This is a genomic window from Stenotrophomonas sp. YJH_SMC_46 (assembly GCF_059370315.1).
Map to the genome: position 1 here is coordinate 114,651 of NZ_JCAFTO010000002.1, position 55,979 is coordinate 170,629.

Below are 55,979 nucleotides of genomic sequence, written 5' to 3' on the forward strand. Positions count from 1 at the left end.
ACGGTGCGTTGGGTGCATGCCGAAGCCGTGCAGGCCACCGCCCGCGCCGAAGGCGTGGAAGTGCGTACCGCCGATGGCCAGGTGCTGGCCGCGCGCAAGCTGCTGCTCGCCAGCGGCATCGCCGACCAGTTGCCGGCGTTGCCGGGTCTCGCCGAGCGCTGGGGCAGCACCGTGCTGCACTGCCCGTACTGTCATGGCTATGAAGTGGGTGGTGGTGCCATTGGCCTGCTTGGCGGTCATCCGATGTCCGCCAGCAAGGCGCCGCTGTTCGCCGACTGGGGCAATGTCACGTTCTTCAGCATGGGACTGGACATCACGGATGAGGAACGCGCCGCCATGCAGCAGCGCGGCGTGCAGATCGAGACGTCACCCGTGCTGGGCGTGCAGGGCGACCAGCCGACCTGGCTGGAAGTGGAGCTGGCCGACGGCCGCCGAATCGCCCAGCGTGCGTTGTTCGTGCCGGCCACCCAGGCGATGGCCACGCCATTGGTGCAGCAGCTGGGCTGCACGTTGGTCGAGAGCCCGCTGGGCGTGCTGATCGAGGTCGATGCGATGAAGCAGACCTCGGTGCCGAACGTGTATGCCGCAGGCGATGCGACGACGGTCGGCAACATCACCCTGGCCATGGCCGAAGGCGTGCGCGCGGGCATCGGCGTGCACCACGCGCTGGTGGCCGAAGACAGCATCGCGCGCTGAACGTTGCACAGGTAGAGGCCGACCTTGGTCGGCGCTGTTCCATCCACGCATGGCGTGGATCTACTGCAATCGGGTGCGGTGGGTGCCGGCCTTGGCCGGCACCGCTCCGTTACCCCTTCACGCACAACACCTGGCGCAGGGTGTGCACTACGTCGACCAAGTCCAGCTGCGCGGCCATCACATCGTCGATCGACTTGTACGCGGCCGGTGACTCGTCCAGCACGCCGCTGTCCTTGCGGCATTCCACGTGCGCGGTGGCCTCGCGATGCTGGGCAAGCGTGATCTGCTGGCGCGCGGCGCCACGGCTCATCACCCGGCCGGCACCGTGGCTGCAGCTGTGGAAGCTGTCCGCGTTGCCCTTGCCACGCACGATGTAGCTGCGCGTGCCCATGCTGCCGGGAATGATGCCCAGCTCACCCTCGCGAGCGCTGACGGCCCCCTTCCGGGTCACCAGCAGCTCCTGCCCGTGGTGCGTTTCCTTCTGTACATAGTTGTGGTGGCAGTTCACCGCCATTGCCGCCAGCTGGAACTTCGGCAGCCGGTGGCGCATCTCGGCCAGCACGCGCGACATCATCGCCTCGCGGTTCTGCCGGGCGTAGTCCTGCGCCCACGACACGGCTTCGACGTAGTCATCGAACAGCGGCTCGCCTTCCATGAAGAACGCCAGGTCCTTGTCCGGCAGGTGGAAGCCCAGCACGCGCCGGGCCAGTTCCTCGCGCGCCTTCTCGATGAAGTAGGTACCGATCAGGTTGCCGGTGCCGCGCGAGCCGCTGTGCAGCATCACCCACACCGTATCCGTCTCGTCCAGGCACAGTTCGATGAAGTGGTTGCCGCCGCCCAGCGTACCCAGCTGGCGGTCCAGCTTATCGGTGCGGATCCTGCGGTGCTTTTCCTTGATCTTCTCCAGGCCGTCGGCCAGCCCGGACTGCACCAGCCGCGTGTGAATGCTGTCGGGCATGCGGTGATGCTCGCCGCCGCGTCCGTTGCCGACCGGAATGCTGCGCTCGATGCTGTTGCGCAGCTGCCGCAGGTCGTCGGGCAGGTCGTTGGCGCGCAGCGTGGTGCGCACCGCCGCCATGCCGCAGCCGATGTCAACGCCGACCGCGGCCGGGATGATCGCACCGCGGGTCGGGATCACCGAGCCGACGGTCGCGCCCTTGCCCAGGTGCACGTCCGGCATCACGGCCACCCACGGCCCGACGAACGGGATCGCGGCGATGTTGCGCAGCTGCTCATGCGCCTGCGCTTCCAGCGGCACACCGTTGACCCAGCCCTTGATCGGCGTGGTGCCCTCGACGTGCAGCCATTGATAGTTGTGTTGAGTGTCCATGTCTTCGTGTATGTCCTTGATGGGCCGGCGGCGCGTCCCTGCGCCGCCGCTACCCCCTACCTGATCGTCACCAGCTGCTTCAGCACGCCATCCAGGCCGCCGAACACGGTGAGCGTGTCGATCTTCTCGGTGACCTTCTCCAGTGCCTCCAGCTCCTTCAAGCGCATCAGCACCGGGTTGTCCTCGATCAGCTTTGCGGTGTTGAGCTGTGATCGCGTGGCGTTGGCCTCCTCGCGGCGACGGATCACGCTGGCCTGGGCCTGCTTCTCGGCCAGCACCACGCCGTTGAGGATCTCCTTCATCTCGCCCGGCAGGATCACGTCCTTGATGCCGACGCCGAGCAACCGCACGCCGTGGCCCTCGATTGCCGCCTGCACATGTGAGGCGATCTCGCCGTCCAGCGCCGCCTTGTCGCCCAGCAGCTCGTCCAGGCTGCGCGCGGCAATCGCCTGGCGCAGGCCGAACTGCAGCTGCCGGTAGACGAACTCATCGCCATTGCTGAGCGTGCGGTGTGCACGCACCGGGTCGACCACCTGCACGGTCGCGGCCAGGTTCACCCGCAGGGTGACCTTGTCGCGGCTGAGCAGTTCCTGGCCGGACACGTCCAGCGAACGTGCACGCAGTTCCACGCGCTCCACCGACACGTTGCCGTTGAAGTTCCAGAACGCGTGCAGGCCGGCGTCCAGCGTCTGCCGCAGCGTGCCATCGATGAACAGCAGGCCCACCGACTCGCTCGGCACGGTGCTGATCACCGCCACACGCGGCAGCACGCCCAATTGACCCAGCCGCTGCTGCACGTCGGCCGGAATGCGCGGCTCGTCACCCAACGCCATTACCTGCACCTGGGTATCGACCGAACCGCGCCAGTACAGACGGCGGCTGCCCGGCGGCAGGACTTCATCGATGCGGCCGTTGCGCAGCAACAGGCCGACCTCGGTGGCACCGACGTTGGCCAGCACGAAGTGGGTGTCCAGCTGTGCGCCCAGCGCTTCGATCAGGCTGTCCTGGTCGCTGCCGGTGTAGGCCGCGCCCTTCGATGCGGTGTGGATGTCCACGTGCGGACGGCCGCCGAACGGCGACAGGCGGTGCACGCCCGGCAGCAGGATCTGCTGGAAACGACGGTTGCGATACACCAGGCCGCGCTCGCCGTCGCCGATCACGACCTTGATGGTCCAGAACATGGGAGTCTCTCCTTGTATGGCTCTGGTGATTCGACCCGATGGAATGAATGCCATGACCCGGGTCGAACCGGTCGTGGCAGGACAGGCGGCACACGCTGTGCCGCCTGCGGAAGAGGGCGGCCATCGGCGGATGGTCCGCGCGCGGGGCCATCGGTGCACCGGCAGTGCTGCCATCGTCGTTCCCGGCAGGCAGCACCGGGGCGGAACGTGGCTGGCAGTGGCGGCGGGCCGGGGCCCGGCGTGCGGTCCGTTGCCTTCCAGGCCCCGCCCGAAGGCGATGGCGGTGGACGGCGACGATGGCTGCTGGGGCTTGCGCCCCGGGTGTTGCTTCAAGTCATGACGTGACAGGTCATGTGGTTGGAGTGGGAGTCGAACCCACGACAGACGGAATCAGGATCCGTTGCTCTGACCAAGCTGAGCTATCCAGTTGGGGACCGCGCGGAATCGAACCGCGTACCGGCGAACCGGCGCCTGCCTCCAGCAGGCGATCCAGGCGATGGCATGTCCGCGACCTCCGGCATACGCCACGGCAACGCCGCGCGCACCAGCCCGTGGTGGAAACGGGACCGTTGGAGAATCGAGGGTGCAGGCCACCGACATTATCGGCGAGCGATAATGTTTGGGTGCGATGCAGATAATGTCCAGGCGCTGCCGGTCGCGCGAAGTAAATCCTTCGGCGGGGCGGGAAAAGCCTGGGTCAGTGAGCGGCGGGTTGCCGCGCGGGGTGCAGTTCTGGCATCGCGGGTCCTTGTGCCGACGCAAACGAAAACGCCCCCGGGACTTGCGTTCCGAGGGCGTCGTCAGGCCTCGGAGATCGGGGTGGCCGATCTCCGCAGGGCGGATATCAGGCCGTTGTCAGCTGGTCTTCCTTGCCGAACGCGCGCGCCAGCACGTCCATGCGCAGGCATGGCAGTAGTTTGGCGGTGGCGACGGAGTGCGCGTTCAAGGGAGTTTTCCAGTGGTTGTTGAAACGAGGTGCGCACGATAAACCACGATTTAGTCGCGCGCAACCATTTTGTTCAATTATTTTCTTCGCTGTTGTGCAATGCCGGCCAGCGGCCGGCACTACAACTCAGGCTTCCGCGCTGGCGGCATCCAGCTGCGCGACGTCCTGCACGCTCAACGACAGGTTGGCCGCTGCCAGCAGATCGTGCAGCTGTTCGACGCTGGTGGCGCTGACGATCGGCGCAGTGATCGACGGCCGCGCGATCTGCCACGCCAGCGCGATCTGTGCGGCGCTGGCGCCGTGCTTGCTGGCCACGTCATCCAGCGCCTGCAGGATGCGCAGGCCGCGCGGGTTCAGATAGCGCTTCACTACGTTCTCGCCACGCGCCGGGCTCTTGGCCGCATCGGCCGGCGCGCGGTACTTGCCGCTGAGGAAGCCGCTGGCCAGCGCGTAGTAGCCGATCACGCCGATCTGTTCGCGCTGCACCAGCGGTTCCAGTTCCTTTTCGTAGCCGGCGCGGTCATACAGGTTGTACTCCGGCTGCAGCGTTTCGTAACGCGGCAGCCTGTAGTCGGTGGACACCTTCAGCGCATCGGCCAGGCGCGTGGCACTGTAGTTGGAAGCACCGATCGCACGCACCTTGCCAGCTTCGATCAACCGGCCGAACGCAGCCAGGGTCGCTTCCAGCGGCGTCGACTCGTCATCCTCGTGGGCCTGGTACAGATCGATCACGTCGGTCTGCAGGCGGCGCAGCGAATCCTCGACCGCCGAATTGATGTTGTCCGGGGTCAGGCCGGGGCGTTCGGCCCACTTGGCCACCTTGGTCGCCAGCACCACCTTGTCGCGCTTGCCGCTGCGCGCGAACCATTTGCCGATCAGCGTTTCCGATTCGCCGCCGGCGTTGCCCGGCACCCAGGCCGAATACACATCGGCGGTGTCGACCAGGTTGAAGCCGGCGTCGACGAAGGCATCGAGCAGGGCGAAGCTGGCCTTTTCATCGGCGCTCCAGCCGAACACGTTGCCACCGAAGGCGAGCGGACGTACATGCAGGCCGGAACGGCCCAGTTCGCGGGTTGCCGTCATGGGCACGGACTCCTTGGGGGAAGTGCTCCAGAATAGAACGCGTAGTGTGACCGTGCTGCGGCGGTGACCACAAAACAGTGTTCCGCGCCGCGCACGCCGCTAACGTTTTGTGAACACCTGGGACGCCGCGGCTGCTAGTCTCGCCGCATCTTCCGTTGGAGTCGTCCCGATGATGCCCTCTTCGTCCCTGCGTGGTTGCCGCCTGCTGCTTGCCTCCGCCCTGCTTGCCGCTGTTCCCGCGTTCGCCGCACCGGCCACGGTGGTGCCGGCGAAGATCCAGGTGTCGCCGGCCATCGATGCGGCGGTGAAGGCGTCGACCCGTGATGCCAACAACGTCAAGCGCGATGGCTTCCGTCATCCGGCGCAGACGCTGTCGTTCTTCAAGGTGGCACCGGAAAAGACCGTCATCGAGATCACCCCCGGCAACGGCTGGTACTCGGAGATCCTGGCGCCGCTGTTGCACGACAAGGGCCACTACGTTGCTGCGGTGGTCGATCCGATGGCGGTGCCCGAAGGCCGCGGCCGTGACTACCAGCAGCGCAGCCGCGACAGCCTGGAGAAGAAGTACGCCGGTGCGCCGGCACAGTTCGGCAAGACTGCCGTGGTCGCCTACGATCCGGCCAAGCCGGTGTTCGGCCCGGCCAATTCAGCCGATGTGGTGCTGACCTTCCGCAACGTGCACAACTGGCGCAAGGCCGGCCAGGCGCAGGGCATGTTCCAGGGCTTCTTCAACGTGCTCAAGCCGGGCGGCGTGCTGGGCGTGGTCGAGCATCGTGCCAAGGCCGACGTAGCCGACGATGATGACACCGGCTATGTCGGCCAGCAGCAGGTGATCGCGATGGCCGAGGCGGCTGGTTTCAAGCTGGATGCACGCAGCGAGGTCAACGCCAACCCGCGCGACACCAAGGACCACCCGAACGGCGTGTGGACGCTGCCGCCGACCAACCAGCACGACAAGGCCGATGATGCGAAGTACCAGGCGATCGGTGAAAGCGACCGCATGACCCTGCGCTTCATCAAGCCGTAGCGGGCGGCGCCGGGCTGCGCCCGGTGAGCGCTGCGGCGTCACAATGGACGTAACGTGTATCCGCCGGGCGTGGCCCGGCCCTGCTGCCAATGGAGTGGACAGTTGAAGAAGGTGTTCTATATCGCTGTTGCAGTGCTGGTGTTGGCGCGGCTGATTGACTTCGTGTTCTACGGTGGCCATGCCTACGACCTGGTGGCGACCGTGGGGTTTGCCGTGCTGTTTGCCGGTGCGCTGCTGGAGGAGCGTGCGCGTGCCATGAATCCGCCGCCGGTTCGCCTGCGGCGCCGGGCCAATGTCATCGCGGCGTGCGGCATCGCACTGGTGCTGGGCTCTTTCCTGCTGGAGTGGAAGGTCTTCGGTTGATCGCGCCGCAGCCTCGGCCGGCGTGATGCCCGGCAGCACCGGGCCCGCGCTCGGCCGAGGTTGCGCGGCATGGGACAATGCTGCACCTGCCGCCCGTCGTGCCCGCAATGCTGATCGCCTTCAACAAGCCCTTCAACGTGCTCTGCCAGTTCACCGACCGCAGCGTACCGCCGCGGCCGACGCTGGCCGGGTTCGGCCTGCCGCCGCGCGTGTATGCCGCCGGTCGCCTGGACCATGACAGCGAAGGCCTGCTGCTGCTGACGGATAACGGTACGCTGGCGCACAAGCTGACCGACCCCAGGCATAAGGCCGACAAGACCTACTGGGTGCAGGTGGAAGGCACCCCCAGCGATGAGCAGCTGCAACGGCTGCGCGATGGGGTGGAGCTGAATGACGGACCGACCCTGCCGGCGAAGATCGAGCGCCTCGATCCGTCCCCGTCGCTGTGGACACGCGATCCGCCGGTGCGCTTCCGCAAGACCGTGCCCGACAGTTGGCTGGCGATCACGATCCGCGAGGGCCGCAACCGCCAGGTGCGGCGGATGACCGCGGCGGTGAACCTGCCGACGCTGCGGCTGGTCCGCGTGTCGATGGGACCCTACCGCCTGGACGACCTGCAGCCGGGGCAGTGGCGGCAGATCGGCTGAAACAGGAAGGGCCGGATACCCTACGGTATCCGGCCCTCATAGCGGGCTGATGGGCTCAGTTCCTGCGGAAGGAAGCCGACCCCGGCAGACTCAGGCGTCGCTGCCGATATCGCTGTGCTCGTCCACCACGGTGTCGTTGCGGCGGTCACGCGCATTGATGCGCTGCGCCTGGCCATTCACCACGTGGCCGTTGGCGGCCTTCTTCTTCTGCTGCTTGCGGTACAGCGCATAGCCGAGCAGGCCGACACCCACCGCAGCGGCGGCAATGGTCACCGCCGGGTTGCGCCGGGCGAACTTGGTGGCCACCTTGCCACCGGTCTTGACGGCGCCCAGCGCCGCGCCGGTCTTGATCCAGTCACTGGCCTGCGGCCCAAGGTGGCGCAGGCTGCCACCGGCACTCTTCAGGCCGTCGCCGGCGCTGTGGGCCAGGTCCAGGGCGCGCTCCAGAGCGCGGTCGGTGATTACGGTCAGCTTGCTCATGCGGGGGTCCTTTGCCTCGGGTCGAAGTCCAGTGTCGCGTGTTGTCCGTAAACGGTATGTCAGTCGAGGTGGCACGCGGTGTGACTTTACCGCAGCCATTCAGGATCAGGCAGGGTCCGGCTACGTCCCGCGCGGCTTGGCCCGATGCGTGGCCGTGGCCGTCCACGGGTCATCCGGCCACGGATGGCGCGGGTAACGGCCCTTCATTTCCTTTTTCACCTCGGCGTAGGTGCTTTCCCAGAAGTTGCGCAGGTCCTGGGTGACCTGCAGCGGGCGGCCGCCGGGGGAGAGCAGGTGCAGGGTCAGCGGCACGCGGCCATCGGCGATGCGCGGCGTGTCGGCCAGGCCGAACAGTTCCTGCAGCTTCACCGCCAGCACCGGCGGCAGCGGTTCGCCGCTCTCGCTGTCCAGCGCATAGGTGATCGGCCGCTCCAGTCCGGACGGCACGGTGATGCGGGTCGGCGCATGACGCTCGACCAACTGCCGTTGTGACCACTCCAGTGGCGATTTCAGCGCCTCGCCGAAGCTGGATTCATCCAGCGCATCCAGTCGCGTCCTGCCGGCGAACGCGGGCTGCAGCCATTGTGCGCGCGTGGCCAGCAGGGCATCGTCGCTGCAGTCGGGCAGGCCGAGCTCCGGCATCCAGCGTCGAAGCGATTCCACCCGCGCCTGCCACTGGTGCAGGCTCTCGGTCCACGGCAGGGCCTGCAACCCGAGTTCGGTCACCGCGTCGGTCAGTGCCTGCGCGGCGTGCTGTGGATCGACCCGGCCGGCCGAGCGGCTGTCCAGCACTATGCGGTCGAAACGGGTCTCGCGCAGCGCAACCAGGGCGCGGCGTTCGCTGTCCCAACGCACTACGTCTTCGGTGACGAAGCGCTCCGGCCACGCATGGCGCAGAGCACTTTCATCTACCGGTGCGGCACGCAGCAACAACGCATCGCGCGCCTCGAAGCGCAGTTCGCTGGCCACCAGCCACGGCTCGCCGCGCAGGTCGCTCAGCTCGTGCAGGCGCGCGCTGCGGCCATTGGCCAGGAGGTAGCGCAATGGATCGCTGGGATGCTGGACGCCAATCCGGTCTGGGAAGGCGTGCGCGAGCAGGTCGCCCAGCTCATGGGCCTCGATGCTGGCCGGCGGCGTGGCTTCGCAGCGCAGGCGGCGACGCCACTGCCTGGCGGCGGCATCGATGGCGGCCAGCCCGCTGCGGTTGGCATCGCCCGGTATGCGGCCATTGCGGAACGCAGCCAGTGCGCGCCAGCGGCTCGCCAGCGCGTCACCGCCCTGGCGCAGCGGGTCGCGCGCTTCCAGCAGGGCGGCCAGATCGGTGGCCAGCGCCTGCGCGCGGGCATCGGGCGCTGCCAGCAGCATCGCCGCCATCCGCGGGTGCGTACCCAGCGCCAGTACACGGCGCCCGAGTGCGGTGATCGCGCCCGAGTCCGACAGTGCACCCAGGCGTTGCAGCAGTTCGCGCGCCGCACCCATCGGGCCGGCCGGTGGCGGGTCGAGGAAGCGCAGGTCGCTGCTGCCCCACGCGGCCAGTTCCAGCGCCAGTCCGGCCAGTTCCACTTGGTCGATCTCGGCGCGGCGCTGCGGCTCCAATCGCTGCGACTGCGGCCACAGCCGCCAGGCCACGCCTTCGGCCACGCGACCGGCGCGACCGGCGCGCTGGTCGGCCGACGCCTGGGCGATGGACACCACGTCCAGCCGGGTGAAGCCGCTGTTGGGGTCGTAGCGCGGTTCGCGCGCCTGGCCGCTGTCGATCACCACGCGCACGCCGGGCAGGGTCACCGACGACTCGGCCACGTTGGTCGCCAGCACCACGCGACGGCGGCCATCGCTGGCCATCTGCAGCACGCGCGCCTGTTGTTCCACCGGCAGCTCGCCATGCAGCGCCAGCACCTCGACGTTGCCATCGAGTGACTCCTGCAGGCCGGCCTGGACGCGCGCGATCTCGCGCTGGCCGGGCAGGAACACCAGCAGGTCACCGGGGTGATCGGCCAGGGCCTGCTGCACCGCGCGGCGCACCTGCAGTTCCAGCGTCTCATCGCGGCGCGCCGGGAAATGGCTGACCGTCACCGGGTAGCTGCGGCCCTCGCTGCTCAGCCGCGGCGCATCGAGGAAGCGTGCCAGGCGCTCGCCATCCAGCGTGGCCGACATCACTACCAGGCGCAAGTCATCGCGCAGCTGCGCCTGCACGTCCAGCGCCAGCGCCAGGCCGAGGTCACCGCTGAGATGGCGCTCGTGGAATTCGTCGAACAGGATCGCACCGACCTCTTCCAGCATCGGGTCCTCCTGCAGCATGCGGGTCAGGATGCCTTCGGTGACGACTTCAATGCGCGTACGCGCCGAAACCTTGTTCTCGAAGCGGATACGGTAGCCGACCGTGCCACCGACCTCCTCGCCCAGCTGCCGTGCCATGAACAGCGCGGCGCTGCGTGCGGCGACCCGGCGCGGCTCCAGCAGGATGATTTTCCGGCCTTGCAGCCATGGCGCTTCGAGCAGGGCCAGTGGTACCTGGGTGGTCTTGCCGGCGCCGGGCGGGGCTTCCAGCACCAGCCGTGGCTGCACGGCCAGGTGCTGCTGGATCTGCGGCAGCAGCGGGAAAATCGGGAAGAGCGGGGCATTCATGGGCAAAGGATAAGGGGCCATGGCGGGCGCAGGTACAATGCGCGGGCACTTTTCCCCCGCGATGACCATGCACCTGATCGATATCGGCGCCAACCTGACCCACGACTCCTTCGACCGCGACCGCGATGCCGTGCTGGACCGCGCACGGCAGGCCGGCGTGGTGCAGATGGTCATCACCGGTGCCAGCCGCGAGCACTCGCCGCTGGCCGTGCAGCTGGCGCAGCAGCACCCGGGCTTTCTGTATGCCACCGCCGGCGTGCACCCGCATCATGCGGTGGAATACACCGAGGAATGTGATGCCGAGATGCGCGCGCTGCATGCCCACCCGGAAGTTGTGGCCGTGGGTGAGTGCGGGCTGGACTACTTCCGTGACTTCTCGCCGCGCCCGGCGCAGCACCGTGCCTTCGAGCGACAGCTGCAGCTGGCCGCTGAGAATGGAAAGCCGCTGTTCCTGCACCAGCGCGATGCGCATACCGATTTCATGGCACAGATGAAGAACTTCGAAGGCCGCATCGGCCCGGCGGTGGTGCATTGCTTCACCGGCGAACGCGACGAACTGTTCGACTACCTGGATCAGGACTGGTACATCGGCATCACCGGCTGGCTGTGTGACGAGCGCCGTGGCGCGCACCTGCGCGAACTGGTGAAGAACATCCCGGCCAACCGCCTGATGATCGAGACCGACGCACCGTACCTGCTGCCGCGCACGCTGAAGCCGATGCCGAAGGACCGCCGCAACGAACCGATGTTCCTTTCGCATATCGTGGAAGAACTGGCACGTGACCGTGGCGAGGACGTTGCAGTGACGGCGGCCAATGCGACTGCGGCGACGCGTGCGTTCTTCCGCCTGCCCGACGCCGGTTGATCCGTAGAGCCGAGCCCATGCTCGGCTTATCGCGCGCAGCGCGAAAGACGCAAAGAGCAGCCGAGCATGGGCTCGGCTCTACAAAGCGCTGTCCGGTAGCGCCGGGCCATGCCCGGCGAGCGAAGCGGCCAGCGCCTGCAGCCCTTCCCGATACGTTGGAAACCGCGGTGCCCACCCCAGCGCCACACGCGTGCCACGGCTGTCGATGCGCTTGTTGCTCTCGTAGAAGCGCCGTAGCGTCGGGCTGAGTGCAGGGTCGTCCCACGCCACGGCAGGTGGCATCGCAAACCCGCCCAGCTTCGCGGCGAAGGCCAGCACATCCTGCGGTGGTGCCGGCTCGTCGTCGGCCGGCAGGTATAGCCCCTCCACGCACGGCCGCTGCATCGACGCGATAACGACCGTTGCCAGGTCATCCACGTGCAGGCGGTTGAACACCAGGCCAGGGCGCACCACGTGGCGTGCACGCCCCTGCGCCAACTGCAGCAACGCATTGCGCCCCGGCCCGTACAGGCCGGGCAGGCGGAACACCGCCGAAGCGATGCCACGTACCTCTGCAAGCGCACGCCATTGCGCTTCGGCACGCAGGCGCTGCACGCCGGCTGCTTCGGTGGCATCGGCTGCGCTGCGCTCGTCAACCCAGCCGCCGGCCCGATCGGCATACACCGACGTGGACGACAGATAGCCCACCCAGCGCAGTGCCGGGCTGGCCCGCAGAGCCGGCAGCAGCAGGCGCAGTGCCGGGTCGCCCGCGGCATCTGGCGGCACGCTGCACAGCACGGCCTCGGCCTGCGCGACCTCATCGAGCAGGGCGGGCGACGGTGGGGAGTCAGCGTGCAGCTGATGCCGCAGCAGGCCATCGTCCGGCGCCGACGAGGGGTTACGCACCGTGCCGACGACGTGCACGCCCCGCGCCTGCAGATGCGGGGCCAGCACGCATCCGCTCCAGCCCATACCGAGGATCAGCACCCGCATAGGCAGCGCGCTGGCCTGCAACGGGAGGCTCACGCGCCGCGCAGTGCCTGGTAGGCCTGCAGGCTGCTGTAGGCGACCTGCAGCAGCAGGGCTTCTTGGTCGGCCTTGCGTGCACGCGCCAGCATGTCGCCGACGATCTGTTCGGCCTCTACCTGCTGGCCGGCTTCCAGATCCCGCAGCATCGACGCCTTCAGTGCCGAGCCCGCCTGGGTGAGGGTGCCGCGTGCGGTGTCCTGCGCGGCATCTGGAATCGGCTCACCGGCAGCTTCGGCCACGGCCAGGCATTCGTCGTACAGGCCGCGCACGATCGCCTCGCCATCATCGGTGGCGACGATGGTGCCGATATCCGCGCGAAGCAGGCAGGTCGCGGCGGCCAGCGCGGTCAGGAAGGTGTACTTGATCCACTGTTCCTGGCCAATGTGTTCGCTCGCCAGGTGATCAAGATGGGCCTGCGCGCAGGCTGCGGCGAAGGCACGCACGCGTGCGGACGCCGCGCCGCCATCGCGCTCGCCGAAGGTGAGCTTGGCCGGCTTGCCCAGGTGCAGCACCGCACCGTCGGGGGCCTTGGTGGCGCTGATGAAGCACAGGCCGCCGAGCACGGCGTCGCGGCCGAAGCGCAGGTCCAGCGCGTTGTAGTGGTGCAGGCCGTTGAGGATCGGCAGCACGGTGGTGTTCGCGCCCACGGCTGGAGCAATGGCGTCGATCGAGCTGTCGAGGTCGTAGGCCTTGCAGCTGAGGATGACCAGGTCGAACGGCTTCTGCGCGGCCAATGCGGGCAGCGCATCGGCGGTGACGTGCTGCACCGGGAAGTTGGCATCGCCGAGCGGGCTGCGGATCACCAGGCCATCGCGGTCCAGCTGTGCGGCGCGCGCGGGGCGCACGAGGAAGGTCACGTCCACGCCGGCCTGGGCCAGGCGACCACCGAAGTAACCGCCGGTACCGCCGGCGCCGAGGATCAGGATGCGCATTGCACGTTCACCGCTTTCTGGGGGAATCAGATCTGCGATTGTGCCGGAGATTGCGGGCAAAAAAAGAGCCGAGCATCGGCTTGGCTCTACAGAGATCGCTTCATCCACGCATGGCTTGGATCCATCGTGTCGACCAAGGTCGACACCTACCAACAGCAGCGCAGAACGGCTCCCCGGCAGATCGCAGGAATTTGTCGAAGGCGGGGTGGGTCCGGTTGCGGGGGCGTGAGCGCCATGGATGGCGCGACCGAGCCTCCATGGACGGATTCACGGCGTCCCCCGCAACCGGACCCACCCCGCCATCCCCCGGATAGTCAGCTTTTGCCGTTGAAGTTGACGTTGATTCAGCGGGTGCAGGGCCGCAGGCCCTGCAGGCAAAACTCAGCTGCGCATGCCCACGCCGCGACGCAGCAGCCACAGCGCCAGCGCCGTCAGCACCACCACGAAACCGATCATCAGACCGTAGGCCACCGGCAGCGGCACATCGCTGCTGCCCAGCAGGCCATAGCGGAACGCATTGACCATGTAGAAGATCGGGTTCGCATGCGTGGCTGCTTCGGCCCAGCCCGGCAGCAGCTTCACCGAATAGAACACGCCACCCAGGTAGGTCAGCGGGGTCAAGATGAAGGTCGGCACGATCGCCACGTCATCGAACTTCTTCGCATACACCGCGTTGATGAAACCGGCCAGCGAGAAGATCGTCGCGCCCAGGATCACCGTGGTCAGCATCACCAGCGGGTGCGGGATGCGCACCGGGGTGAAGAACATCGCGATGATCAGCACGATCACGCCCACCATCAGGCCGCGCAGCACCGCGCCAGCCACATAGCCCCACAGGATCACCCAGTTCGGCATCGGGCTGACCAGCAGCTCTTCGACGTGGCGGCCGAATTTGGCGCCGAAAAACGAGGAGCTGATGTTGCCGTAGCTGTTCTGGATCACGCTCATCATCACCAGGCCCGGCACGATGAACTGCATGTAGGTGTAGCCGCCCATGTCACCCACGCGCGACCCGATCAGGTTGCCGAAGATGAGGAAGTACAGGGTCATGGTGATCGCCGGCGGCACCAGGGTCTGGCCCCAGATGCGCATGATGCGGGCGACTTCGCGGCGCACGATGGTCATCAGCGCGATGCGGTTGCGCTGGCCGTCGGTCAGCTCGGTGGTGCTCATGCGGGCTTCTCCATGTTGCCGGTGAGGCGCACGAACAGCTCCTCCAGGCGGTTGCTCTTGGTACGCATCGAACGCACGCGGATACCGGACGCGTTGAGCGTCGCAAACACGCGGTTGAGGTCCATCGCGCGTGGCATATCGATGTCCAGCGTGTGCGGGTCCGGGGCGGTCAGCGTCGCGCCCTCGATCACCGGCAGCTGCGCCGGCAGGTCACCGTCGATGTCCAGCAGGAAGCCTTCCACGTCCAGCTTGGCCAGCAGGGTGCGCATCGGCCCCTGTTCGACGATCTGGCCATGGTTGATGATCGCCAGGTGGCGGCACAGGTACTCGGCCTCTTCCAGGTAGTGCGTGGTGAGGATGATCGTGGTGCCGGCACCGTTGATCTCCTTCAGCACGCGCCACATGTCGCGGCGGATCTCGATGTCCACGCCGGCGGTCGGTTCGTCCAGGATCAGCAGGCGCGGGCGGGTCATCATCGCGCGGGCGATCATCAGCCGGCGCTTCATGCCGCCGGACAGCGTGCGGCTCATCACCTGTGCCTTTTCCCACAGGTGCGCGCGCTTCAGTTCCTCTTCGGCGCGCTGCTCGGCTTCCTCGCGCGGCACGCCATAGAAGCCGGCGTAGTTCACCAGGATGTCGAAGGGCTTCTCGAACAGGTTGAAGTTGATTTCCTGAGGCACCAGCCCGATCAGGCGCATGGTCGCGCTGCGGTTGCGCACCAGGTCGCTGCCGAACACCTCCACCTGGCCCTCGCTGAGGTTGACCAGGGAGCTGATGATGCCGATCAGGGTCGACTTGCCGGCCCCGTTGGGGCCGAGCAGGGCGAAGAAGTCGCCCGGGGCCACTTCCAGGGAAACGCCCTTCAGGGCCTGGGTGCCGTTGTCGTAGGTCTTGCGCAGGTCGCGCACGCGCAGGGCGGGCGCCGTATCGTTCTGGGATGCCAAGCTCGAAGCCTTCGCGCCCATGGGCTGGCGCTGGAGAGGGGCGGGGAGGGGCTATTATAGAAGACCCCGAGGGCTTGCCCCGGCTACACACTGTCCCGAAAAGTCGTGCCTGTTCAATTCCCCCTCAAGCTGGTCGGCTGCCGCATGCTGGCCCCGACCGTCGGCCACTACCAGTTCGTGCGTGATGATGGACAGCCACTGGATTTCCAGCCCGGCCAGTTCATCCAGGTCCATTTCAGCTATGCCGACGGCACCGAAACCAAGCGCAGCTACTCGCTGGCGACCATCCACGACCATGCGCTGGGCCCGGGCGAGGCGGTGGATATCGCGGTCAGTTTCGTGCCCGGTGGTGCTGCCACGGCCCTGTTCGAGGCACTGGAGCCGGGCGGCCAGATCAGTGCGTCCGGCCCCTATGGCCGGTTCTGCCTGAATCCCGGTGACCACAACGCCCGTTACCTGCTGATCGCCACCGGTACCGGCGTTACCCCGTACCGTTCCATGCTGCCGCTGCTGGAAAAGGCCATGGCCGAACGCGATGTGCAGATCGTGCTGCTGCAGGGCGCGCGCAGCCCGGGCGAGCTGCTGTACAGCGAAGATTTCTACAGCTTCGCCGAAAAGCACGCGAACTTCCGCTATGTTCCGTGCCTGTCGCGCGAATTGCCGGCCGAACCGCACCCGGATGTACAGCACGGCTACGTGCAGCAGGCGCTGGCCGGTTTCACGCCGGACCCGGCCACCGACATCGCCTACCTGTGCGGCAACCCGGACATGGTCGATGCCTGCGCCGAGCTGCTGAAGGCCGCCGGCCTGGGCAACCCGCAGATCCGCCGCGAGAAGTACGTCAGCAGCAAGTAAGCCAGGGTAGTGCCGGCCGCTGGCCGGCAACCCCACGAACCCTGGTAATGCCGGCCGCTGGCCGGCAATCCCGCAAATCGGAGGCGGCATCACGCCGCCCCCGGTGCCATGCCTCAGTACGCGATCCAGGCATCACGCCAAGCAAAGCCGGTGCCTGGGCGATAGGCATCGGCGTTGATGTTGCACCACGCACCTTCCGGGAACGGGCGGCAGGCGTACAGCTTGCCGTCGGTGCCCTTCACCACGGTCTCGCCCGGCTTGTAGCTGCCGAGGCCTGCCGGATACACGAAGTCGAAATCGCCACCCGGCGGATCGACCGGATCGACCGGGCCCGGACCCGGAATCTGGGTTTCCAGTTCAAAGCGATGACCCGGCTTCAGGTAGACACGGTTCTCGGTGGCGGACGCCACCGGCGTGATCACGCCGTTCTTCATCACGCCGACGCGGGCGTGCTGGGCGCTGCCATTGACCTTGCTGGCCAGCGCCATCGGCCACTGCGCCGGAGCGGTCTGGCCGGCGGCCAGGGTCACTTCCGGGCGCTCCAGATCGTTGCCGTTGGCATTGAACACGCGCAGGGTCAGCGTGGTGCCTGCCTCCAGCGCACCGCGGGCGGTGACCGGGCCGGCATCCTGCCACTGCGGCGGCGGAATCACGCCGTTGCCGGCTTCGAAGCGGACATCCATGCAGGTGTAGAACGCTTCACCCGAGTCCGAACGCTGCCAGGTGTTGTAGATGATGTGCTGGCCACTGCGCTTGGGCAGCGGGCAGTCCAGCTTGTAGGTCTTGCCGTCCACCGGCACGTTGCCCAGTGTGCAGAATTCCTGCAGGTCGGCCCAGCGCAGCGGGCTGCCCGGTTGCCAGCCATCACGGGTGACATAGAACTTCCACTCGCGGGTGGCATGCGGGGCCGGGGCATAGAACTCAAAGGTGTAGCGGCCACGCGCGTCGGCGCGGATTGGTGTTGTCGGCCAGTCGGTACGGTTCAGGTCAAGGCCGCGGTACTTGGGAATGCTGGCACTGCACAGTTCGCCATCGCGCACCAGTTCGCGATGGTTGCCATTGGCATTGCCGTGGGCAATCGCGCTCCAGTCGTAGAACGGCTGCGCGCCGCCAATGGCCTTGGCTGCGGCACAGGCCGGGTTGGTCGGGTTTTCCGGATTGCCCTCGTGGCACTGCTTCACGCGGCTGAGCGGCTTGGTCATGGTGCCGTGGGCGAAGGCGCTGCCGGACAAGGCCAGGCCGGCGACGACGGACAGTGCGAAGACTGTCCGATGGGACAGGTGCATGCAGAGACTCCTTTGCGAGGTGTGGGAAACCTCAAGGAGTCTTCACATGCGGATGCGCCGGCAACATCGGACAAGTTTGAAATCGATGGCGGCTGTGTTCGATCTGCAACACGGTGCTTACTTTGCCGTCATCCGGGCGAAAGGCGGTGCATTGTGCACCGCCTCCCGCATCACTGCCTCAGTACGCGATCCACGCATCGCGCCAGGCCGCGCCCACGCCCGGCCGGTAGGCCTCGGCATTGACGTTGCACCATGCACCCTCCGGGAACGGACGGCAGGCGTACAGCTTGCCGTCGGTGCCCTTCACCACGGTCTGGCCCGGCACATAGCCGCCGATACCGGCCGGGTACACATGGTCGAAATCACCGCCCGGCGACGGCGTGCCCGGGTCCGGCACCTTCGTGTCGAGCTGGAAGCGGTTGCCATCCTTCAGGTACACGCGGTTGGCGGTGGCCGAGGCCGTCGGCGTGATTGCACCATTGGCCAGCACGCCCACGCGCGCATGCTGGGCACTGGCATTGACCTTGCGGGCCAGCGCCAAGGGCCATTGCGCGGCCGAGGTCTGGCCGCTGGCCAGCGTCGCTTCCACACGTTCGACATCGTTGCCGCTGGCATTGAACACGCGCAGTGCCAGCGTCGTACCGACCGGCAATTCACCGCGGGCGGTGACCGGGCCGGCATCCTGCCATTGCGGTGCCGGCGTCGTACCACCGCCGCCGCCTTCAAAGCGCACGTCCATGCAGGTGTAGAACGCCTCGGTCGAATCCGAGCGCTGCCAGGTGTTGTAGATCACATGCTGGCCGCTGCGCTGCGGCAGCGTGCACTGCAGCTTGTAGGTGCCATCGGCAGAGAGCGGTGTATTGCCCAGCGTGCAGAACTCCTGCAGGTCGGCCCAGCGCAACGGGCTGCCCGGTTGCCAGCCGTCGCGGGTGACGAAGAAGCGCCAGTCGCGCGTGGCGTGCGGCGCCGTTGCCTTGAACACGAAGGTGAACCTGCCATTGGCATCGGCGTGGATCGGCGTGGTCTGCCAGTCACTGCGGTTCACGTCCAGGCCGCGGAAGGTCGGGTTGTTGCCGCTGCACAGCTTGCCGTCGGGCACCACGGCCTGATGGTTGCCGTTGGCGTTGGCCTGGTTGATGCCGTTCCAGTCGTAGAACGCCTGTGAACCGCCAATCGCTTTTGCAGCGGCACAGGCCGGGTTGGTCGGATTCTCGGGATTGCCCTGGAAGCAGGCATAGACGCGGCTGACCGGCGTGGTCATCGTGCCGTGGGCGAACGCGTTGCCGGCCAGGCACAGGCCCGCAGCGGCGAACGAGGTGGCCAGCAACAGCGGTGTGGATCGGAATGACATGGCGCATCCTTGTGGTCGTCGAAAGGGAACGGTGACCGCAGGCGCTGCGCTGGGCGGCGGACTTTCGGCGGCACCAGGGCGAGTATCGAGTCGCACTGCAGGCGGCGGAACCATCGCAGTGCCGATCCGTGACTGCGCATGTGAAGCCCTTCCCGCAGGCTTCACGCAGGGCTGAACGGATGCGCTGGACGTCACGTGACCGGCGTGGCATCGATCACGTCATGGAGATCACGCGACGCAGTCCCGGTACCTACCCGATCTGCCTGGCACGAGAAACAGCCATGCGCGGCGTTGTGCAGCTGGACGAACGCCACCGACGGGTCGGCAAACAGTGCATCCAGGTGGTCGGCCACCTCGGTGCCCGCACAGACCTGGGCACCGCACATCAGCGCGGCGTGGTCATAGGCACGCATCGAGATCACCCGGCGCTGCACATACGGGGGTACCTCGCCCGGCGGCAGGACGCAACGGGTCACGCCGCGCTGCACGAAGATCGGGCCGGCGGCGCGGTACGGCGAATGCAGCGGCAGGTGGACGTGGGACAGCAGGAGCAGCTCGCTGCCAGGCGCGGGATCGCTCAGGCTGATCCGGCAGGGATGCCCGCCGTTGGCGCCGGCCCAGCGACGCTGGATGCCGAGCGCAGCGAGCGCGCAGTCGCTCATCTCGAACAGGTGCAGGAAGGGGCGATGGTCGATGCCACCGAGGTACCTCGTGTGCATGGGTGTCTCCTGGGTCTGCGGCGGATTCTGCGCGTGCGCCGGCGGCCGTGCTCGCCGTTTTCAGACCCCGCATCGCCGTCAGGCCGGGGCACTGGCCCGTGGGGCGCTGCGGGTCGCCGCCGATGCCGCCCTGTGCCGACCAAGGCCGAGGGGCAGGACCGTCCGGTCTGCGCGCCGTTGGCGGCGGATTCGTCATTGCCCATCGCCGTCGGCGCGCTGCCCGTGTAAGTTGAGTCACATCTTCCGCGGCAGCCCGTCGTGGTTGCCAGGAACGTCTTCCAGGGGAAACGAGCACGATGCAAAGACACCTCCTCGCGCTGGCCGGGATGCTGGCCAGCCTGATGCTTGCCGGTTGCAGCCAGCCGCCGTCACCCGGCGCCGAGGGTGCCACTGACGCACCCGGCCGCCGCTTCGGCACGATCGATTTCCAGCCCTGCACGCTGTCCACGGTAGGTGCGAGCGCCAACGTGGAGGCGCAGTGCGCCACCCTGCAGGTGCCGGAGGACCGGGCCCAGCCTGACGGTCGCCGGATCGGCCTGCGTATCGCCTGGCTGGAATCGGGCAGCAGCGGCGCCAGCCAGCCGGATCCGGTGTTCTTCCTGGCCGGCGGCCCCGGCCAGGCGGCCAGCGAGGTGGCGGTCATCGTCGATACTGCACTGCGCCAGGTGCGCAAACAGCGCGACGTGTTCCTGATCGACCAGCGCGGCACTGGCGGTTCCAGCCCGCTCAGCTGCCTGGGCGCGGACGGGAAGGAGCTGCCGATGGATGAGGATGCCGCGCCTTCCGAGGCATCGCTGCGCGACTACGCCCAGCGCTGTGCCGCATCGCTGCAGGGGCGTGCCGATGCGCGCTTCTACACCACCACCGAGGCGATCGCCGATCTGGATGCGGTGCGTGCGGCGCTCGGTGTGGACCAGCTCAACCTGGTTGGCGGCTCCTACGGTACCCGCGTGGCCCAGCGCTATGCGGGCACCTATCCACAGCACACCCGCAGCATCGTCATCGATGGCGTGGTGCCGAATGAGCTGGTGGTGGGCGGCGATTTCGCCAGGACATTCGAGGACGCGATCGCCCTGCAGTCGGCGCAGTGCCGCAAGGACGTTACCTGCAGCAAGCGCTTCCCGACCGATACCCGTGCGCAGCTGCGCAGCGTGGTCGAGACCCTGCGCCGTGCACCGGTTCCGGTCGAGTATCGCGACCCCGGCACCTACGGGACCCGGAAGGATGTGCTGACACCGGACAGCGTGGTGGGCCTGGCTTTTGCGTTTTCCTACGTACCCCAGTACGCCTCATTGCTGCCGCTGGTTCTTGATGAAGCCGCGCACGGCCGCTACGCGCCGCTCGCCTCGCTGGCACGCGGTGCGAACCGCAGCATGGATTTCCAGATCAACCGCGGGATGCATTGGTCGGTGATCTGTAGCGAAGATGCGCCGCGCTACCACGCGCCGGCCGAGGATCCCGAGCGGCTGTTTGGCAACGAGGTGGCCAGTGCATTCTTCGCGGCCTGCCCGGTGTGGCCGCACCGTCCGGCACCGGCAGCCAATGCCGTGCCGCTGCGCAGTGACGTACCGGCGCTGCTGTTGTCTGGTGAACTGGACCCGGTGACCCCGCCGCGCTATGCCGAGCAGGTCCTCAAGGGCCTGCCCAATGGACGCGCGCTGGTCGCCCGTGGCCAGGGCCACGGCACGCTGACCGCCGGCTGCATGCCGCGCCTGCTCGGCCAGTTCATCGACACGACCGATGCCAAGGCGCTGGACGCCGGCTGCCTGGATACGCTGAGCTACGTGCCGGCGTTCACCTCGTTCAACGGATGGGAACCATGATCGTCGCCGACAACCTGCACAAGGCCTTCGACACCCGCACCGGCCGTATCCAGGCAGTGTCCAACGTCGGCTTCCGCGCCGAGGATGGCCGCATCACCGGCCTGCTGGGGCCCAATGGTGCCGGCAAGACCACCACCATGCGCATGCTGTACACGCTGATGACGCCCGATCAGGGCAGCATCACTGTCGACGGCATCGATGCGGCGCGCAATCCGGTGGAGGTGCGTCGCCACCTCGGCGTGCTGCCTGATGCGCGTGGCGTCTACAAGCGCCTGACTGCGCGCGAGAACATCGCCTACTTCGGCGAACTGCATGGCCTGTCGGCCGAGCGCATCCGCGAACGCATCGAGGTGCTGTCGCACGCGCTGGACATGGGGGACATCCTCGACCGCCAGACCGATGGCTTCTCGCAGGGCCAGCGCACCAAGACCGCGATTGCCCGCGCGCTGGTGCACGACCCTCGCAACGTCATTCTCGATGAACCGACCAACGGCCTGGACGTGATGACCACGCGCGCGCTGCGCCGCTTCCTGCTGGGCCTGCGCGAAGAGGGTCGCTGCGTGATCCTGTCCAGCCACATCATGCAGGAGGTGGCCGCGCTGTGCGATCACATCGTGATCATCGCCAAGGGCACGGTGATGGCCGCCGGCAGCGCCGACGAACTGCGTGCGCAGGCCGCCGAATCCAACCTGGAAGATGCGTTCGTGAAACTGATCGGCAGCGAAGAGGGCCTGCACGCATGAGCATGATGTCGACCCTGATGACGGTGATGCGCAAGGAGCTGCGTGACCTGTCGCGTGACCGCCGCACGCTGCTTCTGACCCTGCTGTTCGGGCCACTGCTGTACCCGGTGCTGCTGCTGGGCATGGGCAAGCTGGCCGAGAGCCGGGTGCGCACCCAGATCGAACAACCGCTGCAGATTCCGACCATCGGTGCGGACAACGCGCCGAACCTGGTGCGCTTCCTCGCCGCGCAGGGGCTGAACACCGCACCGGCACCGAAGGACCTGGCCGAGGCCATCCGCACCCAGGACATCGATGTGGCGCTGCGCATCAGCGATGAGTTCGGCAAGGACTGGGCCGAGGGCAAGCCAGCGCTGGTGGAGGTGATCAAGGACAGCACGCGTCGCGCGGCCGAAGTACCCAGTGCACGCCTGGAGGCGGCGCTGGCCACCTACAACGGCCAGGTCGGTGCCTTGCGCCTGATGGCACGCGGCATCGACGCACAGGTGGCACGCCCGCTGGACGTGGCGCGCCAGGACCTGGCCAGTGCCGAGGCCAAGCGCGGCATGATCCTGTCGATGCTGCTGCCGGTACTGCTGACGCTGACCTCGTTCATCGGTGGCGCCTACCTGGTGATGGACGCCACGGCCGGCGAGCGCGAGCGGCAGTCACTGGAACCCTTGCTGGCCACGCCGGGCTCGCGCAGTGCGATCGTCAGCGGCAAGATCGCCGCCGCCTGCGTGGTCGGTTTCGTGTCGCTGCTGCTGACCCTGGTCGCGTTCAAGGTGAGCGCGCAGATCGCCCCCGGCAACATCGGCCGCCAGTTCAACATGAACGTCGGCTCGATGCTGCAGATGCTGCTGGTGATGTTGCCGATGCTGCTGATCGGCACCTCGCTGCTGACCTTCCTGTCGGCTGCGGCCAAGAGCATGAAGGAAGCGCAGAGCCACATGACCTGGCTGATGCTGCTGCCGATGCTGCCTGGCTACGCCCTGGTGGCCTATCCGCTGAAGAGCGAGATGTGGCAGTACGCCGTGCCGTTCCTGTCGCAGAACCAGATGCTGCTGAAGGTGATCCGCCACGAGACCATCACCCCGACGGTCTGGGCGATCTACCTCGGTGCCAGCCTCGGCCTGGCCGCTATGCTGTGGTTCGCCGCTGTGCGCCGCTACCACAACGAGCGCCTGGCCATCTCTGGCTGACCGCCACGGGTAGCGCCGGGCCATGCCCGGCGGATATGAAACGAGGCCCGGTCATTCCGGGCCTCGTTGTTTTCAGGATTGTGCTGCCTGCCAAGCGGCGAAGCGCTGGGCGATCACCGGTGCCAGTCGATCGAAGTTTTCCCAGGTATCGGCGACGTGGTACAGCGAAGGAAGATCGTCTGCCAGCAATTCGATGTAGTCATCGGGATACAGGCAGTCATCCGCTTGGTAGTACTCCAGCGTGAATGCATTCGCCTCATCGTTGATCATTTCATCAAGGAACTTGCCATCACACACCAGCAGGAACTGACCGGGTGTCATTGCACGCCGGGTCAAGGCTCCCAGCTCCTCCTGCATGTCATCCAACAGCTCTTCGCCCGCCATCCCCCGTAGCAGCAGCCACGCCAGATACATTCCGATGTGGGTAGCGCCTGCCTCAGGGGAGAGATCGGCAGGGAAGTCGCCGTCAGAGTGCCAGCTGGCGTCGTCGTACTTCATATGGGTGCGTCTATGGACCAACGGGCAGGTTAGGTCGCGAAGATATACAGCGCGAGTGTTGATTGCGTCACTCCACGCTATACCGCGCAGGCGTCACACCCATCTCGCGCTTGAACACGGCGATGAACGAACTGGGCGTGTCGTAGCCCATTGACAGCGCAACGCTGATCACGGGTTCGCCTGCCAGCAGGCGTGGCAGTGACAGCAGCACGCGCAGGCGCTGCCGCCACTGGCTCAAGGTCATGCCAGTTTCGGCCTGCCAACGGCGGGCGAGACTGCGGCTGGACAGTCCGCTGGTGGCTGCCCACGCTTCGACGCTGCGAAGGTCGTCCGGCGACCGTGCCAGCGCCGCCGCGATCCGCCGCAACCGTCGATCCTGCGGTTGTGGCAGGGCAAGTGGCAAGGGAGTGCTGGCACGGATCTCATCGGCGATGACGCCGGCCAAGCGTGCCTGCGCAGCGTCCAGTGCCTGATGCGGCCAGCGCAGTGCCCGCGTCACCGCCGCCTGCAACAGCACATCGGGTTGGAAAATGCGGGGCAGCGGCGGCAGATCCAGGCCGGCATCGGCGCGGACGTACAGGCTCCAGCCATCGAATGCGTCTGCCCCTACCAGGGCGTGGGGCAGCAAGGGCGGTATCCAGGCAACATGCCCCGCCGGCAGCAGCCAGTGCAGGTCGCCGGCCTCGATCCGCAGCAGGCCGTGGTGGGCACCCAGCAACTGGCCGCGCACGTGCTGGTGGCGCGCGGTGCGCCGCCTTCCGGGCACGCGCAGCTGGCCGGCCAGCACGATGGGGCCGTCGTCGGCGTCCGCCAATGCCGGATCAATCAAGCCGGTCGGTGTCTGATCTGCCATATCCATTGGCAGTTATACGGCAGAAGCGCCGATCCGCGCGCGCCACACTGGGCGCCCATTCCAACACGAGCCGCCCCGATGCAGCCCCAAGACATCCTTCCCGACCACCAGAACGAGGTACAGGTAAACGGGCTCACCGTGCGCAAGGGCAGCGTGGGCGCCTTCCTCGCCAGCGTCCGTGACTGGCAGGACCCCGCCAGCGATGACGCCACCCGCGCCACCGCCGAAGCAGATCTGCGTGGGCTGCTGCCGGGCCTGCATGCGCTGGGCCTGTTCCAGGTGCTGGCCGCGCGCGATCCGGCACTGCAACGCCTGATTGACAGCCTCTCCTGAAGCGGACACGGCCCGGAGATGCCGGGCCGTGTGGTCATTTTGGGGCGGAAACGACTTAATCCCCTCCGTCCCCTTTTCTGCGGTCAGCCGCCTGGCGCGAACACCAGGGTGCGGCGGGTGGTGACCGGCGCGCTGACCGGCTCGAAGCGCCAGCGCTTGACTGCGTTCAGGGCTTCGCGGTCGAAGGTGCGGCCGGAGGTTGCGCGCAGCACGCGGGCGTTGACCACCGAGCCGTCGGTACCGACCGTGATCTCCACCAGCACTTCGCCCGACGTTCCCGAACGCAGTGCCTCGGCCGGATAGCGCGGCGCCGGCGTACTGATCGGGCGCAGGGTGGGCGCGGCGGCAGCCGCGGCCTGGCGCGCCGCGCTGGCCTGCTGGGCCGCGGCCTGCTGCTGCTTCTGTTCGGCTTCGCGGCGTGCGGCGGCCTGGCGCTCGGCTTCCTGGCGTTCGTTGTCGCGGCGTGCGGCGTCCTGCTGGGCAGCGATCTGCTTGGCCGCGTCGGCTTCCTTGGCGCGTTGTTCGGCCAGGCGCTGCTGTTCGATCTGCTGCTTGCTGCGCTCCTCGGCGTCCTTCTTTGCCTTCTCCGCTTCGGTCTCGGTGCGCTTGGCCGCGTTTTCCACGCCCTTGGACAGACCGTCCTTCAGGCGCGGCAGGGCGGGCGCGGAGGCATCCACCTTCTCGATCAGTGCCACCAGGCGCTGTGCTTCGGTGTAGTCCTCGCGGCCCAGGTGCTGCTCGGCGGCGATCAGGGTGTAGGGCAGCAGGTCGGTCAGCGCGCTCTTCACCGAGGCGTCGTCCGGGGTCTTGTCGCGCAGGGCGAGGTAGTACTCGATGGCATTGTCGCCGGCCGGCGCGTACATGCGGTTCTCGCGCAGGGCCTGGCTGGCCGACTCACGCAGCTGCTCGGTGCCCATCGACTGCACCTTGGCGGCGACCACCGGTGCGGCCGGTGCAGCGGCGGTGGGGGCGGCGGCCGGAGCCGGTGCTGCGGATTCTTCCTTGCCCGAGCAGGCGGCCAGCGCCAGTGCCAAAGCAACCGGCAGCCACCGGCGCGCGGCGGTGATCGTTGAGACGTGCGACATCCTGCTCCCCTCTAGAAGACGACGTGACGTAAATCATTGATATGCATGGCCGGGACCCGTGGTCCAGGCGCGGCAGGGTGGCGTTTCCCGACGCCACCGCCGGCAACGGCGAGGATGCAATCTAGCATCCCGGCCACCGCCCCGCACAAGGGGTGGTGGCCGGGTGGGGCCGCAGTGATCATGTCGTGGCCGGCGGCGACCTCAGTGGTCGTGTGCCTTGTCGTGCGACTTGCTGTGGCCGTTGGACATCAGCTTGTCGGTCCAGGCGATGCCGATCGCCGACAGGATGAACACGCAGTGGATGATGGTCTGCCACAGCACACCTTCCTGGGTCATGGTCGTGCAGGTATCGACGCCAGCGTTGTAGAAACTGGTCGACGCCGAAGACACTGCCGCTGCCCATTGTTCCGGTTTGCACAGCGGCAGTCCCTTCAACGCGCTGGTGGCGATGAAGGTCTTCAGCAGGTGGATCGAGGAGATGCCGATGATCGCCATCGCCAGCTTCACCTTCAGCACGCTGGCGTTGACGTGGCTCAGCCATTCCGGCTGGTCCGGATGGCCTTCCAGGCGCAGGCGCGAGACGAAGGTTTCATAGCCGCCGACGATCACCATCACCAGCAGGTTGGAGATCATCACCACGTCGATCAGGCCCAGCACGATCAGCATGATCTGCTGTTCGCCCATCGACACCGAGTGGGACAGCAGGTGCCACAGTTCCTTGCCGAACAGGAACACGTAGACGCACTGGGCAAGGATCAGGCCCAGGTACAGCGGCAGCTGCAGCCAGCGCGAGGCGAAGATCAGCGAGGACAACGGGGACAAGGGACGAGGACTGTGGCTCATGCAGGACAGTGCGTTTCGGGGGAGCCGCGAGGTTACCGGCCCGCCATGACGGTGCCAACCCAACTCACGCACTAGACTTCAGGTTCCTTTCCGCACCCCGAGCCGCCGCCATGATCGACCTGTATTACTGGCCCACCCCGAACGGCCACAAAGTGACCCTGCTGTTGGAGGAAGCCGGCCTGGAGTACCGCATCCACCCGGTCAACATCGGTTCGGGCGACCAGTTCAAGCCGGAATTCCTGGCCATCTCGCCGAACAACAAGATGCCGGCCATCGTCGACCATGCCCCGGCCGATGGCGGTGCTCCCCAGAGTGTGTTCGAGTCCGGCGCGATCCTGCTGTACCTGGCCGAGAAGACCGGCCGCTTCCTGCCCAGCGACGCGCGTGGCCGCGTGACCACCCTGGAATGGCTGTTCTGGCAGATGGCGGGCCTGGGCCCGATGAGTGGCCAGATGGGCCACTTCAACGTGTACGCGCCGGAGAAGATTCCCTATGCCATCGAGCGCTACGACAACGAGGTGCGCCGCCTGCACGGGGTGATGGACAAGCGCCTGGCCCAGCACGCCTTCCTGGCCGGCGATGAGTACACCATCGCCGACATGGCCAGCTACCCGTGGGTCGGCGCCTACGACACGCTGCCGGTGGACTTCGCCGCGTTCCCGAACCTCAAGCGCTGGCATGAAGCGATTGCCGCACGCCCGGCCACCCAGCGCGCCTATGCCCTGCGCCAGCAGGTGAACCCCAACGCCGGCAAGCCGCTCAGCGACGAAGAGCGCAAGCACCTGTTCGGCCAGCGTTGAACCAGGACGGCGTCATTCACGCGTGACGTGGATCTACGGGTGGTGGGTGCCGACCCTTGGTCGGCACTCGTCCGCACGCCTTATGGGCAGAAGGTCATGCTGCCTTCCCGCACGGGCTTGGTTAGGATGGGGGGACGACCGTCCCGCGCCCCGCGTGGAGGCGGACCTGCCGTTTGCCGGGATCCTCCATGCGCCACCTGTTCGCTTCGCTCGCCCTCATGCTTGCCACCACAACCGCTGCCCACGCTGAAAAGCTGACCCTGGAAGCCATCACCGGTCCGCTGCCGCTGTCCGGCCCGACCTTGATGAAGCCCAAGGTGGCACCGGACGGATCGCAGGTCAGCTTCCTGCGCGGCAAGGACAGCGACCGAAACCAGCTGGACCTGTGGACCTACGACATCGGTAGCGGCCAGACCCGGCTGCTGGTTGATTCCAAGGTGGTGCTGCCCGGCACCGAGACCCTCAGCGACGAGGAAAAGGCACGCCGCGAGCGCCAGCGCATCGCCGCGATGACCGGCATCGTTGATTACCAGTGGTCGCCGGACGCGCAGCGCCTGCTGTTCCCGCTGGGCGGCGAACTCTACCTGTACGACCTCAAGCAGCAGGGCCAGGCGGCCGTGCGCCAGCTGACCCACGGTGAAGGTTTCGCCACCGACGCCAAGCTGTCGCCCAAGGGCGGTTTCGTCAGCTTCATCCGCGGCCGCAACCTGTGGGTGATCGACCTGGCCAATGGCAAGCAGCTGCAGCTGACCCACGACGGCAGCACCACCATCGGCAACGGCGTGGCCGAGTTCGTCGCCGACGAGGAGATGGATCGCCACACCGGCTACTGGTGGGCGCCGGATGATTCGGCCATTGCCTTTGCCCGCATCGATGAATCGCCGGTGCCGGTACAGAAGCGCTACGAGGTCTATGCCGACCGCACCGACGTGATCGAGCAGCGTTACCCGGCCGCCGGCGACGCCAACGTGCGCGTGCAGCTGGGCGTGATCGCACCGGCCGCCGATGCGCAGCCGCGCTGGGTCGACCTCGGCAGGGAACAGGATATCTACCTGGCCCGCGTCGATTGGCGCGATCCGCAGCACCTGAGTTTCCAGCGCCAGTCGCGTGACCAGAAGCAGCTGGACCTGGTGGAAGTGGCGCTCGACTCCAACCGCCAGCGCGTGCTCGCCCACGAGACCAGCCCGACCTGGGTGCCGCTGCATAACAGCCTGCGCTTCCTGGAAGACGGCAGCGTGCTGTGGTCGTCCGAGCGTACCGGCTTCCAGCACCTGTACCGCATCGACAGCAAGGGCAAGACCACCGCGCTGACCCACGGCAACTGGCCGGTGGACGAACTGCTGGCGGTTGATGAGAAGGCTGGCAAGGCCTACTTCCGCGCCGGCATCGAAACCTCGCGCGAAAGCCAGATCTACGCGGTATCGCTGCAGGGCGGCGAGCCCCTGCGCCTGTCCAAGGCACCGGGCATGCACAGCGCCACGTTCGCCCGCAATGCCAGCGTCTATGTCGACAGCTGGTCCAACAGCACCACGCCGCCGCAGATCGAGCTGTTCCGCGCCAATGGCGAGAAGATCGCTACGCTGGTGGAGAACGACCTGGCCGATCCCAAGCACCCGTATGCGCGCTACCGCGACGCGCAGCGCCCGGTCGAGTTCGGCACGCTGACCGCCGCCGATGGCAAGACCCCACTGAACTACAGCCTGATCAAGCCGGCCGGGTTTGATCCGTCCAAGCGCTACCCGGTGGCGGTGTATGTCTATGGCGGCCCGGCCAGCCAGACCGTCACCGACAGTTGGCCCGGCCGCGGTGATCACCTGTTCAACCAGTACCTGGCCCAGCAGGGCTACGTGGTGTTCTCGCTGGACAACCGCGGCACCCCGCGTCGCGGCCGCGACTTCGGTGGTGCGCTGTACGGGAAGCAGGGCACGGTGGAAGTGACCGACCAGCTGCGCGGCGTGGCCTGGCTCAAGCAGCAGCCGTGGGTGGACCCGGCGCGCATTGGCGTGCAGGGCTGGTCCAACGGCGGTTACATGACCCTGATGCTGCTGGCCAAGGCCTCGAACCAGTACGCCTGCGGCGTGGCCGGTGCGCCGGTGACCGACTGGGGCCTGTACGACAGCCACTACACCGAACGCTACATGGATCTGCCGGCACGCAATGAAGCCGGTTATCGCGAAGCGCGCGTGCTGACCCATATCGATGGCCTGCGCTCGCCGCTGCTGCTGATCCACGGCATGGCCGACGACAACGTGCTGTTCACCAACTCGACCAGCCTGATGAGCGCGCTGCAGAAGCGTGCACAGCCGTTCGAGCTGATGACCTACCCGGGTGCCAAGCATGGCCTGTCGGGCGCCGATGCCCTGCATCGCTACCGCGTGGCCGAAGCCTTCCTGGGACGCTGCCTGAAACCCTGATCCGCAACCGGGAAGGAGCCCGCCGATGACCCTGCCACCGCCGATTCCCGCCCATCGCCAGACGTCCACCGGATGGTGGCGCCGCCACTGGCGCTGGGCGATGCCGCTGACGGTGGTGTTGGTGCTGGGTGGCGCCGGTGGCGTGGTGACCTGGAGCCTGTTGCGCTGGAGCGAGGCGGCACGCGAAAGTCCACCGATGCGCGAAGCGTTGCGCCGCGCGGGCTGCAGCATCGAACTGGTGGAAGCCTTCGGCGAGCCGCTGCATATCGAATCGATGCCGCTGGGCAGCATGCAGACCGCCATCAACGGCCAGCGCGACGTTGGCCTGACCGTTGCGCTGGAAGGGCCGCAGGCACGCGGGCGGTTGTTCGTGCAGGGCATCCGTCGTGACGATGTCTGGGACTACCCGGTGATGTACGTGCTGGCCGAAGACAAGCAGACCTTCGACCTGACGGCGCTGGATGATGATGAGGCTGCGCAGGAGTGCGAGCTGCAGGCCTGCCGTGATCGCGGCGAATGCCCGCTGACCGCCGCGTTGTGACCTCCCCGGGCAGGCGACTGCGGGACGTCGACCGGGTAGAGTCGACTGTCAGTCGACTGCTCTTCGGTCAGATAGCGAAACCCCCGCGCTGCGCGCGATAGTCGACTGACAGTCGACTCTACGCCGGCAGGCTTCCGCGGAGCCCCGGCTGCACAACCAGCCGCCATGACTTCCCGCCGATTGTCGCCATCGCCGTGAGCGCGTAGGGTGCGGGCAACCCCGTCCTGGAGTGCACCATGAAGCCGATTGCGTTCGCCGTTGCCCTGGCCCTGACTGCCGCACCGCTGCTGTCTGCGCCACCGGCGCTGGCCGCACCCGCCGCCAAGGCCGCTACCCCGGCCAGCCCGGCCTGGGTTGCCCGCAGCAATGCACTGGCGCAGATCCTGCTTGATGCACAAGGCCCGTTCCAGCCGGAGGAAACCGGCTTCTTCGGCGTTCCCGGCTACGACGACAAGGTCGCAGACCTTGGCCCGGACAACGGCAAGCGCTATCGCGCCGCGATGGCCAAAGCCCGCGATGAACTCAAGGCAAAGCTGGCCACCGAGAAGGATCCCAACGTCCGCCAGGACCTGGAGATCATGATCCACGCCGCCAGCCAGAACATCGAAGGCAGCGAGCTCAACGAGAAATACCTGCTGCCGTGGAGTGATGCGCCGCAGACCGTGTTCAGCGGCCTCAACCTGCTGCTGTCCGACCAGGTGCCGGCCGAGCGCCGGGCCAAGGCGATCGACCGCCTCAAGGCCTATGCCGGCCTGCAGCCGGGCGGCACCGCCTTCACCACGCTGGCCCGCCAGCGCTATGAAGAGCGCCTGAAGGACACCAGCCTGCTGCAGCCGACCAAGATCGAAGTGCAGCAGTCGCTGGACAACGTCGAGACCTACATCACCGGTATCGAGTCGCTGCTGAAGAAGTACCAGATCGCCGGTACCGATGAAGCAATGAAGGCCCTGGCCGGGCAGATGAAGGACTACGCCGCCTGGACCCGCAAGGACGTGCTGCCGAAGGCACGCACCGATGCGCGCCTGCCGGCGCCGCTGTACGCCTACCAGCTCAAGCAGGTCGGCATCGACATCGACCCGAAGCTGCTGATGCAGCGCGCGCAGCTGGAGTTCATGGAAACCCGCTCGGCGATGCAGCAGCTGGCGCCGCTGGTGGTGAAGGACAAGGGCCTGAAGGTGGCCGACCCGAGCGACCCGGTGGCGGTGATCCGCGCGCTGAAGGCCGACAAGATCGCCGACGACCATCTGGAAGGCCACTACCGCAAGGTGATCGACGCGATCGATCCGCTGATCCGCGAGCATGCCATCGTCGACGTGCCCCAGCGCGCCATGCAGATGCGCCTGGGTTCGGCCGCCGAGAGCGCGGCCAGTCCCGCGCCGCATTTCCTGCCGGCGCCGCTGGTCAACAACACCGGGCAGCAGGGCACCTTCGTGCTGCCGCTGGGCAACCCGGCAGCGGGCCCGGGCGCGCAGTACGACGACTTCAACTTCGGTGCGGCAGCATGGACGCTGAGCGCGCATGAAGGCCGCCCCGGCCACGAGCTCCAGTTCACCGCGATGGTCGAGCGTGGCGTGTCGCTGGCACGCACCATGTTCGCGTTCAATTCGGTGAACGTGGAAGGCTGGGCACTGTATGCCGAGGCCGAGATGGTGCCCTACGAACCGCTGGACGGTCAGATGATCGCCCTGCAGTTCCGCCTGCTGCGCGCCGCGCGCGCGATGCTGGACCCGATGCTCAACCTGGGCCTGACCGACCGCGCCAACGGCGAGCGCGTGCTGATGGAGCAGGTCGGCCTGTCCAAGGCAATGGCCACCCAGGAACTGGACCGCTACATGGTGCGCATGCCGGGCCAGGCCGGCAGCTACTTCTACGGCTACACCCGCATCCTGGAACTGCGCATGCAGACCGAGCTGGCACTGGGTGCGAAGTTCGACCGCCTTGCGTTCAACAACTTCCTGCTCGACCAGGGCCTGCTGCCGCCGGACCAGCTGGCTGATGCGGTGAACAAGGTGTTCGTGCCGAAGTACCGGCAGAAATAATCGGTAGCGCCGGGCCATGCCCGGCGAGCGCAGCGGGAGAGACGCCGGGCATGGCCCGGCGCTACCCGCGGTGACGCTGCCGCCTCACCGCTGCGGGGTAATCACCTGTGTCGGCAATCGCGCCGGCGGTGCCGGATTCGGCACCCAGATCGCGACGCCGGCGGCGCGCTTCTGCGTGGTCGGAATACCGATGCCGACGCCGCCACCCACATGCGAGCCGAACGTGCCGGCGCCCACCGACATGCCCACCGGCGAGCCACTGCTGCCCACGCCCATCAGCACCACGCCATTGGCGCCCAGCGCGGCGGCCTCACGCTTCAGGCGTGCCACGGCGGCATCGGTCTGGCCCTGTGTGCCGAAGCCGACGGCGGACGCCGATTCCAGCTGGGCGATTTCCTGGGAACCGGCCGGAGGCGTCGAATAGATCTGCACCAGTGCCGGATCGATGGGTGCGCGGGCGCGGCCCAGCATCACCTTGGAGGTGCTGGCACAGCCGGCGGCGACCAGCAGGATGGCCGCCAACGCGGCCCAACGGATGTTCATGGCACGACCCCTGTAGGACTGGTTGCGATCATCGGCGGGCCACTCTGAATCGGCGCCAACACCCGGGCCAGGGCACGCACGGCAGCACGCTAGCACGCCGGGGGTGACAGCCCCGCCAACGGCAGTAGGCGACGGCAGCGGGAACGTCTATGGTTGGGGCAGGAACCAACTGCGGGAGAGTGGCATGGGCGTGATCAGTCTGTTGTGGGGCGTACTGGCGCTGTTGTGGATGATCCTGGCGCTGATTCCACTGCTCGGCTGGGGCAACTGGTTCCTTATCCCGTTCGCTGCGGTGGGCGCGGTCATCGCCGCGCTGGGCATCCTGTTCACCCACCCGAGCAAGCGTGGCCGGGCCTGGGCCGGCCTGGTCCTGAACGGCATCGTGGTGGTGGTGGGCATCCTCCGCCTCGGCCTGGGTGGTGGCGTCATCTGAGCCCGCGCCCGGGTGCGACAGGGCGTCGCAGGCGCACGGCCGATGGCCGGGCGGGGGCGTACAATGAATGGCTGCGCGAGCCCCCCGCGTGCCTGTGAATCCGCGCCCGGCGCGGCTGCCCCATGATCATCCGACCCCGTCCCCACGGCTGGCAACTGCTGTACATCCTGCGCGGTTCGATCGTCAAAGCGATCGCGCCCAAGGTGCTGGCCATCCTGATCCTGTCCATCGCCGTGGCTGCGGTGGTGGAACTGGCGCCGCCGACCGGCATCGAACGCGTGTCGGTCACGCCGTTCACGCTGCTCGGCTTGGTGCTGTCGATCTTCCTCAGCTTCCGCAACAGCGCCTGCTACGAGCGCTGGTGGGAAGGCCGCAAGCTGTGGGGCCAGCTGGTCTACGAATCGCGTTCGCTGGCCCGCCAGGTGAACCTGCTGCTGGCCGATGACACCGGCCGCCGTCGCCGCATCGCCTACGTCACCACCGCGTTCGCCCACGCCCTGGCCGGGCGCCTGCGTGGGCGCATCGTGGCGCTGATGGCCCTGCCGTGGCTGGACAAGCGCCAGCGCGAACAGCTGGGCCAGCGCGAGAACGTGCCCGACGCGCTGCTGGCGATGATCGCCGCCGAACTGGCCCAGGCGCTGCGCAGCGGTGAGCTCGATCCGATCCTCTACACCCAGCTGGAAGAGCGCCTGCACGCGATGTCGTCGATCCAGGCCGGCTGCGAGCGCATCCTCACCACGCCGCTGCCGTTCGCCTACACCCTGCTGCTGCACCGCTGCGCGTGGATGTTCTGCGTGCTGCTGCCGTTCGGCCTGGCCAGTTCGCTGGGCTGGGGCACGCCGGTGCTGTCGGCGGTGCTGGCTTATGCCTTCTTCGGCCTGGACCAGCTGGGCGAAGAAATGGAAGACCCCTTCGGCCTTGAGCCGAACGATCTGCCGCTGGACGCGCTGGTGCGCACGATCGAGATCGACCAGCTCGATGCGCTCGGCGAACGCCCGTTGCCCGAACCCCTGCTGCCGCAGGGCTACCTGTTGCAATAGCCACTCCTCGGAGCCTGCCATGTCCCACCCGCTGTACCGCCCGCGCCGCATGCGCCACGACGAGTTCTCGCGCCGCCTGATGCGCGAGAACACGCTGACCACCGACGACCTGATCTACCCGGTGTTCGTGCACGAACTGGCCGGCCGCACCGCAGTGCCGTCGATGCCGGGCGTGGAGCGGCTGTCGATCGAAGAACTGCTGAAGGTTGCCGAAGAGGCGCTGGAGCTGGGCATTCCGGTGATCGACCTGTTCCCGGTGATCGACCCGTCGCTGAAGTCGCTGGATGCATCGGCCGCCTGGGCCGAGGACGGCCTGGCGCAGCGTGCGATCCGCGCGCTGAAGTCGCGCTTCCCGGAGCTGGGCGTGATGACCGACGTGGCGCTGGACCCGTACACCACCCACGGCCAGGACGGCATCATCGATGACAAGGGCTACGTGCTGAACGACATCACCGTGGAAGCGCTGGTCAAGCAGTCGGTGTCGCACGCCGAAGCCGGGGTCGACATCGTCTCGCCGTCGGACATGATGGACGGCCGCATCGGCGCGATCCGCCGTGCGCTGGATGCCGACAACCACATCAACGTGCGCATCATGGCCTACTCGGCCAAGTACGCCTCGGCGTTCTACGGCCCGTTCCGTGATGCGGTGGGTAGCGCGGCCAGCCTCGGCAAGGCCGACAAGAAGACCTACCAGATGGACCCGGCCAACGGCGACGAGGCCCTGCGCGAGATCGCGCTGGACCTGGAAGAGGGCGCCGACATGGTGATGGTCAAGCCGGGCATGCCGTACCTGGACCTGGTGCGCCGGGTGAAGGAGACATTCGGTGTGCCGACCTTCGCCTATCAGGTGAGTGGCGAGTACGCGATGATGAAGGCCGCCTTCGCCAACGGCTGGCTGGACGAACGCGCCTGCGTGCTGGAGTCGCTGCTGGGCTTCAAGCGGGCCGGCGCCGACGGCGTACTGACCTATTTCGCGCCGCAGGTGGCGCGATGGCTGCGCGAGCGCTGACAATAGCGACACGATAGACGGAGGACTGCGATGGCACCCGAACTGGGATGGATGCAATGGCTGATCTGGGGCACCGGAACACTGGTGTTCGGCGCCATCATCGTCGGTGTCTTCATCGCCGCCTGGCGGGCCGGCAAGCGCCCGCCGGAACAGCTCTCCGCTGCCCGCCACGTGGCCCGTGAGCAGGCGCTGCCGGACAGCGTGCAGGCCGAGCTGGCCGCGTTGAACCAGCGCAAGGACAACGGCCAGCTGAGTGAGCTGGAGTACGAGCAGCAGCGCGCCAAGGTGTTGTCTCGCTGACGGGTGGGTGCCAACCTTGGTTGGCACCTTGGCGTGCCGACCAAGGTCGGCACCTACCCCGCGATCATCTACGCATCGCGTGGATCTATCGCACGCACCTGGCACCTCCATCGCCCTGGTAGTCGCCAACCTTGGTTGGCGTCTGCCGTTACCGCGCGCCTGGCACGCACCCAGCCACCGCCGCCACCTTCGGCACCGCCAACCGGTACACATCCACGCCACCGGCACGTGGCGCCTTCGCCGCACTGCTGGCAACCATCATCTCGCCCGGCTTGGCGTTGTCGATCACCGGCGCGCCGGTCCAGCCGCCGGCCTGGTTGAATGACAGTCCCAACGGCTGCAGGGCCGCGCCACTCCACGCGCAGCCGCTGCTCCACACCTGTGCGGTCGTGCCGCTGCCGCGGCTGAACACCACCGCGCCGTCGTTGCCCAGCCAGTCGCCGTCGGTCTCGTCGTCGCCGCTGTTCAAGGCGGTCAGTGCGGTTGCCGGGCCACGCACGCCCTGCGCGTCCAGCGTCGCCACGAGCAGGTCCCAGCCGGCACCACGCCCCTGCTGGCGGGCGAACAACAGCCGCTTGCCATCCACGCTCAGGGCTGGTCCGCGCTCTTCGCGGCGGTCACCGTCGCCCGCCAAAGGCTGCGCCTTGCCCAGCTGGCCATCGGCGGAGAGTGCGGCGCGGTACAGCGCCAGCCTGCCCTCGCGGCCGGCCGCGAACAGCAGCCAGCGGCCATCACGGCTGAAGTAGGGATCGCGGGCCTCGCCGGCCACGCCCACCGGCAGCGCCTGCGCCTGCTGCCAGCGGCCCTCGACCACGCGCGCCTGCCACAGGCCCCAGCCCGCCTCGCCGCGGCGTGCGAACACGATGCGCTGGCCATCGGCGCTGATCGTGGCGCGGCCCTCGTCGGCACGGGTGGAGACCACGCCCATGCCTTCGATGCCGTACTCGTTCAACGCCATCGCCACGGGGGCAGAGAGTAGACTGGCGGCAAGCACCAGCAGGGGCGGGGTGATGCGCATCATCCGGGTCCGTGCACGAAAGAGCATCAGTCTAGCCAGCTTGAGGATTCCATGACCGACCGTTACGCCGTCTTCGGACACCCCGTTGCCCACTCGAAGTCGCCGCAGATCCACGCGACGTTCGGTCGCCAGGAAGGCATCAGCATCGACTACCGTGCAATCGACCTGGCCCCTGATGCGTTCCTGGCCGGCCTGGAAGCCTTCGCCGCCGAAGGCGGTGTCGGTGCCAACGTCACCTCGCCGCACAAGGAAGCCGCGTTCTCGGTGTGCACCACCCTGACCGCGCGCGCGCGCCGCGCCGGCTCGGTCAACACGCTGCTGCGCAAGGGCGACCGCTGGCACGGCGATACCACCGATGGCATCGGCCTGGTGCGTGACCTGACCGACCGCCATGGCCTGGACCTGCGTGGCCGCCGCGTGCTGCTGATCGGCGCCGGCGGTTCCGCGCGCAGCGTCGCGCCGGCGCTGCTCGATGCCGGCATCACCGAGCTGGTGGTGGTCAACCGCACACCGGAACGCGCCGATGAACTGATCGACGCGATGGGCGAACCGGGCCGCGCGATCAGCCGCTACTGGGAAGACCTGCGTGACCTGGGTGACTTCGAGCTGATCGTCAATGCCACCTCGGCCGGCCGCGACCGCGACGTCGAGTTCAAGCTGCCGCTGTCGCTGGTCAACTCGATGACCACCGCCGTCGACCTCAACTACGGCGAGGCTGCCATCGCCTTCCTGGCCTGGGCACGCGCGTCGAACTGCCGCAATACCGTGGATGGGCTGGGCATGCTGGTCGAACAGGCCGCCGAGAGCTTCCTGCAGTGGCATGGCGTGCGCCCGCAGACCGATGAGGTCTACCAGTCGCTGCGGCAGGGCTCGGCCGTGCTGGCCGGCGAGGACTGATCGATGGACGGCACAACCCTGCTGGTGACCGTGCTGAGCATGGTGGGCGTGCGCCTGCCGGTGCTGATCGCGCTGTGCATCGGCCTGGTCTGGGTGGTCGGCGCGCCGCGCGATGCCACCCGCACCGGCGCCCTGGCCGGCCTGCTGCTGTTGCTGCTGTCCAGTCTTGGCGGCCTGGCAGCGGGCATCCTGCCGATGTGGCTGGTCAGCAGCGGTAACTTCGGCGCCGTGTCGGGCATCGGCACCATCCTCGGCGTGCTGCACTTCGCGCTGGCGATGGTCGAGGCCATCGGCGTGGTGCTGCTGGTGTGGGCACTGGTGCGCCTGCTGCGTAGCCGTACGATCCCGGCGGCCTGACCGGTCGCGCCGGGCCATGCCGGGCGTATCTGGCCCCTGAGCGGTCCGGCCACCGGACCGTGACCGCCGCCAGGCGTCGTCGCTGGCCCGTTCAGGGTGCCAGCGGCGGTGAACGTGGCCGGCCATGCGACAATGACCGGCCTGATCCAGCCACGGTACTTCCCGGCGTGACCGAAACCGTCGCCGCTCCGCGCACGCTTGATGACGCCTTGAAGGACGCGATCCGCAAGGCGTACACCACGCTGCAGGCCAATACTCCCGGCTTCTCCACCCGCCGCTCGCAGAGCCAGATGATCGGTGTGGTGTCGCGTGCGCTGTCGAAAAGTGGCGGCGTCGGCGTGGTCGAGGCGCCCACCGGCGTCGGCAAGAGTCTGGGCTACCTCACCGCAGGTGTACCGATCGCGCTGGCCAGCAAGAAAAAGCTGGTGATCAGCACCGGCACCGTGGCGCTGCAGTCGCAGCTGGTCGAGCGCGACATTCCGAATTTCCTCAAGGCCACCGGCCTGGAAGCGACCGTGGCGCTGGCCAAGGGCCGCACCCGCTATCTGTGCACGCGCAATGCTGCCGAGGCACAGGGTGAGGGCTCGCAGGGCGGCATGTTCGAGGATGACGCGCCGCTGTTTGATCGGCCGCTGGCGCCGATCGAAATGGACATCGCCAAGCGCCTGACCGACGCCTTCACCAGCGGCAGCTGGGATGGCGACATCGACAACGCACCGGAGACCATCAGCCCCGGCCTGCGCAGCCGCATCACCACGCCGGCCTCGGGCTGCGCCGGGCGCCGCTGTGCCTATTCGGCGCAGTGTGCGGTGCTGCGTTCGCGCAACACGGTGCGCGATGCGCAGATCGTGGTCACCAACCACGCGCTGCTGCTGTCGGCGCTGTCGATCGGCGACAGCGACAACGGCCAGCCGTTGATCGCGCCGCCGTCGGACATGCTGCTGGTGCTGGACGAAGGCCATCACATCGGCAACGTGGCGATCGACCAGGGCGCGGCCAGCCTGGCGCTGGATGAAATGGCCAAGCGCACCGGCCGCCTGCAGATCCTGATCGCCGGTGCCTACCGCGCGGTCGACAAGGACCGCCTCGGCAACCTGCTGCCCAACGAAGCGATCGAAGTGGCCAGCAACGTGGCCAAGCAGCTGCGCGCGTTCCGCGATCATATCGAGCGCGTGTGGATGCCGGCGCCGGCGGACGAAGAGCCGATGTGGCGCGCGGCCAATGGGCGACTGCCCGACGCCTGGCGCGAGCCGATCGAGGCGCTGGCTGACGAGACCCGCAGCCTCTACAACTGGGCGCATGCCGCCACCGCGCAGGTCGCCAAGGGCAAGCCGGACGATGCCGCGCGCGAGCGCCTGCAGCGCAACCTGGGCATGGCGCTGGAAATGATCGAGCAGCAGTACAACCTGTGGCAGGCCTGGCGCCGCGAGGACAAGGACGGCGCGCCGCCGATGGCGCGCTGGGTCACCGCCACCCGCGACGGCGACCTGGTGCTGCACGGCTCGCCGGTGTCGGCCGCGCACGTGCTGCGCAAGCTGCTGTGGGATGAAGTGGATTCGGTGGTGATGACCTCGGCGACGCTGACCGGCGGTGGCGATTTCCAATCGCTGGCGATCGACAACGGCATTCCCGAAGAGGCCGAGATGGTTTCGCTGTCGTCGCCGTTCGACCTGCCCAACCAGGCCGAGCTGATCGTGCCGAAGTTCCCGGTCACGCCGGATGACCGCGAAGGCCATCCGCGCGAAGTGGCACGCTACCTCGACACCGAGCTGGATTGGGCCAAGGGCTCGATGGTGCTGTTCACCTCGCGCTGGAAGATGGAAAAGGTGGCTGGCCTGATGTCGGCCGCGCGCCGCAAGCAGGTGCTGGTGCAGGGCGAGATGTCCAAGACGCGGCTGATCGATGAACACCTGCGCCGTGTCGCGGCGGGTGAGGGCTCGGTGCTGTTCGGGCTGAATTCGTTCGGCGAAGGCCTCGACCTGCCAGGTGAAGCCTGCACCACGGTGGTGATCACCCAGGTGCCGTTCGCGGTGCCGACCGACCCGCAGACCGCCACGCTCAGCGAATGGTTTGAAGGGCGGGGGCTGAACGCCTTCAACCTGATCGCCATTCCGCATGCGCTGCGCACGTTGACCCAGTTCGCCGGCCGCCTGATCCGCACTTCCACCGACACCGGCCGCGTGGTCATCCTTGATTCGCGGCTGCTGACCCGCCGCTACGGCAAGCGCATCATCGACGCGCTGCCGCCGTTCAAGCGTGTGATCGGCTGACCCCACCACGCACGCTGTCGCTCAACCGCCCTCCGGCTTCCGGCAGGCCTGGTTGCCATAGGCGTTGTGGTAATCGCGATCAAAGCAGCGCAGGAAGCCATCGAGCACGTCCAGGTTCGGTGGCCAGGCCACATCCACCTTCTGCCCGCCTGCGGTCGTGAAGTGGTAGCGCCCATCCTTCAACGCCCCGGCGAAACCCTCCGGTGTGGGAATCGCGACCAGCGCCGCGCGGGCCTTTTCCAGTGCCGCACGGTCGTGCTGCAGGAACGCAACCGTGCCGTCCACGTAGGCATTCCAGTAACCGGGATCCTTGTCCTTAGGCTTGTAGGTGCGTTGCATCAGCGCAATCGCCTGGGCCGTCTGCCCGAGCTCGGCGCGCAGCTGGCCTTCGTGCCAGATGATGGTGGTGTTGCCCGCCGCCTTGGGCAGGGCGCTGTAGGCGGCAAGCAGATCGGCCGCTTCGCGCTGGCAACCGCGCTCGGCCAGCGGTCGCCAGCCGCCTTCCAGGTCCTGGTCGAACGCATCCGGTTCCATCGCCAGCATCGCATCGCGGTCGTAGCTGCAGTCCGGCGCCTTCGACGGTTCGGGTGCGGCGCCCAGCGCAGCGGCCAGGGCAAGCGAAAGCAACGTCATCACAACCTCCGTGTCAGTGAGTACCCCGGCACCGTAGCAGATCGTCCGGGTAGTGCCGGCCGCTGGCCGGCAACCTCGAAGATCGGACTGTCACGGCGCGATTGCACGCGCGGCGAGTCACATGACGGCTGGACCATCATTGCGACCCACAGTGACTGGAATGCTGTGCCGGGGTCGGAGCCCTTTCTGCGAAAGGGATCCGACCCCTCTTCATCAATCGCCGAGCAGAGCGGTGTTGCGGACGGCGCCCTTGTCGGCGCTGGTCGCCAGCAGTGCGTAGGCCTTCAGTGCGCTGGTGACCTTGCGCGGGCGTGCTTCGCGCGGCTTCCAACCACGCGCATCGGCGTCGCTGCGGCGCTGGGCCAGCACGGCCTCGTCCAGCAGCAGATCGATGCGGCGGGCAGGGATGTCGATGCGGATGCGGTCGCCATCTTCCACCAGGCCGATGACACCGCCGCTGGCGGCCTCCGGCGAGACGTGGCCGATCGACAGGCCCGAGGTGCCGCCGGAGAAGCGGCCATCCGTGAGCAGCGCGCACTGTTTGCCCAGCCCCTTCGACTTCAGATAGCTGGTCGGGTACAGCATTTCCTGCATGCCCGGGCCACCCTTCGGGCCTTCGTAGCGGATCACCACCACCTCGCCGGGTTGCACTTCGTCGGCGAGGATGCCGGCGACGGCCGCGTCCTGGCTTTCATAGACGCGCGCAGGGCCTTCGAACACGTGGATCGACTCGTCCACGCCGGCGGTTTTCACCACGCAGCCATCGACGGCCAGGTTGCCGCGCAGCACGGCGAGGCCGCCTTCCAGTGAGTACGCGTGCTGCAGCGAGCGGATGCAGCCTTCGGCGCGGTCCACGTCCAGCGTCGGCCAGCGCGTGGCCTGGCTGAAGGCCTCCTGGGTGGGAATGCCGGCCGGGCCTGCCTTGAAGAAGGTGTGCAGGGTGTCGTTGTCATTGCGCACCACGTCCCAGCGTTCCAGCGCTTCGGCCAGGCTGGTGCTGTGTACGGTCGGCACCGTGGTTTCGAGCAGGCCGGCGCGCTCCAGTTCACCGAGGATGCCGAACACGCCGCCGGCGCGGTGCACGTCCTCGATGTGGTACTTCGGCGTATTCGGCGCCACCTTGCACAGCTGCGGTACGCGCCGCGACAGCGCGTCGATGTGGGTCAGGTCGAAGTCGACCTCCGCTTCCTGCGCGGCGGCCAGCAGGTGCAGGATGGTGTTGGTGGAACCGCCCATGGCGATATCCAGGGTCATTGCATTGGCGAACGCGGCCTGGGTGGCGATGCCGCGCGGCAGCGCGCTCGGGTCTTCGCCGCCATACCAGCGATGGCAGAGTTCGACGATCAGGCGCCCGGCACGGCGGAACAGCGCCTCACGGTCGGCGTGGGTGGCCAACGTGGTGCCGTTGCCGGGCAGTGACAGGCCCAGCGCCTCGGTCAGGCAGTTCATCGAGTTGGCGGTGAACATACCCGAGCAGGAGCCGCAGGTAGGGCAGGCGCTGCGCTCGAATGCGGCCACCTTCTCGTCGGAGGCGCTGTCATCGGCGGCCACCACCATTGCATCGACCAGGTCCAGCTTGTGCTCGGACAGCTTGGTCTTGCCCGCTTCCATCGGCCCGCCGGACACGAACACCACCGGGATGTTCAGGCGCAGCGCGGCCATCAGCATGCCGGGGGTGATCTTGTCGCAGTTGCTGATGCACACCAGTGCGTCGGCACAGTGCGCGTTGACCATGTACTCCACGGCGTCGGCGATGATCTCGCGGCTGGGCAGCGAATACAGCATGCCGTCGTGGCCCATCGCGATGCCGTCGTCCACGGCGATGGTGTTGAATTCCTTGGCGACGCCGCCGACCTGTTCGATCTCGCGCGCGACCAGCTGGCCGAGGTCCTTCAGGTGCACGTGGCCGGGCACGAACTGGGTGAAGGAGTTGGCGATGGCGATGATCGGCTTGTGGAAGTCGCCGTCCTTCATGCCGGTGGCACGCCACAGGGCGCGGGCGCCGGCCATGTTGCGGCCGGCGGTGGAGGTGCGGGAACGGTATTCGGGCATGGCTGGCGGAACGGGCGGGCCGTACGACGTGGGAGTCAGCCGATCATGGCCAATTTTTTCGGTTGCTGCTGCAACCACCGGAGGTGGTCCGGCCGGGCTGCGCCCGGCACCCGCCGAAGCACCCGCCGAAGCAACAGCCGAAGCAACAGCGGGCTTCCTGCGGGAGGCGGCGTGGGTCCGCTGGCGGGGGACGCCGTAAACCCTTCCTTGGGGGCTTGGCCGCGGCATCCATGCCGCGGACACCCCCGCCAGCGGACCCACCCCGCCTTCGACAGTTTCCCGCGATCTGTCGGGGCCGGCGCTCTGCGTTGCTCGTGGTAGGTGTCGACCTTGGTCGACACGATGGATCCACGCCACGCGTGGATGATGGGGAACGACGAAAATGAAAGGCCGTTCATCTTTCCCACTTTGCCGATTCCGGTTGCTGGCCCGGATTTGGCATCATTGGGGCATTGATCCGTCGACAGGGCATGAGGCCATGAAACGTTCCCGCACCACCGCGCTGCTGCTGATGAGCGCCGCGCCGCTGCTGTTCACCGCCTGCCAGAAGGAGCCGGAGGTGAAGGTGCAGGAAGGCCTGTACACCTCGGTGGAAGCCTGCACCGAGGCCACCGGCGATCCGTCGTCGTGCCGCAATGCCTTCGCCGAAGCGCAGAAGCAGGCCGCCGATGCGGCGCCGAAGTACGCCAGCAAGGAAGCCTGCGAGAAGGACTACAAGCCGGAACAGTGCGTGCAGCAGCACACTTCGGCGGGTACCTCGTTCATCGGCCCGATGATGATGGGCTTCTTCATGTCGCAGATGCTGAGCAACCGCGGCGGCCTCGCCCCGCAGGCGCCGGCGTCGGCACCGGCTTACCAGGACAAGAACGCTGGCTGGGCGCGCCCGGCACCGGGCGGCACCGGTGGCCTGAACACCGCCAGCGGCATCGGTGCCGGCAAGGCTGGCCTGGCGCCGGTCACCAGCGAGCCGAACCGTGCGGTCACTGCCAGCCGTGGTGGCTTCGGCAACACCAGCGCACGCCGCAGCACCAGCGGCAGCTACGGCGGCTGATCGACCCATGCAGCGCATCCGGATTGCCGAGCGTGCCCAGTGGCGGGTACGCGCGGAAGAGGCGGGTTTCCGCTTCCACACCATCGACGGCCAGCCGTACTGGGATGAAAGCGCGTACTACGCCTTCACCCTGCGCCAGATCGAACAGGACATCGAAGACCCCAGCGCCGAGCTGCACCAGATGGCGCTGGACCTGGTGGGCGATGTCATCGCCAGTGAACGGTTAATGGACCAGCTGGCGATTCCGTCGCACTACCGCGACTGGATCGCCGACAGCTGGCGCCAGCGCCAGCCAAACCTGTACGGGCGCCTGGACCTGGCCTACGACGGTACCGGCCCGGCCAAGCTGTACGAACTGAACTACGACACGCCGACCTCGCTGTTCGAGGCCAGCTTCTTCCAGTGGCAGTGGCTGGAAGACCAGCGCAACGCCGGTCGCCTGCCGCAGCACGCCGACCAGTTCAATGCGATCCACGAGGCGCTGGTCGAGCGTTTCGGCGAACTGGCTTCACAGCTGCCGCCGCCGCTGTACTTCAGCGCGGTGGGCAGTTCGGAGGAAGACCGTGGCACGGTCGAGTACCTGCGCGACTGCGCCTCGCAGGCCGGCCTGCATGGCCAGGCCATCGCCATCGAGGACATCGGTCTGTCCGAGGACGGCCGCTTCACCGCGCTGGATGATTCGGTGATCGGCACGCTGTTCAAGCTGTACCCGCTGGAAGACCTGATGGCCGAGGAATTCGGTCGCGCGCTGCCCGGTTCGGGCATGCAGCTGCTGGAACCGGCGTGGAAGGCGGTGCTGAGCAACAAGGGCATCCTGCCGCTGCTGTGGCAGCGCAACGTGGGCCATCCGAACCTGCTGGAAGCGCACTTCGATGACGGCAGCATGCTGGCCTCGGGCTGGGTGCGCAAGCCGCTGTTCTCGCGCGAAGGCGCGAACATCGAGATGCACCTGGCCGATGGCAGCACCCAGCGCAGCGACGGTCCCTACGACGGCCCGGCGATCATCCAGCGCGCGCATCCGCTGACCCGCTTCGAAGGCGGCTACCCGCTGATCGGCAGCTGGGTGATCGGTGGCCACGCCTGCGGCATCGGTATCCGCGAGGACGACAGCGCGATCACCCGCGACAGTGCGCGCTTCGTGCCGCACGCAATCGTTGATGAGGCGCCGACGCGGATCTACGTCTGATGGTGGCAGGGCGCCACCGGGACGACGGTCACTCTCTGCTGCGCTATGCAGACCGGGTGGCGGTGCGTTGCAATCGATGTGACACGCCGGGTTGGGTGGTAGGTACGCCTGATTCACGCCGCTTCCGGTGCCTGGGTTGCAGCCAGGCATTGAACGGCGGCTGCGGTTGCAGCCGCTGTGGCTCCGGAGACTGGGTAGGACCGGTGCGCTACAGCGGTTACCGGCCGTGTGGTTATTGCGGCCACCAGTGGGTACGCATCGAGGTACGTCGTGCCCGTGCCACCCCGCCGCTGCGGACCATGGCTGCGGACTGCAGCCAATGTGGGCGCAGCAGCGATGTCGAGGTCACCCGGTCGCGGTGGCTTGGCAACGAAGCCATCGACCCGGACTTCGGCCTGCCTTTGAGGTTGGTGGAAAAAACCTCGGCTGGCCTGCTGTGGGCGTATAACGCCGAGCACCTGCAGGCATTGCACGACTACGCCGCGGCCAGACTGCGCGAAGGCAGCGGCCATCACCGATCCATGTTCTCGCGCCTGCCGCAGTGGATGAAGCTGGCCCGCAACCGGGTGCTGCTGCAGCGCGCGGTGGAGCGGTTGGAGCGGCGGTTGTTGGGTGAGCGCTGATACGGCAGCCGAGCATGGGCTCGGCTCTACACGTGTTGTTCCGTAGAGCCGAGCCCACGCTCGGCTCCGGTCAAGCGCAGGGCTACAACAACCCTTCGCGCTTCACTGCCAGGTAGCGCTCCACCAGCGCTGCGGGCAGGGCATCGGCGGTCACGTCCAGCACCATCACCTTCTCGCTGCGCAGTGCCTCGTGCGCCTTCGCGCGCTGCTGCAGGTAGAGTGCGGCGGCACCGGCCTGGGTGGCGTCTTCCAGTGTCTGCACTTCGCTGTCCAGCACGCCGTCCAGCTCGCGCTCGCGCAGGCTGGCCACGCATACCAGGTGGCGCCGCTGCAGCAGGCGCACTGCCGCCAGCAGGTCTTCGATGTCCTCGTCGCGCACGTTGCTGACCAGCATCACCAGCGCGCGCCGACGCTGGCGCAGCGATACCTCGGTGGCGGCGGCCAGGTAGTCGGTGGCCACCGCGCGCGGCTGCAGGTCGTAGCTGGCACGCAACAGGTGCTCGACCGTGCCCATGCCACGCTGCGGCGCCACCCAGCGGCGCTCGCCACCGGCAGCAAACAGGCCGGCGGCGTCGCCCTGGCGCAGCGCCAGGTACGCCACCACCAGCGAAGCGTTCAAGGCGTGGTCGAAATGCGAGAGCCCGCCTTCGCTGGCCAGCATGCGCCGGCCACTGTCGAGCATCAGCAGCAGCTGCTGGTTCTTCTCGTCCTGGTACTCACGCGAGACCAGTTTGCGTGCCCGTGCCGTGGCCTTCCAGTCGAGCTGGCGCAGGCTGTCGCCCACGCGGTACTCGCGCATCTGGTGGAAGTCGGTGCCTTCGCCACGCCGGCGTTTCACGTGCGCACCCACCAGCCGTGAGGCCTGGTCCGCACTGAACAGCGCGAAGCGGGTGAGCGGCACGAAGTTCGGGTAGACGCGCACGTCCAGCGCCGGTGGCAGGGTGCGTTGCTGCCACCACAGGCGCCACGGCGAGCGCATGCGCAGGTGCACGCCTTCAAAGCGGAAGTGCCCACGCTGCAGCGGGTGCAGGTGATAGTGCAGGGTGGAGGCGCTGCCGGCCTGCAGGCGCACGCGCTGCGGCAGCGATTCCAGCGGCCAGCCGCCGGGCACCAGGTCGAACACCTGCACCGTCATCGACGTGTCTGCCTGCAGCCGCAGCGCGGCATCGCGGCGCACGCCCAGTGCCAGCGCTTCGGGCAGTTCGCGTTGCACCTGCGGCGACGGACGCCGCGACTGCCGCCACAGATCCATCAACGCCGGCACGGCAATCGCCAGTGCCGCCAGCGCCCAGCTCCAGCGCGGCAGCAACCCGCCCAGCACCAGGCCACCCGAGGCGGCCCAGGCCAGCAGCAGCGCCAGCAGCAGCGGGGCCGGCCTCATCGGCGCGGCGCTTCCACCTTGGCCAGCAGCGCGCCCAGCACGTCGTCGGCGTCCTGGCCTTCGATCTGCAGTTCCGGGGCCAGCGCGATGCGGTGGCGCAGCGCCGGGCGTGCGATGTCGCGCACATCATCCGGAGTGACGAAATCACGGCCGGCCAGCACCGCCTGCGCGCGCGAAGCACGCACCAGCGCGATGCTGCCACGGGGGCCGGCACCGACCGCGATACCCGGCCACTGCCGGGTGGCGGCAACGATGCGCACCGCGTAGTCGATCACTTCGTCATCGACGGTGATCGCCGCAGTGGCACGCTGCAGTTCCAGCAACTCGCCGGCACCGAGCACGCGCGGCACCTGGCTCAGGTCGAAATCGCTGGCAGCACGACCACTGGTGATCGCGGTCACCATGCGCTTCTCGTCCTCCAGCTGCGGATAGTCGATCAGCACCTTCAGCAGGAAACGGTCCAGCTGCGCTTCCGGCAGCGGGTAGGTGCCCTCCTGCTCCAGCGGGTTCTGCGTGGCCAGCGCCATGAACGGCGGCGCCAGGGTGAAGGCCTTGCCTTCGATGGTCACCTGGCCTTCCTGCATCACTTCCAGCAGCGCCGACTGGGTCTTGGCCGGTGCACGGTTGATCTCATCGGCCAGCAGCAGATTGGTGAACACCGGGCCGCGGCGGATCTTGAAGCTCTCGCTCTTCGGGTCGTACACCGCGTGGCCGCTGACGTCGCTGGGCATCAGGTCGGGGGTGAACTGCACGCGACCGTAGTCCAGCTCCAGGGCCTGGGCCAGCGCGCGCACCAGCAACGTCTTGCCCAGCCCGGGCACGCCTTCGATCAGCACGTGGCCGCCGGCCAGCAGGGCCACCAGAATCTGGTCCAGCACATCGGCCTGGCCGATGAAGGCGTGTCCGACGGCGGTGCGGATGGCATCGACGCGTTCGATCAGGCGGGCGTTGGCGGCCGCCGGCAGCTCGGGGACTTCGGTCATAGCAGGGATCTCATCTGGAGCAGCAAGCGGATGCGCTCGCGCAGGGCGGAGGAATCGTGCGGCGGAGGGGGCGTGAGCGCGCTGGCAACGCGGCCTTGAGGCCACTTCAGCAGCTCGGCGATGGCCTGATCGCGTGGCGCACCATCCAGTGCGGCCGCAACCGGTGCGCGCAGGCGCAGGCGGTGCAGGAACAGGGCGAGTACGGCCTCGTACAGGCGCGTACCGTGGCCGAAACGCAGCAGCAGTTCACCACTGGCACGCACGTGTTCCAGCAGCGAACGGCGTTCCAGTACCGGTGACGGCAGCAGGCTGCCGAAGCGCTGCGAGCGGCCCCACAACCAGCCCAGCAGGGCCAGCAGCAGTGGCGCCCACAGTGGCCAGCCCTGGTAGAACATGCGCGACCACAGCGACGGCGGGCGGCTGGCGTAGATCAGCCAGACCGCACCCTTGCCGTAGTTCGGATCGAGCAGATAGCGGGTCAGGTCGCGGTGAGCCTTGTCGTGCAGGCCATCGCTGGCACCGCCGGCGGCCGCGGCCAGGCGCGCGGCAGGCGAGTCGACATCACCGCGCAGGAACTCCATGTCCGCCAGCACGCTCACTTTGCCCTCGCCATGGCGCAGGCGCGCGAACACCAGGTCACGGTCACCGCCCCAGCGACGTTCGGCCTGTGCACTGGCGGCAAAACCCAGGGTGAAGCGGCGGCCTCCACAGAACTCAACGTGACCAGGATCGTCGTCGACATGGAACGGCTGGCAGTCGCTGCGCTGGAACAGGCTGTCCACGCCCAGCTGATCCAGCAGGGGCCCCTGCGTGCTGCCGGCATCGTCCTCGGCCGGTGGCGGCGTCCGCACCAGCAGGTGGCCGCCCCCATCGACCCAGTCCAGCAGCGCGCTGGCGACGGGCGGCGGCAGTTCGCTGCTGTCCTGCAGCAGCACCACCGTGTCGTGCGGCCCCAGCGTCATTTGCCGCAGTTCCAGCCGTGGCCGCGAGTGCACGTCAATGCCGTCGGCGCGCAGGGCCTGGCCGAGCACGTACAGCGGGTTGTAGCCAGCTTCGCCCTGCGGCGGCAGCTGCACGGTCTCGGTCACCCGCTCATGCGTGCGCAGGTAAAGGATCGTCAGCGGTACACCGACCAGCACCAATGCACCGAGCAGCAGCGACCAGAACAGGCGCGGGCTCATGCCTGCCACCGGTACTGCTGGCGCAGCGTATCGGCCAATGCATCGAAATCGGCGCGGCTGGGCAGGCGGCCACCGTAGGCGGCGTACTGCCACATGCGCACGATGCGCGCGAACAGGTCACGGTCGCTGGCCTCGGGCATGCGCCGCGACGCGCGCAGGCATTGCGCTTCGGTGGCACCGGGTGGAAGCGCGATACCGCTGCGCTCGCCCACCGTGCGCACGCTGGCGCGGTACAGAAGGGCCAGCGCCTGCCGCGGCCGGCCCTGGTCCCAGAGCAGGCCGGCCTGGGTGGCCACGTCCGGCGGCAGCACCACCGGCAACTCCACCTGTTCCTCCACCACCGGCGGTGCGGCCTCGGCCTTGCGTCGGCCACTGCCCCGCAGCCACGGCAGCCACAGCCGTGCGGTCAGCAGCAGCACCAGCAGCAGGACGCCGAGCAGCCCCCACAGGCCCCATTCGGCCAGCCGCGCCAGCCAGGCGATGCCGTCCTTGCGTGCTTTGCGTTCACCGTTGCTGTTGGTGTCACGCTGCAGCTGCTTGTCTTCCTTCTTCTCTTCCTCGGCCTGTTCGATCGGCTTCCAGCGGGTGACCTGGCGGGTCGGGCGCTGCAGCGGGTCTTGATAGGCGCGGTTCACTGCCTGACGGAAACCGGCGGTGTCCACCGGCGTACCGCCGAAGATCGTTGCCGGGGTGTTGCCCGGGTCGATGGTCGGTGCTTCGTCGCCTTCCTCGGCGTCGATGCCACGGTCGTTGGGCTTGCCCATGGCGCGTTCGGGCTCGGCGTCTGTGTCCTGCGCATGCACCGGTGCGGAGACCAGCGGCAGTGCCAGGCACAGCAGCAGGGCCAGCGTCGATGCCGCCGGCAGCAGCCGCTCGCGCAGGCGGCGCAGGGCGATCTCCACATCCCAGGCTTCCATCTGCGTGCGCCGGTTCAAGTACAGGCCAAAGCCCGCACCGACGAAGAACGGGCCGATCAGCACCGAGGCCAGCCAGCACGCGAGGTTGAAGCCCAGCCGTGCCCATGCGGGTGTGTCCTGGCCGATCATGTCCCATGCGGCGCGCCATGATTCGGACATCAGCTCCAGTGGCATGAACATGAACACCGCACCGATCGCGCCGGACACCAGCACGGCTTCGAACGCCATGCAGGTCACGGTCAGTACCAGTGCCGCGCCCGCTGCGCCGGCTGCCACTGCACGACGACGTGGGCCGCGCTGGCCCGGTGTGTTGCCTTCCAGCAGGTTCACCGGCAGGCACAGGCTGCGCAGCACGCTGAAACGACGCCAACCCAGGTAGCCCCAGAAGCCGCTGTTGCCCCAGTGACGTTGCGCACGCAGCGCGGCCAGCGTGCCGACTGGTTCACCGAAGATGCCGCGCGACAGCACATACAACGGCGCACGTTCGAACAGCGGTTTGCACCACCACATCGCCAGCCAGGCCCAGCCGAAGGCATCCAGCCACCAGCCCAGCGCGTTGAAGATCACGAACAGCGGTGCACTGGCCAGCAGCCAGCTGCCCCACAGCGCGCGCGCGTGACGGCGGGACAGCGCGGTGCCGAGCTCCATCGCTTCCCAGCCACTGCGGGCACGCAGCGCCACGTCCAGGTGGTCAATGCGCATGGCCAGCTCCACGTCCGCCGCGCCACAGCCACAGCAGCACGCCGGCCCACAACACACCGGCCACGCTGAACTTGCCCCATGCAGGTACTTCGGCGATCGATGACCAGAAGGCTTCGATGAAGGCGGCCACCAACAGCATGAAGGCGACGCCGAGGCACAGCCGCGCGCCGATGCGGCCGCCGTCGACCAGTGCATCCAGGCGGCTGCGCCGGCCCGGCGCCAGCAGCTTCATGCCCAGCTGCAGGCCGGCACCGCCAGCGATCACGATCGCAGTCAGCTCGAAGGCGCCGTGGCCGACCACGAAGCGCCAGAACGGGTCGCCATGGCCGATGTGCTGCAGGTGGCCTGCCACTGAACCGATGATCACGCCGTTGAACAGCAGCACCAGCAGCGTGCCCAGCCCGGCCAGCAGTCCGCTGGCGAAGGTGCGCAGGGCGATGCTGATGTTGTTCATGATGTAGTGGCCGAACATCATCCAGTCGGTGCCGCTGTCACGCCCCAGGCGCTCGGCGGCGGGATCGTACATGCGCTCCATCTCTGCGATCTGGCGGTTGTCCATCAGCATGTGGATCAGGTCCGGATAGACCTGCACCAGCACGAAGCAGGCCACCGCCGGCAGCGCGAACATCGCCAGCGCTACCCACATGCTGCGCGCCTGGCTGCGCACCAGCAGCGGGAAGTCGGCCACCAGGAACTCCAGGGCACCCCGCCAACGTGTCGGCGGCGTGCGGTACAGCACGCTGTGGCCCTGCTGCATCAGCTGCTGCAGGCGCTGCACCAGCTGCGGGCTGTAGCCGCGCTCGCGGGCCAGCGCCAGCTGCTGGCACAGCCGCCGGTAGCGCTGCGGGAAGGTAGTGTCGTCCAGTGCCAGGCCGCTGGCCTTGCGGCGCGTGCGGCGTGAGGCGCCGGCACGCAGCAGCAGCCACTGCTCCAGGTCCTGCCATTCCTGCTGGTAGCGGGCGACGAACTGCTCCTGTTTCATCGCCGCCCCAGCAGCCAGTTGGCCATCGCATACAGGCGCAACACGCCGACTTGGCCGTGGGTGCCGGTCAGTGGCTCGGCAATACCGGCCAGCTCCTGCTGGCGCGCCGCCGACAAGCGTGGCGCGCGCTCGGCGAAGGCCATCAGCGCGGCCTGTTCCTCTGGTCGCAGGGGCTGCGGCGGGGCCAGCACGCTGCCGATGGTCGGCGGCGGTGGCAGGTACAGCGCGGGTGCATGCACCACCACAGTGCCCGCCACCAGGTCGCCCAGACGGCGGCCATGCGGATCGAACAGGCTGCTGATCAGGCCCAGCGCATAGCCGAAGGGCAGCATGTCCACCGTGCGCAGCAGGTTGCGGGTGATCGCCGCCATCCAGCCTGCCGGCGCGCCATCGCGGGACAGCACGCGCAGCCCCAGCGCACGCTTGCCCAGGGTGCGTCCCCACACTGCTTCGCAGACGATCGGGTAGGCCCAGTAGACCAGGAACATCAGCACCAGGTAGAGGCCGGAGCCGAACTGGTCCAGCAGTGCCAGCGGAATCGACATCAGCACCAGTGCCGCGATGCGCACGCCGAGATCGACCAGCCAGGCCATCGCCCTCGGTACCGGGCCGGCTGCAGGCAACTGCAGCGGCACACCCTCCGGCGTTACCACCTCGCGGTAGGTATCGAGCATCGGTGCGGCCATCAGCGTGATGGCCTTCGTTGTGGGCGCCGGAGTCCTCTCCGGCAGGCAGCCACAGGCATGGGGGTCTCGACAGGTCCTGGTCGGGCCCAGACTTTAGCAGAGCCGCATGGCGGCGTTGGGCGCTCAGCCCAGGTATTCGTCCTTCAGCCGCACGTAGTGGTCGGCCGAGTAGTGCAGCGCCTCGATTTCCTTGTCGCTCAGCGTGCGTGCCGGGCGGGCCGGGTTGCCTACCCACAGCTCGCCTTCGCCGACCACCTTGCCCGGGCCGACCACGGCACCGGCGCCGACGAAGCCATGGCGCTCGACCCGCGCGCCGTCGAGGATGCAGGCACCCATGCCAATCAGGCTGTAATCACCGATGGTGCAGGCGTGGATGATGCAGCCGTGGCCGACGGTCACGCCTTCGCCGATCAGGGTCGGGTAGCCGGCCTTGTTGTAGGGGCTGTGGTGGCTGACGTGGATGATGGTGCCGTCCTGCACGTTGGTGCGTGCGCCGATGCGCACGTAGTTGACGTCACCGCGGATGATCGTGCCCGGCCACACCGAGACGTCCTCGCCCAGCTCCACGTCACCGATGATCGTGCACGACGGGTCGATGTACACGCGCTCGCCGAGGACGGGCATCTTGTCGCGGAAGGGGCGCAGCGGGTTCATCGATGTCTCCGGAAATCAGGGCGTCCGCGACGATGATACGCGCTCGGCCAATGGCGACCCCGCCACCCGCAACTGCCGGAATGCCTCATGCATCCGTGTCGACCAAGGTCGACACCTGCCAGAACGGATCGCGCGCCGCATTGGTGGATGGCATCCACCGATCCCGCGTTACGCCACGCGGCCGCGGCGTGCACGCTCCAGGTGCACCAGCAGCAGCGAGATTGCCGCCGGGGTCATGCCCGGAATGCGCTGCGCCTGGCCGATGGTCTGCGGGCGCACGCGCTCCAGCTTCTGCAGCGCTTCGGCCGACAGCCCGCGCACCGCCGCGTAATCGAAGGCTTCGGCGATCGGCGTGGCTTCATGCCGCTGCTGGCGCTCGATCTCCTCGCGCTGGCGGTCCAGGTAGCCGGCGTACTTCACGCCGATCTCCACCTGCTCGGCCACCTTGGCGTCGGCCACGGCCGGGCCCAGCGACGGCACCTGCATAAGCTGCGCGTAGTCCAGCTCGGGGCGCTTGATCAGGTCCAGCACGCTGGTCTCGCGGCTGACCGCCACGCCCAGCGTGTCCTGCACTTCGCGGCCCAGCGCATTGGCCGGGGTTGCCCACAGTGCACCCAGGCGTGCGCGCTCGGCGGCGACGGCGGCCTGCTTGGTCTCGAACGCGTTCCAGCGGCGGTCATCCACCAGGCCCATCTCACGGCCGGCCGGAGTCAGGCGCTGGTCGGCATTGTCCTCGCGCAGCTGCAGGCGGTACTCGGCGCGGCTGGTGAACATGCGGTACGGCTCGTTGGTGCCGTGGGTGATCAGGTCATCCACCAGCACGCCCAGGTACGCCTCGTCGCGGCGCGGGCACCAGCTGTCCAGCCCGCGCACCTGGCGTGCAGCGTTGAGGCCGGCCAGCAGGCCCTGCGCGGCGGCTTCTTCATAGCCGGTGGTGCCGTTGATCTGGCCGGCGAAGAACAGGCCGTTCACCAGCTTGGTTTCCAGCGAGGCCTTCAGCCCGCGCGGATCGAAGAAGTCGTACTCGATGGCGTAGCCGGGGCGGGTGATGTGCGCGTTCTCGAAGCCGCGGATGCTGCGCACCATCTCCAGCTGCACGTCGAACGGCAGCGAGGTGGAGATGCCGTTGGGGTAGATCTCGACGATGCCCAGGCCTTCGGGTTCGACGAAGATCTGGTGGCTGGCCTTTTCGGCGAAGCGCACCACCTTGTCCTCGATGGACGGGCAGTAGCGCGGGCCGATGCCTTCGATCTGGCCGCTGTACAGCGGCGAGCGGTGCAGCGCGTCGCGAATGATCTGGTGGGTCTGTTCGGTGGTGTGGGTGATCCAGCAGCTGACCTGCTGCGGATGCTCGTCCACCGAACCGAGGAAGGACATCACCGGGCGCGGCGAGTCGCCGGGCTGCTCATCCATCACGCTGTAGTCCAGCGAGCGGCCGTCGATGCGCGGCGGCGTGCCGGTCTTCAGGCGGTCCACCTGGAACGGGCGCTCGCGCAGGCGCGCCGCCAGCGTGGTGGCCGGCGGGTCGCCCATGCGGCCGGCGGCGTACTGGGTCGGGCCGACATGGATCTTGCCGGCCAGGAAGGTGCCGGCGGTCAGCACCACGGCCTCGGCGTCGAAGCGCAGGCCGGTCTGGGTGATGACCCCGCGCACGGCATCGCCTTCGATGACCAGGTCATCGACCGCGGCCTGGAACACCGTCATGTTGGCCTGGCCTTCGACGATGGCGCGGATCGCCATGCGGTACAGGTTGCGGTCGGCCTGGCAGCGGGTGGCACGTACGGCCGGGCCCTTCGATGCGTTGAGCGTGCGCCACTGGATGCCGGCGCGGTCGGCGGCATGCGCCATCGCACCGCCCAGGGCGTCGATCTCCTTGACCAGGTGGCCCTTGCCGATGCCGCCGATGGCCGGGTTGCAGCTCATCGCGCCCACCGTTTCGATGTTGTGGGTCAGCAGCAGGGTGCGCACGCCGGTGCGGGCCGCGGCCAGCGCGGCTTCGGTGCCGGCGTGGCCACCGCCGATGACGATGACGTCGTAACGATGGAAGGACGGGTTCATGGGGGCTGTTCAGCTTGGGGCAGGCGCGGCCGGGGGCGCCGCCGGGGTGGCGATTTTAGCGCCATTCGGGGTCCGGACGCCGGCGCCGGCCAGTTGGTGGCGAAATCGGCCCTAAAGTTGGCAGGATTTTTGCAGATAACCCAATAGCACCCATCGTGGCTGGCGCCGTAGGCGCCCGTGACCGGAATTGGAACAGGGGCCGGTACAGGCGCACGGTGGGGGAGCAGAGGGCCGGCAGTCGGGGGACTGTCCGGCCCTGTTTTTTTGGGGCTGTCGGGAAGGCGCCATCCACGCATGGCGTGGATCCACTGAAGCTGGGGCCTTCGCCGGTTGGCGACCTGACAAAACAAACGGCCCCG

52 protein-coding genes and 1 tRNA gene (1 of these 53 only partly in view) are annotated in these 55,979 nt (G+C 67.9%); 24 read left to right on the forward strand and 29 right to left on the reverse strand.

The features are described from left to right. Positions 1–696 carry the 3' portion of an NAD(P)/FAD-dependent oxidoreductase gene (locus AC5P8C_RS05500; protein WP_019661692.1) on the forward strand. The gene continues 210 nt to the left of window position 1, outside the view, so the window shows 696 of its 906 coding nt (coding positions 211–906); the start codon falls outside the window, past its left edge; its stop codon occupies positions 694–696. A 109-nt stretch (positions 697–805) separates the two neighbouring features. Here the strand turns inward: AC5P8C_RS05500 and AC5P8C_RS05505 are convergent, their stop codons facing one another. The 4 genes from AC5P8C_RS05505 to AC5P8C_RS05520 form a co-directional block, all read right to left on the reverse strand. Further along, positions 806–2,026, reverse strand: coding sequence for an RtcB family protein (locus AC5P8C_RS05505; protein ID WP_495218417.1), 1,221 nt, complete (start codon positions 2,024–2,026; stop codon positions 806–808). 56 nt (positions 2,027–2,082) lie between these two features. Next, entirely contained in the window at positions 2,083–3,207 is a 1,125-nt protein-coding gene (locus tag AC5P8C_RS05510) for a slipin family protein (protein WP_019661690.1), read from the reverse strand. A 354-nt stretch (positions 3,208–3,561) separates the two neighbouring features. Further along, a tRNA-Gln gene (locus tag AC5P8C_RS05515) sits at positions 3,562–3,633 on the reverse strand. 646 nt (positions 3,634–4,279) lie between these two features. Further along, the gene (locus AC5P8C_RS05520) at positions 4,280–5,236 is read right to left on the reverse strand and encodes an aldo/keto reductase (protein ID WP_233653567.1); all 957 of its coding nucleotides are present in this window, start codon (positions 5,234–5,236) and stop codon (positions 4,280–4,282) included. A 169-nt stretch (positions 5,237–5,405) separates the two neighbouring features. On the opposite strand from AC5P8C_RS05520, the gene AC5P8C_RS05525 reads away from it, so the two are divergent. The 3 genes from AC5P8C_RS05525 (at position 5,406) to AC5P8C_RS05535 (ending at position 7,273) form a co-directional block, all read left to right on the forward strand. Continuing rightward, positions 5,406–6,263 carry a class I SAM-dependent methyltransferase gene (locus tag AC5P8C_RS05525; RefSeq protein ID WP_164144057.1) on the forward strand — a complete coding sequence of 286 codons (858 nt, stop codon included), beginning with the start codon at positions 5,406–5,408 and terminating at the stop codon, positions 6,261–6,263. Between the two features lie 111 nt (positions 6,264–6,374). Continuing rightward, the gene (locus AC5P8C_RS05530; protein WP_224329425.1) at positions 6,375–6,626 is read left to right on the forward strand and encodes a hypothetical protein; all 252 of its coding nucleotides are present in this window, start codon (positions 6,375–6,377) and stop codon (positions 6,624–6,626) included. A gap of 107 nt (positions 6,627–6,733) precedes the next feature. After that, positions 6,734–7,273 (forward strand): pseudouridine synthase, encoded by a 540-nt coding sequence (locus AC5P8C_RS05535; protein WP_164144069.1) that lies wholly within the window; start codon positions 6,734–6,736, stop codon positions 7,271–7,273. 90 nt (positions 7,274–7,363) lie between these two features. On the opposite strand, the gene AC5P8C_RS05540 is transcribed toward AC5P8C_RS05535, so the two are convergent. Continuing rightward, positions 7,364–7,753 (reverse strand): hypothetical protein, encoded by a 390-nt coding sequence (locus AC5P8C_RS05540; RefSeq protein ID WP_019661686.1) that lies wholly within the window; start codon positions 7,751–7,753, stop codon positions 7,364–7,366. 120 nt (positions 7,754–7,873) lie between these two features. Further along, a complete protein-coding gene (gene hrpB / locus AC5P8C_RS05545) occupies positions 7,874–10,378 on the reverse strand; it encodes an ATP-dependent helicase HrpB (RefSeq protein WP_495218418.1) in 2,505 nt (834 codons plus the stop codon). A 67-nt stretch (positions 10,379–10,445) separates the two neighbouring features. Here hrpB and AC5P8C_RS05550 point away from each other — a divergent pair, with 67 nt between their 5' ends. Beyond that, entirely contained in the window at positions 10,446–11,243 is a 798-nt protein-coding gene (locus tag AC5P8C_RS05550; protein WP_026347219.1) for a TatD family hydrolase, read from the forward strand. Between the two features lie 78 nt (positions 11,244–11,321). On the opposite strand, the gene AC5P8C_RS05555 is transcribed toward AC5P8C_RS05550, so the two are convergent. The 4 genes from AC5P8C_RS05555 to AC5P8C_RS05570 all read right to left on the reverse strand — a co-directional run bounded on the left by AC5P8C_RS05555 (position 11,322) and on the right by AC5P8C_RS05570 (position 15,321). Further along, complete coding sequence (locus AC5P8C_RS05555; protein ID WP_019661683.1) at positions 11,322–12,215, reverse strand: Rossmann-fold NAD(P)-binding domain-containing protein; 894 nt, start codon at positions 12,213–12,215, stop codon at positions 11,322–11,324. Positions 12,216–12,244: 29 nt separating this feature from the next. Next, on the reverse strand, positions 12,245–13,183 hold the full coding sequence (gene panE / locus AC5P8C_RS05560; protein ID WP_019661682.1) for a 2-dehydropantoate 2-reductase: 939 nt from the start codon (positions 13,181–13,183) through the stop codon (positions 12,245–12,247). 381 nt (positions 13,184–13,564) lie between these two features. After that, on the reverse strand, positions 13,565–14,356 hold the full coding sequence (locus tag AC5P8C_RS05565) for an ABC transporter permease (protein ID WP_005411568.1): 792 nt from the start codon (positions 14,354–14,356) through the stop codon (positions 13,565–13,567). Beyond that, positions 14,353–15,321, reverse strand: coding sequence for an ABC transporter ATP-binding protein (locus AC5P8C_RS05570; RefSeq protein WP_019661681.1), 969 nt, complete (start codon positions 15,319–15,321; stop codon positions 14,353–14,355). Before AC5P8C_RS05570 ends, AC5P8C_RS05565 begins: the two co-directional genes overlap by 4 nt. Positions 15,322–15,405: 84 nt before the next feature. Between AC5P8C_RS05570 and AC5P8C_RS05575 the strand changes: the two genes are divergently transcribed. After that, a complete protein-coding gene (locus AC5P8C_RS05575) occupies positions 15,406–16,155 on the forward strand; it encodes a ferredoxin--NADP reductase (protein WP_019661680.1) in 750 nt (249 codons plus the stop codon). A 113-nt stretch (positions 16,156–16,268) separates the two neighbouring features. Here the strand turns inward: AC5P8C_RS05575 and AC5P8C_RS05580 are convergent, their stop codons facing one another. The 3 genes from AC5P8C_RS05580 to AC5P8C_RS05590 form a co-directional block, all read right to left on the reverse strand. Further along, positions 16,269–17,441, reverse strand: a complete 1,173-nt coding sequence (locus AC5P8C_RS05580; protein WP_495218419.1) for a lytic polysaccharide monooxygenase — start codon at positions 17,439–17,441, stop codon at positions 16,269–16,271. A 178-nt stretch (positions 17,442–17,619) separates the two neighbouring features. Next, positions 17,620–18,792, reverse strand: a complete 1,173-nt coding sequence (locus AC5P8C_RS05585) for a lytic polysaccharide monooxygenase auxiliary activity family 9 protein (protein ID WP_019661678.1) — start codon at positions 18,790–18,792, stop codon at positions 17,620–17,622. 191 nt (positions 18,793–18,983) lie between these two features. Next, positions 18,984–19,511: a DUF1203 domain-containing protein gene (locus AC5P8C_RS05590; RefSeq protein ID WP_495218420.1), complete on the reverse strand. Its 528-nt coding sequence runs from the start codon at positions 19,509–19,511 to the stop codon at positions 18,984–18,986. Between the two features lie 296 nt (positions 19,512–19,807). On the opposite strand from AC5P8C_RS05590, the gene AC5P8C_RS05595 reads away from it, so the two are divergent. From AC5P8C_RS05595 to AC5P8C_RS05605, 3 genes are read left to right on the forward strand one after another with little or no spacing between them, the layout of a single operon-like run. Then, a complete protein-coding gene (locus tag AC5P8C_RS05595; protein ID WP_019661676.1) occupies positions 19,808–21,334 on the forward strand; it encodes an alpha/beta hydrolase in 1,527 nt (508 codons plus the stop codon). Then, positions 21,331–22,077 carry an ABC transporter ATP-binding protein gene (locus tag AC5P8C_RS05600; protein WP_019661675.1) on the forward strand — a complete coding sequence of 249 codons (747 nt, stop codon included), beginning with the start codon at positions 21,331–21,333 and terminating at the stop codon, positions 22,075–22,077. The genes AC5P8C_RS05595 and AC5P8C_RS05600 overlap by 4 nt, the downstream gene beginning before the upstream one ends. Next, positions 22,074–23,258 carry an ABC transporter permease gene (locus AC5P8C_RS05605; protein WP_019661674.1) on the forward strand — a complete coding sequence of 395 codons (1,185 nt, stop codon included), beginning with the start codon at positions 22,074–22,076 and terminating at the stop codon, positions 23,256–23,258. The genes AC5P8C_RS05600 and AC5P8C_RS05605 overlap by 4 nt, the downstream gene beginning before the upstream one ends. A gap of 72 nt (positions 23,259–23,330) precedes the next feature. Here AC5P8C_RS05605 and AC5P8C_RS05610 read toward each other — a convergent pair whose 3' ends face one another. Further along, positions 23,331–23,756, reverse strand: coding sequence for a DUF7832 domain-containing protein (locus tag AC5P8C_RS05610; protein ID WP_026347217.1), 426 nt, complete (start codon positions 23,754–23,756; stop codon positions 23,331–23,333). Positions 23,757–23,823: 67 nt separating this feature from the next. Then, positions 23,824–24,609 carry a helix-turn-helix domain-containing protein gene (locus AC5P8C_RS05615; RefSeq protein WP_019661672.1) on the reverse strand — a complete coding sequence of 262 codons (786 nt, stop codon included), beginning with the start codon at positions 24,607–24,609 and terminating at the stop codon, positions 23,824–23,826. 78 nt (positions 24,610–24,687) lie between these two features. Between AC5P8C_RS05615 and AC5P8C_RS05620 the strand changes: the two genes are divergently transcribed. Further along, complete coding sequence (locus AC5P8C_RS05620; protein ID WP_049442042.1) at positions 24,688–24,942, forward strand: hypothetical protein; 255 nt, start codon at positions 24,688–24,690, stop codon at positions 24,940–24,942. Between the two features lie 83 nt (positions 24,943–25,025). Here AC5P8C_RS05620 and AC5P8C_RS05625 read toward each other — a convergent pair whose 3' ends face one another. After that, positions 25,026–26,027 (reverse strand): energy transducer TonB, encoded by a 1,002-nt coding sequence (locus AC5P8C_RS05625; RefSeq protein ID WP_019661670.1) that lies wholly within the window; start codon positions 26,025–26,027, stop codon positions 25,026–25,028. A 201-nt stretch (positions 26,028–26,228) separates the two neighbouring features. After that, on the reverse strand, positions 26,229–26,870 hold the full coding sequence (locus AC5P8C_RS05630) for a TIGR00645 family protein (protein WP_019661669.1): 642 nt from the start codon (positions 26,868–26,870) through the stop codon (positions 26,229–26,231). A gap of 110 nt (positions 26,871–26,980) precedes the next feature. Between AC5P8C_RS05630 and AC5P8C_RS05635 the strand changes: the two genes are divergently transcribed. The 4 genes from AC5P8C_RS05635 to AC5P8C_RS05650 all read left to right on the forward strand — a co-directional run bounded on the left by AC5P8C_RS05635 (position 26,981) and on the right by AC5P8C_RS05650 (position 32,664). Continuing rightward, positions 26,981–27,670 carry a glutathione binding-like protein gene (locus AC5P8C_RS05635; protein WP_019661668.1) on the forward strand — a complete coding sequence of 230 codons (690 nt, stop codon included), beginning with the start codon at positions 26,981–26,983 and terminating at the stop codon, positions 27,668–27,670. A gap of 188 nt (positions 27,671–27,858) precedes the next feature. Next, positions 27,859–30,084: a S9 family peptidase gene (locus AC5P8C_RS05640; RefSeq protein ID WP_495218421.1), complete on the forward strand. Its 2,226-nt coding sequence runs from the start codon at positions 27,859–27,861 to the stop codon at positions 30,082–30,084. Positions 30,085–30,109: 25 nt separating this feature from the next. Further along, positions 30,110–30,625, forward strand: coding sequence for a cytochrome c oxidase assembly factor Coa1 family protein (locus AC5P8C_RS05645; protein ID WP_019661666.1), 516 nt, complete (start codon positions 30,110–30,112; stop codon positions 30,623–30,625). A gap of 236 nt (positions 30,626–30,861) precedes the next feature. Then, complete coding sequence (locus AC5P8C_RS05650; protein WP_019661665.1) at positions 30,862–32,664, forward strand: DUF885 domain-containing protein; 1,803 nt, start codon at positions 30,862–30,864, stop codon at positions 32,662–32,664. Between the two features lie 84 nt (positions 32,665–32,748). Here the strand turns inward: AC5P8C_RS05650 and AC5P8C_RS05655 are convergent, their stop codons facing one another. Beyond that, on the reverse strand, positions 32,749–33,207 hold the full coding sequence (locus AC5P8C_RS05655) for a hypothetical protein (protein WP_010482223.1): 459 nt from the start codon (positions 33,205–33,207) through the stop codon (positions 32,749–32,751). Between the two features lie 184 nt (positions 33,208–33,391). Between AC5P8C_RS05655 and AC5P8C_RS05660 the strand changes: the two genes are divergently transcribed. From AC5P8C_RS05660 to AC5P8C_RS05675, 4 genes are all read left to right on the forward strand, one after another. Continuing rightward, positions 33,392–33,640, forward strand: coding sequence for a hypothetical protein (locus AC5P8C_RS05660; RefSeq protein WP_006475755.1), 249 nt, complete (start codon positions 33,392–33,394; stop codon positions 33,638–33,640). A gap of 122 nt (positions 33,641–33,762) precedes the next feature. After that, positions 33,763–34,680 (forward strand): bestrophin family protein, encoded by a 918-nt coding sequence (locus AC5P8C_RS05665; RefSeq protein WP_019661664.1) that lies wholly within the window; start codon positions 33,763–33,765, stop codon positions 34,678–34,680. A gap of 19 nt (positions 34,681–34,699) precedes the next feature. Next, positions 34,700–35,689, forward strand: a complete 990-nt coding sequence (gene hemB, locus AC5P8C_RS05670; protein ID WP_006400669.1) for a porphobilinogen synthase — start codon at positions 34,700–34,702, stop codon at positions 35,687–35,689. A 30-nt stretch (positions 35,690–35,719) separates the two neighbouring features. Next, positions 35,720–35,989, forward strand: coding sequence for a hypothetical protein (locus tag AC5P8C_RS05675; RefSeq protein ID WP_019661663.1), 270 nt, complete (start codon positions 35,720–35,722; stop codon positions 35,987–35,989). Positions 35,990–36,137: 148 nt separating this feature from the next. On the opposite strand, the gene AC5P8C_RS05680 is transcribed toward AC5P8C_RS05675, so the two are convergent. Further along, positions 36,138–37,010, reverse strand: a complete 873-nt coding sequence (locus tag AC5P8C_RS05680; RefSeq protein ID WP_495218620.1) for a hypothetical protein — start codon at positions 37,008–37,010, stop codon at positions 36,138–36,140. Between the two features lie 48 nt (positions 37,011–37,058). On the opposite strand from AC5P8C_RS05680, the gene aroE reads away from it, so the two are divergent. The 3 genes from aroE (at position 37,059) to dinG (ending at position 40,531) form a co-directional block, all read left to right on the forward strand. Next, the gene (gene aroE, locus AC5P8C_RS05685; RefSeq protein ID WP_019661661.1) at positions 37,059–37,904 is read left to right on the forward strand and encodes a shikimate dehydrogenase; all 846 of its coding nucleotides are present in this window, start codon (positions 37,059–37,061) and stop codon (positions 37,902–37,904) included. A 3-nt stretch (positions 37,905–37,907) separates the two neighbouring features. Then, a complete protein-coding gene (locus tag AC5P8C_RS05690) occupies positions 37,908–38,261 on the forward strand; it encodes a hypothetical protein (RefSeq protein WP_019661660.1) in 354 nt (117 codons plus the stop codon). 167 nt (positions 38,262–38,428) lie between these two features. Continuing rightward, entirely contained in the window at positions 38,429–40,531 is a 2,103-nt protein-coding gene (dinG, locus tag AC5P8C_RS05695) for an ATP-dependent DNA helicase DinG (RefSeq protein WP_019661659.1), read from the forward strand. Between the two features lie 21 nt (positions 40,532–40,552). On the opposite strand, the gene AC5P8C_RS05700 is transcribed toward dinG, so the two are convergent. Together AC5P8C_RS05700 and ilvD are read right to left on the reverse strand one after the other, a co-directional pair. Next, a complete protein-coding gene (locus AC5P8C_RS05700) occupies positions 40,553–41,164 on the reverse strand; it encodes a hypothetical protein (RefSeq protein WP_019661658.1) in 612 nt (203 codons plus the stop codon). A gap of 213 nt (positions 41,165–41,377) precedes the next feature. Then, positions 41,378–43,216 carry a dihydroxy-acid dehydratase gene (gene ilvD / locus AC5P8C_RS05705; RefSeq protein WP_495218422.1) on the reverse strand — a complete coding sequence of 613 codons (1,839 nt, stop codon included), beginning with the start codon at positions 43,214–43,216 and terminating at the stop codon, positions 41,378–41,380. A gap of 478 nt (positions 43,217–43,694) precedes the next feature. Here ilvD and AC5P8C_RS05710 point away from each other — a divergent pair, with 478 nt between their 5' ends. From AC5P8C_RS05710 to AC5P8C_RS05720, 3 genes are all read left to right on the forward strand, one after another. Then, the gene (locus AC5P8C_RS05710; RefSeq protein WP_005420172.1) at positions 43,695–44,267 is read left to right on the forward strand and encodes a DUF1190 domain-containing protein; all 573 of its coding nucleotides are present in this window, start codon (positions 43,695–43,697) and stop codon (positions 44,265–44,267) included. Positions 44,268–44,274: 7 nt separating this feature from the next. Next, entirely contained in the window at positions 44,275–45,453 is a 1,179-nt protein-coding gene (locus AC5P8C_RS05715) for a glutathionylspermidine synthase family protein (RefSeq protein ID WP_495218423.1), read from the forward strand. A 299-nt stretch (positions 45,454–45,752) separates the two neighbouring features. After that, positions 45,753–46,076: a hypothetical protein gene (locus AC5P8C_RS05720; protein ID WP_342662206.1), complete on the forward strand. Its 324-nt coding sequence runs from the start codon at positions 45,753–45,755 to the stop codon at positions 46,074–46,076. A gap of 82 nt (positions 46,077–46,158) precedes the next feature. Here AC5P8C_RS05720 and AC5P8C_RS05725 read toward each other — a convergent pair whose 3' ends face one another. The 8 genes from AC5P8C_RS05725 to mnmG all read right to left on the reverse strand — a co-directional run bounded on the left by AC5P8C_RS05725 (position 46,159) and on the right by mnmG (position 55,620). After that, entirely contained in the window at positions 46,159–47,457 is a 1,299-nt protein-coding gene (locus tag AC5P8C_RS05725; protein WP_495218424.1) for a DUF58 domain-containing protein, read from the reverse strand. Continuing rightward, positions 47,454–48,440 (reverse strand): AAA family ATPase, encoded by a 987-nt coding sequence (locus tag AC5P8C_RS05730; protein WP_014648782.1) that lies wholly within the window; start codon positions 48,438–48,440, stop codon positions 47,454–47,456. Before AC5P8C_RS05730 ends, AC5P8C_RS05725 begins: the two co-directional genes overlap by 4 nt. After that, positions 48,437–49,621 (reverse strand): DUF4350 domain-containing protein, encoded by a 1,185-nt coding sequence (locus AC5P8C_RS05735; protein ID WP_495218425.1) that lies wholly within the window; start codon positions 49,619–49,621, stop codon positions 48,437–48,439. The genes AC5P8C_RS05730 and AC5P8C_RS05735 overlap by 4 nt, the downstream gene beginning before the upstream one ends. Next, positions 49,618–51,240, reverse strand: coding sequence for a DUF4129 domain-containing protein (locus AC5P8C_RS05740; protein ID WP_495218426.1), 1,623 nt, complete (start codon positions 51,238–51,240; stop codon positions 49,618–49,620). Before AC5P8C_RS05740 ends, AC5P8C_RS05735 begins: the two co-directional genes overlap by 4 nt. Continuing rightward, positions 51,230–52,222 carry a stage II sporulation protein M gene (locus tag AC5P8C_RS05745; protein ID WP_019337015.1) on the reverse strand — a complete coding sequence of 331 codons (993 nt, stop codon included), beginning with the start codon at positions 52,220–52,222 and terminating at the stop codon, positions 51,230–51,232. The genes AC5P8C_RS05740 and AC5P8C_RS05745 overlap by 11 nt, the downstream gene beginning before the upstream one ends. Next, entirely contained in the window at positions 52,219–52,908 is a 690-nt protein-coding gene (locus tag AC5P8C_RS05750) for an RDD family protein (RefSeq protein ID WP_019661651.1), read from the reverse strand. Before AC5P8C_RS05750 ends, AC5P8C_RS05745 begins: the two co-directional genes overlap by 4 nt. Positions 52,909–53,031: 123 nt before the next feature. Then, a complete protein-coding gene (locus tag AC5P8C_RS05755; protein WP_019661650.1) occupies positions 53,032–53,562 on the reverse strand; it encodes a gamma carbonic anhydrase family protein in 531 nt (176 codons plus the stop codon). Between the two features lie 168 nt (positions 53,563–53,730). After that, positions 53,731–55,620, reverse strand: coding sequence for a tRNA uridine-5-carboxymethylaminomethyl(34) synthesis enzyme MnmG (gene mnmG, locus AC5P8C_RS05760; RefSeq protein WP_495218427.1), 1,890 nt, complete (start codon positions 55,618–55,620; stop codon positions 53,731–53,733). Positions 55,621–55,979: the final 359 nt, after the last annotated feature.

Bases quoted from the DNA above. Each gene is read 5' to 3' on its own strand.
- AC5P8C_RS05505 (WP_495218417.1), bottom strand. From the start codon at position 2,026: ATGGACACTCAACACAACTATCAATGGCTGCACGTCGAGGGCACCACG.
- AC5P8C_RS05510 (WP_019661690.1), bottom strand. From the start codon at position 3,207: ATGTTCTGGACCATCAAGGTCGTGATCGGCGACGGCGAGCGCGGCCTG.
- AC5P8C_RS05520 (WP_233653567.1), bottom strand. From the start codon at position 5,236: ATGACGGCAACCCGCGAACTGGGCCGTTCCGGCCTGCATGTACGTCCG.
- AC5P8C_RS05525 (WP_164144057.1), top strand. From the start codon at position 5,406: ATGATGCCCTCTTCGTCCCTGCGTGGTTGCCGCCTGCTGCTTGCCTCC.
- AC5P8C_RS05535 (WP_164144069.1), top strand. From the start codon at position 6,734: ATGCTGATCGCCTTCAACAAGCCCTTCAACGTGCTCTGCCAGTTCACC.
- AC5P8C_RS05540 (WP_019661686.1), bottom strand. From the start codon at position 7,753: ATGAGCAAGCTGACCGTAATCACCGACCGCGCTCTGGAGCGCGCCCTG.
- hrpB (WP_495218418.1), bottom strand. From the start codon at position 10,378: ATGAATGCCCCGCTCTTCCCGATTTTCCCGCTGCTGCCGCAGATCCAG.
- AC5P8C_RS05550 (WP_026347219.1), top strand. From the start codon at position 10,446: ATGCACCTGATCGATATCGGCGCCAACCTGACCCACGACTCCTTCGAC.
- AC5P8C_RS05555 (WP_019661683.1), bottom strand. From the start codon at position 12,215: ATGCGGGTGCTGATCCTCGGTATGGGCTGGAGCGGATGCGTGCTGGCC.
- panE (WP_019661682.1), bottom strand. From the start codon at position 13,183: ATGCGCATCCTGATCCTCGGCGCCGGCGGTACCGGCGGTTACTTCGGT.
- AC5P8C_RS05565 (WP_005411568.1), bottom strand. From the start codon at position 14,356: ATGAGCACCACCGAGCTGACCGACGGCCAGCGCAACCGCATCGCGCTG.
- AC5P8C_RS05570 (WP_019661681.1), bottom strand. From the start codon at position 15,321: ATGGGCGCGAAGGCTTCGAGCTTGGCATCCCAGAACGATACGGCGCCC.
- AC5P8C_RS05580 (WP_495218419.1), bottom strand. From the start codon at position 17,441: ATGCACCTGTCCCATCGGACAGTCTTCGCACTGTCCGTCGTCGCCGGC.
- AC5P8C_RS05585 (WP_019661678.1), bottom strand. From the start codon at position 18,792: ATGTCATTCCGATCCACACCGCTGTTGCTGGCCACCTCGTTCGCCGCT.
- AC5P8C_RS05590 (WP_495218420.1), bottom strand. From the start codon at position 19,511: ATGCACACGAGGTACCTCGGTGGCATCGACCATCGCCCCTTCCTGCAC.
- AC5P8C_RS05595 (WP_019661676.1), top strand. From the start codon at position 19,808: ATGCAAAGACACCTCCTCGCGCTGGCCGGGATGCTGGCCAGCCTGATG.
- AC5P8C_RS05600 (WP_019661675.1), top strand. From the start codon at position 21,331: ATGATCGTCGCCGACAACCTGCACAAGGCCTTCGACACCCGCACCGGC.
- AC5P8C_RS05605 (WP_019661674.1), top strand. From the start codon at position 22,074: ATGAGCATGATGTCGACCCTGATGACGGTGATGCGCAAGGAGCTGCGT.
- AC5P8C_RS05610 (WP_026347217.1), bottom strand. From the start codon at position 23,756: ATGAAGTACGACGACGCCAGCTGGCACTCTGACGGCGACTTCCCTGCC.
- AC5P8C_RS05615 (WP_019661672.1), bottom strand. From the start codon at position 24,609: ATGGCAGATCAGACACCGACCGGCTTGATTGATCCGGCATTGGCGGAC.
- AC5P8C_RS05620 (WP_049442042.1), top strand. From the start codon at position 24,688: ATGCAGCCCCAAGACATCCTTCCCGACCACCAGAACGAGGTACAGGTA.
- AC5P8C_RS05625 (WP_019661670.1), bottom strand. From the start codon at position 26,027: ATGTCGCACGTCTCAACGATCACCGCCGCGCGCCGGTGGCTGCCGGTT.
- AC5P8C_RS05630 (WP_019661669.1), bottom strand. From the start codon at position 26,870: ATGAGCCACAGTCCTCGTCCCTTGTCCCCGTTGTCCTCGCTGATCTTC.
- AC5P8C_RS05635 (WP_019661668.1), top strand. From the start codon at position 26,981: ATGATCGACCTGTATTACTGGCCCACCCCGAACGGCCACAAAGTGACC.
- AC5P8C_RS05640 (WP_495218421.1), top strand. From the start codon at position 27,859: ATGCGCCACCTGTTCGCTTCGCTCGCCCTCATGCTTGCCACCACAACC.
- AC5P8C_RS05645 (WP_019661666.1), top strand. From the start codon at position 30,110: ATGACCCTGCCACCGCCGATTCCCGCCCATCGCCAGACGTCCACCGGA.
- AC5P8C_RS05650 (WP_019661665.1), top strand. From the start codon at position 30,862: ATGAAGCCGATTGCGTTCGCCGTTGCCCTGGCCCTGACTGCCGCACCG.
- AC5P8C_RS05655 (WP_010482223.1), bottom strand. From the start codon at position 33,207: ATGAACATCCGTTGGGCCGCGTTGGCGGCCATCCTGCTGGTCGCCGCC.
- AC5P8C_RS05660 (WP_006475755.1), top strand. From the start codon at position 33,392: ATGGGCGTGATCAGTCTGTTGTGGGGCGTACTGGCGCTGTTGTGGATG.
- AC5P8C_RS05665 (WP_019661664.1), top strand. From the start codon at position 33,763: ATGATCATCCGACCCCGTCCCCACGGCTGGCAACTGCTGTACATCCTG.
- hemB (WP_006400669.1), top strand. From the start codon at position 34,700: ATGTCCCACCCGCTGTACCGCCCGCGCCGCATGCGCCACGACGAGTTC.
- AC5P8C_RS05675 (WP_019661663.1), top strand. From the start codon at position 35,720: ATGGCACCCGAACTGGGATGGATGCAATGGCTGATCTGGGGCACCGGA.
- AC5P8C_RS05680 (WP_495218620.1), bottom strand. From the start codon at position 37,010: ATGATGCGCATCACCCCGCCCCTGCTGGTGCTTGCCGCCAGTCTACTC.
- aroE (WP_019661661.1), top strand. From the start codon at position 37,059: ATGACCGACCGTTACGCCGTCTTCGGACACCCCGTTGCCCACTCGAAG.
- AC5P8C_RS05690 (WP_019661660.1), top strand. From the start codon at position 37,908: ATGGACGGCACAACCCTGCTGGTGACCGTGCTGAGCATGGTGGGCGTG.
- AC5P8C_RS05700 (WP_019661658.1), bottom strand. From the start codon at position 41,164: ATGACGTTGCTTTCGCTTGCCCTGGCCGCTGCGCTGGGCGCCGCACCC.
- ilvD (WP_495218422.1), bottom strand. From the start codon at position 43,216: ATGCCCGAATACCGTTCCCGCACCTCCACCGCCGGCCGCAACATGGCC.
- AC5P8C_RS05710 (WP_005420172.1), top strand. From the start codon at position 43,695: ATGAAACGTTCCCGCACCACCGCGCTGCTGCTGATGAGCGCCGCGCCG.
- AC5P8C_RS05715 (WP_495218423.1), top strand. From the start codon at position 44,275: ATGCAGCGCATCCGGATTGCCGAGCGTGCCCAGTGGCGGGTACGCGCG.
- AC5P8C_RS05720 (WP_342662206.1), top strand. From the start codon at position 45,753: ATGGCTGCGGACTGCAGCCAATGTGGGCGCAGCAGCGATGTCGAGGTC.
- AC5P8C_RS05725 (WP_495218424.1), bottom strand. From the start codon at position 47,457: ATGAGGCCGGCCCCGCTGCTGCTGGCGCTGCTGCTGGCCTGGGCCGCC.
- AC5P8C_RS05730 (WP_014648782.1), bottom strand. From the start codon at position 48,440: ATGACCGAAGTCCCCGAGCTGCCGGCGGCCGCCAACGCCCGCCTGATC.
- AC5P8C_RS05735 (WP_495218425.1), bottom strand. From the start codon at position 49,621: ATGAGCCCGCGCCTGTTCTGGTCGCTGCTGCTCGGTGCATTGGTGCTG.
- AC5P8C_RS05740 (WP_495218426.1), bottom strand. From the start codon at position 51,240: ATGCGCATTGACCACCTGGACGTGGCGCTGCGTGCCCGCAGTGGCTGG.
- AC5P8C_RS05745 (WP_019337015.1), bottom strand. From the start codon at position 52,222: ATGAAACAGGAGCAGTTCGTCGCCCGCTACCAGCAGGAATGGCAGGAC.
- AC5P8C_RS05750 (WP_019661651.1), bottom strand. From the start codon at position 52,908: ATGGCCGCACCGATGCTCGATACCTACCGCGAGGTGGTAACGCCGGAG.
- AC5P8C_RS05755 (WP_019661650.1), bottom strand. From the start codon at position 53,562: ATGAACCCGCTGCGCCCCTTCCGCGACAAGATGCCCGTCCTCGGCGAG.
- mnmG (WP_495218427.1), bottom strand. From the start codon at position 55,620: ATGAACCCGTCCTTCCATCGTTACGACGTCATCGTCATCGGCGGTGGC.